The organism is Hydrogenibacillus schlegelii, assembly GCF_001653195.1.
GTDB classification, from domain to species: domain Bacteria; phylum Bacillota; class Bacilli; order Thermicanales; family DSM-22653; genus Hydrogenibacillus; species Hydrogenibacillus schlegelii.
In genome coordinates this window covers 1-55,137 of the sequence record NZ_JXBB01000012.1, presented here as the reverse complement: position 1 = coordinate 55,137, position 55,137 = coordinate 1, and the positions used below count along the sequence as shown (strand labels likewise).

The window sequence follows — 55,137 nt, the reverse complement described above, 5'->3', positions numbered from 1 at the left end:
GCGAGGCGCGCCTTCAGGCGGCGATCGAGCGGGCGGAGACCGTCCGGCGGGCCGTCCGGACCATCCCCGGCCTTCGGACGCTGGAGGCGGACGATCTCCCGCCGGGGACCCTCGGCCTCGATCCGCTGAAGCTCACCGTCCACGTCGCCGGCCTCGGCCTCTCCGGCGCCGATGTCGAGGAATGGATGCGGGCGGAAGGCGGCATCGAAGTGGAACTTTCGGACCTGTACAACGTGCTCTTTTTATTCTCCCTCGCCGACGGCGACGACGCCGTCCGCCGGCTGAAGGACGCCCTTCGGCGGCTTTCGGAAGCCCACCGGCAAAACGGCGCCCGGAAGCCGAAACCGATCCTCCTTCCCGAGATGCCGGCCCTCGCCCTTTCGCCTCGGGACGCCTTCTACGCCGAGACGGAGCGGGTGCCCCTGGAGGAGGCGGCCGACCGGATCATGGCCGAGTTCATCCTCGTCTATCCGCCGGGGATCCCGGTCGTCATGCCGGGGGAAATCCTCACGCAAGACAACATCGACTACATCCGGGCCAACCTCGCCGAAGGCCTGCCGGTCCTCGGCCCGGAGGACGCGACGCTCCGCACCGTTCGGGTGATCAAGGAGCGGACGCCGCTTCGCTGAAGGCGCCGCTTTGGCGGCGCCGTCGCCATGAGGCCCGCCTGTCCGGCGCCGCCCGCCGTCGGGCCGGCATCCGGCGCGGCGCTCCGCCAGGCCCCGCATCGGGCAGGCCAACGGCGACAGAAAACGCCGCCCTTTCGGGCGGCGTTTTGCGGATCGGCCCCTGAGGGCGCCCTTTCAACCCCATATGGGCTTCCGCCGAAGCCGGGCGGCCCGGCGTCAGCGCTCCACAAGCCGAACGGCCGCCGGACGCCCGGCGGCCTTCTCGACGCCGCAGACGGAGCAAAAGCCGTCCGGCCGCACGTAGCGGACGATGACTTTATGCGACGCAAAATGACCGACGACCCGGCCGCATGACCGGCAGACGTACTGCCCCACGGTGTTCCCCCACCCCCAATGTGTTATCCTCATCGGGCTGAATGCGCTTTATCGGTTATCCTGATTGTATCTTGAGCCGCCTCAAGCGGTCAACGGCAAAAAATGGATCGTCCCCGAGCCACCCCGGCCCCCGCAAGCGGCGCCATCGCCGTCCTCCTTCCGATCGTCTTTGGCTCTCCCGACGACCTTATGATACAATGGGGAATGATCTCCGCGAAGGAAGGCCGAGGGCGATGGCGAAGTTTCTTGGCCTCTGCCGAAACAATGCCGCCTACCGGGCGCTCGACGACGTTCGGGCGCTGGCCGAAGCGGCCGGGCTCACGGTCGTCGTCGCCAACTGCCAGAATCGCTGCGCCTTTTGCGATGTGACGCCGTACGCCCTCCTCGGCCGGGAAGTCATCTTCGGCGACGACGTCGACGAATTCCTGGCCGAGCTGGAAGCGGCGCTCGCCGAGCGGTGCGCCGCCTGCCCCGAGGCGTCCGCCCGCTGACGGCCGCCGTCCGTCCCCCCGCCCGGCGATCCGACCGCCGGCGCCGAACCGGCGCCTTCCCGCGGCCATCCGCCGCGACCCGGAAGAAAGGAGTGGCCCGATGCCGAAAAGCGCATTCGTCCGCTGGACCCCGAAGGGCGACGAGACGGTCGACCTCGCCACCCTGAAGGCGGCCCTCGAAGCCTACCGGGAAAAGCTCGCCAAAACCGGCGAACAGCTCGGATGGGACTACGCCCATTACGCCTTCCCGTACCGGATCGAAGAAAAAGAAAAAGACGGCCTCCCGTACCTCGAACTCGTCGGCCACGATCCGGTGATGTACCGGCGCCTCCTCATGACGGCCCAAACGGTCGACGGGATCGGCGTCGTCCAGATCACCCTGCCCGACGACGCCACCCAGGGCGATAGCAACAAGGCCAACGAGCTCGCCCGCTACCTGGCCAGACATTACCAGGCCGAACTCCTCCTCTTCAACGGTCGCGTCCAGTACTTCACGGTCGGGAAAAAGTAAAAAACGCCGCCTCGGCGGCGTTTTTCTCTTCTTTTTCTTCCGCGGAACGGTTCTTCTTCTTCTGCGGAACGGTTCTTCCGCGGGGCGGCTCACCCGCCCGGAGCCGGCGGATTTTGTTTCCGGACCGACCCCTCGACCTAACGCGTGGCCACGATCGTCTTTTCGCCGACCGTCACGTAGCGGTCGCCGGTCGCTTTCCCTTTGACCTGAAGCTGCAGCCGGTAGCTTCCGGGATCGCCGAAACGCGCGTTTTTCACCTCGAAGACGATCCAGCCTCCCCGCTCCGGCAGGCGCACCGTTCCCGGCACGACGGCGAACTCGCCGGCCGCCGTCCGCCCCGGCGCGCTCGCGACGAGGCGGAAGTCCATGTTCGCCTCCGGCAAGTTGTTCACCTCGGCGTAGACGAAAAACCGCTCCAGCCGCTCGCCGGCCTTGACGAGGGAAAAGGGGCCGTAGAGGCTGAGCGCTCCCTGATCGTTTTTGCCGGCGTAGCTGAGCGCCAGGAGCGAGACTTCCGGCTTGATGAAACGGGCCTCTTTCGTCGCCGGATCCCAGTCAAAAATGACGCCGAGGAAGGCGGCGAGCTGCTGCAGCGCGTACCGGGCCTGGCCGCCGAAACTGGCGATAAAGGCGCTCGAACCGGATTTGGCGTCGTAGACCGTCTCGTCATTGACCCGGATGCGCGAGACGTCGATCTCGCCGGCGGCCGACGCCGGGCCCGGCCGGAAAGACGCCGCCAAAACGACGATGCCGAGGGCGACGATCCCCCGGCGAAAGCCCCGGGACCAGGACGACCGCGAGCGTTCCGGCGCGCCCGCTTCAAACCGTGTTTGCCTCGGGTTCACTTCATCCGCCTCCACCGTGTTCCGTCTGTCCGTTGTACGCTCTTTCTCCGAAAAAAGTTGTGCTTGCCAGGGAGGCGGACGGATGAAATTTCGCGTGCGACTGTTTTCGGCACCGGACGATCGCCATTCCGCCGAGCGGGCGGCGGTCCTATTCATCCGCCGGCGCGTCTTCATCGAAGAACAGGGCGTGCCGGAAGCCCTCGAGATCGACGTCCACGACGACGAGCCGTCGACCGTCTATGCGCTCCTCACCGAGGCCGCCACCGGCCGGCCCCTCGGCTGCCTCCGCCTTCGGCCGTACGGCGACCGGACGGTGAAGGTCGAGCGGGTCGCCGTCCTCAAGGAGGCGCGACAAAACGGCGCCGGCCGGGCCCTCATGAACGCCGCCGAAGCGTGGGCCAGAGAAAACGGGCACGTCCGGGCGTACCTGCACGCCCAAGGACCCGTCGTCGGCTTTTACGAAACGCTCGGCTACCGGCCGGTCGGCGCGCCGTTCGTCGAAGCCGGCATCCCCCACCAGGCGATGGAAAAGGCCCTCGTCGAGGCCGTCCGGGATCGCCGACTCGACCTCCCCGATCCCCCGCGGGGTCCTAAAGCCCCATGACGTGATACCCGGCGTCGACGTGAATCACCTCGCCGGTGACCGCCCGGGAGAGGTCGCTCAGAAGAAACACGGCGACGCCGGCCACGTCCTCAAGCGTGATGTTCCGGCGAAGCGGCGCCCGTTCCTCGATCACCTTGAGGATGGCGCTGAAGCCGCTCACTCCCCGGGCGGAGACGGTCCGGATCGGGCCGGCGGAGATGGCGTTGACCCGGATGCCGTCTTTGCCGAGGTCATAGGCGAGATAACGGACGCTCGCCTCGAGGGCCGCCTTCGCCACGCCCATGACGTTGTAGTTCGGCACGACCCGCTCGCTCCCGAGGTACGTGAGCGTCACGATGCTCCCGCCGTCCGGCATGAGCGGCCGGAGCGCCCGGCTGACCGCGACGAGGGAATAAACGCTCACCTCGTGGGCCAGGCGAAACCCTTCCCGTCCCGTGGCGATGAACTCGCCGGCCAGCTCCTCCGGCCGGGCGAGCGCCACCGAATGGACGAGGCCGTGGACGGTGACGCCTTCTTTTTGCAAAAACGCGGCGAGGCCGTCGATCGCCTCGTCCCGCTCGACGTCGAGCTCGATGACGAGGGCGTCCTGGCGCGTGAGTCCCGTAAGGAGCGCCTCGATGTTTTTCCGCCGCCGCGGGCTCCGGATCGTAAAGACGAGACGCGCTCCCTCCCGATCGAGGGCCCGGGCGATGCCCCAGGCGATCGACCGCTCGTTGGCGACGCCCATGACGACGTATGTACGGTCTTGTAAAAGCCCCACGCCTCTCCCCCCGCCTGGCCGCGGCTTTGCCGGGCCGTTTTCGATCCTTGGCCGAGTATAACAAAAGCCGCCGAACGGCGGCAAGGCAGGGGCTTCCGCCGACGACGGCGCAGTCGTCATCCCTTCGTGTGTCCGAGGCGGCGCTCCTTCGGGAGCGAGTAGGAGTCGATGCCGGTGATGACGTACTCGACCTCCCGGTTGCTCCGGTGGTAGTGGCGCGTGCAGGCCATGATCGCGTGGTAGAGGGCGAAAGGGAACGATACCCCTTCCATCCGAACCTCTTCCACGATGTCCTCCGGCGCATACCGCGGCGCGATCGTAAAGAGATGCGCGAGGGGCGTGCGGCGGGTCGCGACGACGTAGCCGATGTCCTTCAAAAATTCCCCCAGGTCAAAAATGCCCGCTTCATCGTAGTCCTTCACGAACGGCGAGCGGTAAAGAAGCCCCCACAGGTCGGCCAGAGACAGCGTCTCCCAGCGCTTCGGCTTCGGCATGCCGACGATGGCGCCGTCGTCGTAAACGAAGTAGATCCCCCGGCGATAGTGGAAGATCGCCTCGTCTTCCCCCAGCCGGTCGACGAACAAAAAATTCGATGCCGGGATGAGGTACTGGAGGAGCTTGACGGTCGAGTACTCATGCCACACATCCATCCCTCCACCCCACCGCGCGACCGGCCGCGCTCTTTTTACCCCTACGCCGGGGGCATCCCCTCCGCCTGGACGGTCGACCGATGGCGAAGGCCCGTTTTGAGGCCGCTTCCCGCTTCGCATCGGGTGGATCCGGGTTGAACCCCGATCGAGGCCGGCGTTCGGCCACGCCCGCCTCAAGCTTCGTCCTCTTCCACCGGGATCGACCGGCCCCGCCGGCCGCCGTCCAGCCCGCCGCCGCTTGCGCCGGTTTCGTTTCGCCCGCCTTTGAGCATCGTCTGCAGCCGTTCGAGGGCTTTCGGGGCAAAGTCGATCAGCCGGTCGTAGAGGTGGACCTGCGGGTCGAGGGGGATAAAGCGGACGTCGGATCGACCGACGACGAGAAACCCGACCGGCTGGATGCTCACCCCGCCGCCGGAGCCGCCGCCGAACGGAAAGGCCGCATCCTGGCCGCCGGTGCCCGGGTCGTATTCGGTGCCGCCGGCGACAAAACCGAACCCGACCTTGCTGATCGGAAGCACCGTGCTCCCGTCCGGCGTGACGACCGGCTCGCCGATGATCGTCGAGACGTCGACCATGCCCTTTAAGTTTTCCAGCGCCTTCGCCATCAGGCCTTCAAGGGGATGCGCGCTGTCCATGCATGTCCCGCCTTCCTCGTCCGTCGAACGCGATCTTCAGGGCCGCGAGCATAGCTTCGCCGAGGCGAACCCGGGCTATGCACTCGACCTCCGTGGTAAAGATCGGCGCCTGAAACGCCGGCCGGACGCGGAGGCGCGGCGCCGCCTCGAGCCGGACCAGGCGGTGCAGCCCGACCCACGCGGCGGCTTTCAGCTGATACAGGGCGGCGGCGGCGAGGGCCGTCTCGGCGGCATCGCCGGTGCCGACGACCGTCGACCAGCGGAACGCCGTCACCCGGACGGCCCGAAGCGCCGGGCGAAGCCGGCACCCAAGCCCCCGGTACGCCTTCAGCCGTTCCCCGAGCGACCGGCGATCGGCCGGATCGCCTCCCCGCCCGCCGACCGGCGCCCCGGCCCGCCGCCACGTGAGGCGACCGCCGAACAGACGGATTTCCGCCGCGCCGCGAAAAGCGCCGCCGGTCGGCCATACCGCCTGAAGCCGGATCTCGATCGTCATCCGCCAGAGCCCGATGCCGATGAGAAAAAGGAGGAACAGACCGACGCCGAGCCCCCCGATTCCGCCTGCCAAATCGCGGCCGCCCCTTTCCCGCGTCCATCCTTCGGCCGGCGGCGGCCGCCCTCCGCCGCCCGCGCGGCCCTTACGCGCCGACGCCGCGCCGCCGGATAAAAAGCAGGCGACGAACGCCGTCCGCCGCCTGCTTCATCGAGCGTATGCGCTTAAAACCCCTGCGGCTGCTGGCCGGCAAGGTGCTGCTGGGCAAACATCACCAGGCGCTTCGTGATCTCACCGCCGACGGACCCGTTCGCCCGGGAGGTCGTGTCCGGGCCGAGCTGCACCCCGAACTCGGAGGCGATCTCGTACTTCATCTGATCGATCGCCGCCGCCGCGCCCGGGACGACCAGCTGGTTCGTGTTGCGGGGCTGCGAGTTCTGGGCCACCTGCACTCACCTCCTCTCGCGGTGTATCCATAGAATCCGCGGAGAAGAGATGCCTCATTCACCGAAGCCGCTGCCACATCTTGAGTTCGTTTTCGGATCGTCTGGCATTCGATGCGACCGCCGCCACCCGAACGATCCGGCCGCACGGCGAATCGCCGCCCTACGGCAGGACGACCGCCTCCACCGCCTTGGGCGAACGGGTCAGGATCTCCGGGCCTTCCGGCGTGACGACGACGTCGTCTTCGATTCGGATGCCGCCCCACTCCGGGTGATAGATCCCGGGCTCGACCGTCACCGCATCCCCGACCTCAAACCGGTCGGAGTTCCCGCCGTCGACCGACGGCGCCTCGTGCACCGCGAGGCCGAGCCCGTGGCCGAGCCGGTGAATAAAAAAGCCGTCGAGCCCGTGCGCCCGAAGCGCCGCCCGGGCCGCCCGGTCCGCTTCGGCGACCGGCGCCCCCGGCCGAATCGCCCGGAGGGCCGCCGCCTGCGCCGAGAGCACCGCCCGATAGCGGTCGAAAAACCCCCCGTCCGGCGCCCCGAGCCAGTACGTTCGGGTGATGTCGGCATGGTAGCCGTCCACGACGACGCCGAAGTCGATGAGAAGAAGCCCCGGGCCGATCGGCACCTCTCCCGGCACGCCGTGGGGGAGCGCTGTCCGCCGCCCCGTGAGGACGATCGGCGGAAACCCGAGCCCTTCGGCGCCCCGCTCCCGCGCCCGCGCTTCGAGGAGCGCCGCCGCCGCCCGCTCGGTCATCCCGGGGCGGATCGCCGGAAGCACCTCCGCCAGGACCGCGTCCGCGAGCGCCGCCGCCGCCCGGAGCCGCTCGCGTTCCGCCGCGTCCTTCTTCCGCCGGAGGCGGACGACCGCCGGCGTCGCATCGAGGAAACGGAGGCCGGGAAACCGCCCCTGAAGCGCTTCGGCCCGGGCGAGCGAAAGGGCGCTTTTTTCCACAAAGAGAGCCGCCGGCGGCCCGAAAAACGCTTGCGCCAGCGCCTGAACCGGATCCTCGCCGTCCCGGTAAACGATCGCCGCGAGGCCGCTTTCCCGGACCGCCTCGGCCTCGAGCGCCGGCACGACCCAGACCGCCTCCCGGTTCGGCCGAAGCACGAGGCCGACAAACCGCTCGTGCGGCTCGAGGCGAACACCGGTCAAATAGCGGAGCGACACCGGATCCGTAAGAAGCGCCGGCGCCCCCTGGACCGAAAAGGCTTCGGCCAGGGCCGCCCGTCGAGCCCCATAATCCACCGTTTTTCCTCCTTCCGACCCCGTCAGAATCCCCCGCCGACCCCCTCAACGGGCCGCCGGCCCCGTTTGCACGGGCCACCGGGTCTTGGCGCCCGGTGGACTCGCCGGATCTCCGGCCGCCGGCGCGCGACGGGGCGCCTCACTCCGTCGACCGCGCTTCCCGGCGAAATCCTTGCGTCCCGACGCAACCCGCGCTTTCCGACGACCCGTGCCCAGCGAAAGGAGGCCCGCCATGCCCGTCTATCCGTTCCGCGACCGGTGGCCACGAATCGCCGAAGAAGCCTTCCTCGCCTTCAGCGCCGTCGTAAGCGGCGACGTCGAGATCGGCCCGGAGACGAACGTCTGGTTCGGCGCCATCATCCGGGGCGACGTCGCCCCGACCCGGATCGGCGCCCGGGTAAGCATTCAGGACAACGCCGTCCTCCACCAGAGCCCGAACCGGCCCCTCATCGTCGAAGATGACGTCGTCATCGGCCACGGGGCGATCGTCCACAGCGCCGTCGTCCGCCGCGGCGCCCTCATCGGCATGGGCGCCGTCGTCCTCGACGGCGCCGTCGTCGAAGAAGGCGCGATCGTCGGCGCCGGCGCCCTCGTCCCGCCCGGCGGCCGCGTTCCGGCCCACACCGTCGTCATCGGACGGCCGGCCCGCCCCCTTCGGGAGACGACCGACGCCGACCGGGCGGAACACGCCCGCATCGTGCGCGAATACGTCGAAAAGGGGCGCCTCTACCGGGCCGCCGGCGCCGGCCGACCGCCGCTTTCCGAAACGGACCGCTCCCCTTCAAAACCAACCGTCCCTTTTAAGAAGGCAGGGGATTCCTACAGATAAAGCTCCAGCTCCGCCTCAAACCGCGCCGGCGGCGTCTCCGGCGAAAGCTCCAGCACCTCCGTCCCCTGAAGCGCCCGTCCGATCATGCCTTCCCGGTCGAGCCCCGCCCGGGCTTCGATCGCCTCGACCTTCGCGAGCTTCGGCTTCGTCTGCGGATGCGCCGGCGTAAAGACGGTGCAGCAGTCTTCATACGGCAGGATCGACGTCTCGTACGTTCCGATCTTGCGCGCCAGGGCGATGATCTCCGTCTTGTCCAGGCCGATGAGCGGCCGGAGCACCGGCAGGCGCGTCGCCGCCGCGATGACGTGGAGGTTTTCCAGCGTCTGGCTCGCCACCTGCCCGAGGCTTTCCCCGGTGGCGAGGGCAAGCGCCCCGACCTCGTCGGCGATCCGCTCGGCGATCCGCATCATGTACCGGCGCATGAACGTCGTCAGAAGCGGCTCCGGCACCGACGCCTTGAGCGCTTCCTGAATTTCGGTAAACGGCACGACCCGAAGCCGCACCCGGCCGCTCCAGAGGCTTAAGAGGCGGGCAAGTTCCGCCACTTTAAGCTTCGCCCGCTCGCTCGTATACGGCGGGCTGTGGTAGTAAACCGCCTCGACCTCGACGCCCTTCCGCATGATGTACCAGCCGGCGACCGGGCTGTCGATGCCGCCGGAAAGAAGGAGGACGACCTTGCCGGACGTCCCGACCGGAAACCCGCCGGCGCCGGGGACGACCCGGTCGTAGACAAACGCCCCCTCCTGCCGGACTTCGACCATGACCTCCTGCTCCGGCGCATGCACGTCCACCTTCAGGCCCGGCACCCGCTTGAGCACGTACGCGCCGACCCGCTTCATGAGCTCCGGCGTCGGAACCGGAAACGCTCGGGCCGTCCGTCGGGCGCTCACCTTGAACGTCTTCGGCTGGGCCGCCTCCACCAGCCGGAGGGCCGCCGCCTGGATCGCCTCCAGCTCGAGCGGCACCCGGATCGCCGGCGAAAATGAAATCAGGCCGAAGATGCGCTGAAGCGGCTCCGCCACCGCCTCGTACGGCGTCCCCCCCAGCTCGATGTACAGACGGCCGTGGGTCCGCCAGAAGGCGAGCTCCGGAAACGCCTTGAGCCGCCGCTTGATGTCCTGGATGAGCCGCGCCTCAAAATCGGCGCGGTTTTTTCCTTTTAAGGCCAGCTCCCCAAAGCGAATGAGCACCGTCGTATACACGTCGATCACCTCATCCCATCGTGCACCGATCTCAGCCGCCGGACGGTCCGGACGAGCGTCTCCGCCGCCCGCTCCACGTCTTCGTCGGAGACGTCCCGGGCGAGGCTCAGCCGGATCGCCGACCGCCGGACCGCCTCCGGGAGCCCGACCGCCTTGAGGACCGCCGACGGCTCCCGGCTCCGGCTCGAGCAGGCGGCGCGGGTCGAGACGAAGACTCCCGCGTCGGCCAGCGCATGGACGAGCGTCTCCGCCCGCACGGGCGGAAAGGCCGCCGCGAGCAGGTGAGGCGCTCCGTCCGGCGGCGACAGCACCTCTCCTTCGGCGGCCTCCACCGCTTCGATGAGCCGGGTCCGCTGCCGGCGGAACCGCTCGACCGCCGCCTCCCGGGCGGCTTCCGCGAGGCGCATCGCCCGAGCCGTCGCGGCGATGAGCGGAGCGTTGGTCGTCCCCGGCCGAAGTCCCCGTTCCTGCCCGCCGCCGAAAAGAAGGGGCACGAGGCGCACCCCTTTTCGGACGAACAAAAGGCCGATCCCCTTTAACCCGTGCCACTTGTGCGCCGACAGCGTCACCAGGTCCGCCTGCCACGCCGCCGGCCGAACCGGCATCACCGCGTAGGCCTGCACCGCATCGACGTGAAAGAGCGCCCGGCTTTTTTTCACCCGCTCGCCGATCGCGGCGAGATCCTGGACGGTGCCGAGCTCGTTGTTGACCGCCATGACGCTGACGAGGATCGTCTCCGGCCGGAGGGCCCGGGCGACGGCGTCCGGATCGACGCGCCCGTACCGGTCGACCGGAAGCCGCTCGACCGAAAATCCCTCTCGCCCGAGGGCCTCCGCCGCCTCCCGGACCGACGGATGTTCGATCGGCGAGACGAGAATATGCCGCCCCCGGCCGGCGGACGCCCGCGCCGCGCCGAAAAGCGCCAGGTTGTTCGCTTCCGTGCCGCCGGAGGTAAAGACGATCTCTTCCGGCCGGACGCCGAGAAAACGGGCCGCCTGCGCCCGGGCCTCCTCGACGAGCGCCTCGGCCCGGGCCCCGAGCCCGTGCAGCGACGCCGGATTGGCAAACACATCGGCGGCCGCCCGGGCGTACGCCTCGAGGACCGCCGGATCGGGCCGGGTCGTTGCGGCATTGTCGAGGTAGATCACGGCCATCCCCTGCCTTCACCCTCCCATCTTAACACATCCCGAGCCTTTCGCTCGAACCGGGGTCCTGCCCCCGATCGATCCTCTCCTTCGGTCCGCCGTCGAGATCCGTCCTCGGTTCGCCGTCGGGCAGGCGGGCGGCCCCGGAGGGGAACTCGGAACGAAAAAAACCTTCCGCCCCCGAATGCGCCGGGGGCGGAAGGATCCAGGGCGGTCGGGCGGCGTCAGACGACCGGCGGGAAGACAAACCGGGCAAACAGCGCGATGACCACCGCCAGCGCGCCGATGCCCATCGACCAGAGACCGAGGGCGCGGCTCCCCTGGGCATACGCCCAGTACCCGAGGCCGATCGCCACGAGCCCCATGAGAAACGGGGCAAAAAGGAGGGAGAGGATCGCCACGACGAGGGCGGCGATGCCGATCCCCCGACCCCCTTCCGCGGGCTCGGCGTCTCGATCCTCCGGCCGGTTATCCTCAGCCCGCGTTCCGCCGGCGTCGTCCGCCTCCGGGACGTTCGGCGCGAGCTCATACGACGTCTCGGCCTCCCCGTCCGGGTTGCCGAGGCGCCGCACGCCGTCGACGCCGGCCATCCCGTACCAGTCGATGCCGTAGGCGTTTTCGGCCGGCGGCCAGGCGTCCGCCGCGCCGGCCGCCCACCGGTCATCGACCGGTCCGGCCGCTTCCGCCCCCTCCGGCGGGCGGCCGACCTCGTCGACGGCGACCGTCGCCGAATCCGCCGGGCTCTGCCCGTCGACGCCGGCCCGGCCGGTTTCTTCCGCCGGGCGACCGGCTTCGTCCGGTTTCCGCTCCTCCATGCCGTCACCTCCGGGGGCATGGCAAGGATGGACGCGGCCGGCGGCCTGCCGGCGGCCTCAGTCCAGGCGGACGTGAAACACGAGCCGCCGGACGCTCGGGCGGGTGAGGGCCACGGCCTTCACGGCCTTCACCCACCAGGGGAGCCGCCGGGACAGGACCAAAGCGGCCAACTCGGCCATGGCGGTTCCGAGAAGGATGATGCGCCACGGCACGGCCATCACCCCTTCCTTAGCCTGACCCCCGAGGCGGAATTCGTTCCCCCCCAATCTCTGCCGATGCGGTGACCGCCGGGCGGGCGGCGGCATATCGTATGGCGAACCCTCCCCCGCCCACCGACGCCGGCGGGCGGAACCCCGCCCGCTTCAGGCGGCCTCCTCACCGGAGCGCCGCCTGCTTTTTTTCGGCGATCGCCCAGGCTGCCTCGGCATACGCCCGGGCCTTGTCAAACGCCCGATCCCGGAAGCAGTTTTCCGCCTGCATGAGATAGCGGCCGATGTCCGGATCGTGCAGGCGAAAGCGGTTCAGCCGGGCAATGATCGCCTCCGCCCGCCGGGCATCCTCCAGCCGGCCGAGAAGCGCATCCGCCGCCGCCGTCGCCTCGGCATGGGCCCGGGCCAGCGCCTCGCGGAGTTTGGTCACCGAAAGGGGCCGGTGTTCGAGCCGGAGGAGCACCGCCTGAAGGAGGGCTTCCGCCCGCTCGAAGTCGCTCCGGAAGGCCGCGGCGAGCTCCGGCAACATCGCCCGCTCCGCCTCCTGCCGGGCGTAGACGAGCCGCGCCCGGTCGTCCTGCACCTGATCCCGCGCCGCCGCCTCGAGGTTCTCCAGCGTTTGCACGATTTCCATCGCCTCGGCCAGGGTCCGTTCCGCCGTCTTCCGCCGGGCGATGAGGGCGTCCGCCTGCCCCTCCGCCAGCGCAAAATGCCCGTCCCGAACGAGCCGTTCCAGCTCGGCAAACGCCGCCGCATAGGCGTTCCGGGCATCCTCGAACCGCGCGAGCGCCTCCGTCAGCGCCGCATCGTCCAGGACGAACTTCCGGGCGAGGGCGGCCAGCCGGTGCGTGAGCGCCTCCACCGCCGCCCGATAAGCCGCCTCCGCCGCCCGTTCCTCGGCGTACCGGGCGTCCATGCCCCGGCGGGCTTCCCCTTCGGCCTGAAGCCGCCGGTCGACGTCCTGAAGCTCCGCCTCGATCTCGGCGATCGTCGCCCGAACCGCCGCAAAATCGCCGTCCGCCCAGAGCGGCCAGAGGCGATTCCACCGGGCCTTGAGCCCCTTCAGCGCCCGCTCGAGCTCCGCCTGGGCGGCCACCTTGCCCGTGTCCTGAAGCGCCCGAAGCCGCGCCTCCCGCTGGCGGATGGCCTCCGGAAGGCGCGTTTCGATTTCGGCCATGAGCCCTTCCGCGGCCTCGAGATCTGCCCGGAGGGCCCGAAGCTCCGCCTCCGCCTCCGGAGCGAGCGGACCGCTCCGGGCAGCGGCCAGAAGCCCTTTCAGCCGCTTTTCCATCTGCGGCATCTCCACGCCGCTTCGCTTCCGATACGCCTGCCACGCCGCCTCGAGGGCCAAAACCGCCGCCTCCGCGTCTTTCGCGACGGAAGGAACATCCGCCGCGGCGGTTTCCGTCGCCGGGCCCGGCCGGTCCCCGCCAAGCGCCGGCGGCCGCTCCGGCCCCGGCGTCGGACCGCTCCCCGAGGGACCGGCTCCCTCCGGCAGATCGGCGGTCCCGTCCGCCTCGCCGGCCTCCGGCGCCTCCGCTTTCCGGATCGGAGCGTACGCTTCCGGTCCCCCGTCCGGTTCGGCCTCCGCCGTCCCGTTCGCCGGACCGGCCGCCGGAGGCGTTCGGTCCAAAAGCGACGCCAGCTCTTTGAGCACCGCTTCCACGAAGGCGAACTCTTCTTCCGCCCGGAGAAGGCGAAACGTCCCGAGCGCCCGTCCGCCTTCCTGAAGCGCCGCTTCCGCTTCCGGAATCGCCGCCCGCAGGAGGCGCTCAAGGGTCCGCCGCCCATGCTCCGCCGCCCGATCGCCGTCCGACGCCGGCAAAAGCGCCGAAACCGCCCCTTCGAGGGACCGCCGGGCCGCCGCGAGCGCCTGGCGCAGATCCTGCTCGCGGCGCCGCAGGCGGCGGTACTGAAAGGCGCCGTATCCGGCCGAAGCCAGAAGGAGGCCGAGGAGGAGGACCGGCACCGCTTCGGACCACCGGATCGCCCGCCCCCCGGCGCCCTGACCGCCTTCCGCCGGGGCCGCCGGCGTTCCGGGAGCCGGCGGCCCGGCCGACGCGCGGTCGAACGCCTCTCCTGCCGCGGGCGGCGCTTCAGCGGACGCCGCCTCCGAAACGGCATCGGCAAGCGCCCGAAGGACGGTGATGAGGGCCGGCGCCGGTCCGTCGCTCGCCAGCGTGGGGGCAAAATACCGGTCGATCACCCGGTCGGCCGTCGCCTCCGACATCCCCCGCGCCCGAAGCGAGGCGCCGATCCGAACCTCTAGCCGGCGGTCGGCGGCGATATAGCGCAGGGCGAGCCCGTCCGGCGGCGGTTCAAGCGTCTCTCGGTCGGGCACCGCCGGCGCCCTCGCCCAAAGCTCCAGCACGACCGGATACGGCATCTCCCGGACCGCCCGTTCGACGTCTTCCCGGTCTTCGGCGGAAAGCACGGCCTCCCGATCGACGACCGAAGCCTCCTCTTCGACGACGCCTTCGGTCGTCCCGGACGCGCCGCCGGATCCGGCCTGTACGCCGGCGGCCGATGCCGCCGGCATTTTCAAAGTCAGCCCCGGCAGGCCGAACCCGAGGCTCAGCGCCACCGCCGCCCCCAGCGCGACCGCCCGCAACCGTCTCATCCCGCTCGCGGCTCCTTTCGGCCGAACCTCTGCCCGGGACGTCGACCGAAGTCGACATTCCGGGCCGATTCGATCAAGAGATTCGACACCGCCGGCCAAAATCCTGCCGCTCTGCCGGCGTAAGATCCGCGGTCGGCTCGCCGGAGACGGCGCCTTGAAACCGGCGGCCCGCTCCGGTACGCCGGATCCGTCCGAGGGGCCCGTCTCGGGCCGAAGCGTCGACCGCGGCCGAAGGGACCGACGAGGGCCGATGCGCCGGTTGCCCGGCCGACGCCTTCCCGCCGGCGTCCCGCTCCGGGACCGCCCCGGCGGCGATCACCGGCCGGCCGGCGCGCCCGGAATACCGGTCAAGTCCGGCGGCGTAAACGTGCCGAAGCGACGGAACGTAAACACCACCCGCGTCGTATCGTCGTTCCGCTGACCGTCTTCCGTATACACCGCCCGCTCGACGTATTCCACCCGTTTCGGAAGCCCCGTGGCCCGGTCGTAGGCGATGAGGTACGTCCCCGACAGCGCCTCATCGCCGTCCACCGAGCGATCGTCCACCCGGGAACCGGCCGAAAGCCGCTCCACCGCCGCGTCGCCGTCCGGCGTCTCCGGCGCCCGGCGGCTTGCCTTCTCGGCGAGCTCCGCCCGCATCGCCGTCGGATCGAGGACGACCTGAAGGAAGGCCGTCTCCCCTTCCACCGGCGCCGTGAAGCGTTCCGGAGAGCCCCACTCGATCTTCCCGGCAAGATGCGCCATGCGGCGGAAATGCGCCCGGGGGTCCCAGTGGGCCAGCTCCTGAAGGGTGGCCGCCCGATCCGCTTCGGCCGGATGCCAGTCGACCTCGTCGGCAAACCGGAGAAACACCTGATCCCGCCGCGCGAAAAACTCCATGTCGTCGGCAAAGCCGCCGTCTTCCGGCGTGACCGAAAGCCGCACGTAAAACGCTTCCGACGAGGCGCTCCCGCGGAAGAGGGCGGCCGGCTGACTTCCGCCGCCGTTCGACTGCCAGTGCACCTCCCCGTCGAACTGAAACGCCGTCTCCGCCAGTTTCGCCGCCACCGTCTCAAGCGCGACGCGGGCCTCCGCCGGTCCTCGGTCCGGCGCCGCCGCCCGCTCCTGGCCGCCCGGTGCCGAGCAGGCGGCCAGGGCGACGAGCGCCGACAGCCCGGCGGCCCAGATCTTCCGTTTTCCGATCATCCCGATCCCTCCGATCGACGGCGTGTTTCACGCTTAACCTAACCGGTCGGAGGGGAATTATGCCGTTTTAGTCGGCCGGCCGGTACCGGATGATCGGCCCGTCTTCGACGGTCGCCCGGCCGAGCTCCACGAGGAGATCGAGATGGCCGACAACCTCCGAAAGGACGAGGGGAAGCTCCGTCCGGAACAATTTGGGAAACAACCGCTGCGAAAGCCCGAAGGCCGTCGCTTCCTCCGCAAGAAGCCCCCGCAGCAGTTCCGCCCGCTCGAGCTGCTGCCGAAGCCGCTCCCGGATGAGCGCCGCCGGCTCCGCAACCGCCTCGCCGTGCCCCGGCAAAACCCGCCCGATGGGGAGATCCAGCAGCCGCTCCAGCGCCTCCCGGTAGACGACGAGGGACCGGGGACGAAGCGGCGTCCCGTACGCCGGTTCGACAAAGGCGTTCGAGGAGATGTGCAGAAGAAGGTGATCGCCGCCGATGAGCAGCCCCTCGTCCGGGCAAAACAGCGCCACGTGATCGGGCGCGTGGCCCGGCGTCTCGAGCACCGTCCACCCGGGAAGCTCCGGGAGCGTCGCCCCTTCCCGCACCGGCCGGATCGCCGGCACCGGCCGGAAAAAGCGCAAATACGCCCGGTAGACCTCCTCCGCCTCCGCGATGAGCGGCTCCGGGACGCCGGATTTTTGATACAGCGTCCGCAGGAACGCCGCCCGTTCCGCCAAAAACGCTTCCGCCTTCCCGACGTAGGGCGCCGCCTGCGGGTGGGCGTACACGGGGAGCGGTTTTTCGTCCAGGATGCGGGCCGCCAGCCCGACATGATCGATGTGGTGGTGGGTGAGGACGATCGCATCCAGGTCCCGAACCTTCAGGCCGACCTCCCGAAGCCTCGCCTGAAGCGCCGCCCACGCCTCGTCCGTCTCCGGGCCCGTGTCGACGAGGACGCGCCCCTCGCCCTCGATGAGATAGACGTTGACGTCGCCGACGCGAAAGGGCGTCGGAAGCGCGATTCGCCGGATCCGTTCTCCCCCAGCGTTCATCGGCGTCCCTTCTTTCACATTAAATGATGAATGAAGATTCATTCATGGGCCAACCGTCGTCCCCCGGCGCTTCCGGCGGGCCCGCCTTGACCGGCGCCTCCGGTCGGCTATACTGGGCAGGCGAGGAGGGAGACCATGAACGATTCCCGACCGCTGACCGACGCCGAGCGGGCCTGGCTGGACGCCCACCCGCCCGTATCCCCGGATTTCTTCACGCGACCGACCCTCGAGCTGGCCCGGGCGCTCCTCGGCCAGATTCTCGTTCACATCGCGCCCGACGGCGTCGCCGCCGGCCGCATCGTCGAAACGGAAGCCTACCTCGGCCCCCACGACAAGGCGGCCCACTCCTACGGCGGCCGCCTGACGCACCGGACGCGGATCATGTTCGGGCCGCCGGGCTTCAGCTACGTGTACAAGATCTACGGCCTCTACGACTGCCTGAACGTCACCGCCGGCGCCGAAGGAGAGCCCCAGGCGGTGCTCATCCGGGCGGTGGAGCCGATCTTCGGCGAAGCCCTGATGCGCCGGCGGCGAAACGATCCCCCCGAACGGACCCGCCTCACCGCCGGCCCGGGCCGCCTGACGCAGGCCCTCGGCATCACGACCGCCCACTACGGCCTGCCCCTGTTCGCCCCGCCGCTTTATATCGCCGCCGGCGAGCCGGTCCCCCCGGAGCGCATCGCCCGAGGCCCCCGCATCGGCATCGACTACGCCGAAGAAGCCCGTCACTACCCGTGGCGCTTCTGGATCGACGGCCATCCGTTCGTTTCGGTGCTGCCCAAAACCGGGCGGTCCTCCGGGCCGACGAAGTCCGGACCGGCGGAAGCGCCGGAGCCCGGGGATCCCTTCGGGCCGGCGAAAACGCCGGAGTCCGGGACCTCGTCCGGGCCGAAGGCGACTACCCCTCCCGCCGAAGGATCGGCGCCATGAGCCGTTCGAGCCCGATCGCTGCCAGCACCGCAACGATGAGCCCGTTGCCGGCGATTCCCCGGATCGCCGGCGGAAGCGCCCCGAGGGCATCCGGCGGCAGGAAGAGGAGGCCGACGCCGAGCATCACCGAAAGCCCCACCGCCGCCGTCCACGCCGGCGTCGCCGGAAGCCCTTTCAGTTCCTCCAGCCCGAAGCCGACGAGCTGGGTAAACGTCACCCAGAGCACCGCGTAGCCGACCGCCGGCGGCATGCCCGCCAGCCACCCGACGACCGGCGGAAACCCGCCGACGAGCCCCATGCCGGCCGCCGCGGCCAAAAACGCCCCCCGATCCGCCGACCCGCTCAGCCGGATGACGCCGGCGGAGATCGAAAGGGGCACCGTCCCGACGACGCCGAACGCCCCCGAAAGGACGTGACTCACCCCGCTCGCCCACGCCCCCCGGGCGGCCCGCGCCGGCCGCTCTTCGGCCGGCACTCCCGCCGCCTCCGCCGTCACGAACACGCTGGCGTAGACGTTGGAAAGCAGGACGATCGCCGTCACGACGCCGAGGACGATCGCCGCCGGATCGGCCTCCGGCGGGCCGAAGAAAAAAAGGCCCGGAAAGGAAAACCCCCTTTCCGAAAACCCGCCGGTCCCCGTCCCCCCGCTCCCGCCGGCGCCCCCCGGCCGAAGGAGCCCCGCCGCCTCCAGGGCGGCAAAAAGCGCCCAACCGTAGACGACGCTCCAGAGGGCGTAATACGCCCTGAGGACGGGACGGCGGGACAGGGCGAAGCCGAGGGCGACGACCGCGACCGAAAGGGCCGCCGCCCCCCCGAGGGGAGACCCGACGTCCCAAAAAAGCCCCCGGACGAACGTCCCGCTCATCGAAAGGGGCAGCACGAGCATAAACACGCCCCGCACGAACGGCGTAAAAAGCCGGGAAAGGGCGAGGCGCCCCCGCCGCCCGAGGACGAAGAGGGCCACCCCGCCGGCCAGCATCGCCGCGGTGAGCTTCCGGCCGACCGCCTCCGGCGGAACGCCGAAGGCCGCGTTCGTCTCGAGCGCCAGCAAAAACACGTTCCACCAGAGCCCCGCCGGCCCCTCGATGATCGGCAGCCGGTGACCGAAAAGCCCCTGCACCAGCGCCCCGAGCCCGGAGGCGACGAACGTCGCCGAAAGAAACCGGGCCGTCTCCGCCGGCGACAGGCCGAAGGCATGGCCGACGACGAGCGGCACGACGAGGGCGTTCGCGAGCATCATCCAGAACCACTGCAGAGCCAAAAGCCCCCGCCGGCCCCATGCCTCCGCGCGCCTCATCGCCCGCCCCCGAACGGTCGGTCGGGGCGGCCCGGACCAGGAAGTTCGCCCATATCGTCCCCGTCCTCCTCCAAGCAAAAGACGACCACCGCCACCGGCCCCCCGCCGTCCTCAGCCGGATGAAAGTGCCGGCCGGGATCGGAGACGAAGACGACGGCCGCCGGGCCCGCACATCCCGAAGCGGCCGGATGGGCCGCCGGCCGGCCGAGCCCTCCGGCCCGTCGGGCCATCGCCTCGGCCGCTTTCGCGCCGGACGGCGTCCCGGCCTCGAAGCCGGTGCCGAAGGCGACGAAGGCCGCCGAACGGGCCGAGGTCCCTCCGGATGGCGGCCGCCCGGCCTCCGCCCCCTCACGGGGCGCGTAAGCCTCCGAAAAGCCTGCCGCCGCTCCGATCGCCGGCGGGCTGGCGGCGATCTCCCGATCGGCGTGTCTCCGGCCCGCGTCGGCGACGACCGGAGGCCACGCGGTGGCGGGGGGCGCCGTCTGTACCGCTAAGCTTGGACCGATCTGGTGCCAGGCGCCGGCGGCGACGAGCGCCGCCCCGCCGAGCCAGACGACCGCCCGTCGGACCGCCACGCCCAGCCGAAGGCGGAGGAGTTCCCGCCGGAGCCTTCGAGACAGGCGCCGGAGCCGGCGGGCGACCGCCGGATCGGCCGATCCGACCGTCCCGTCCGTTCCGACCGGGCGGACCGACCCGCCCGGCCCGGTCGATCCCGGCGGTCCGGTCGGGGAAAGGAGACCGCCGGCGCCGGGCGACCCGTCTGCCGCCCCGGCCCGGTCCTCCGGCGCGGCCCCCGGTTCAACCTGCCCGACCCCGGGGTCGATTCCGGCGTAGGCGGCCCTCGCCGCCTCCGGAAGCGCCGCCGCCAGAGCCGCCCACGCCGAGCGCCTTTCCGCGCACACCGGGCATCCGGCGGCGTGCCGTTCGAGCGCCGCCGCTTCTTCCGGCCCGAGGCGCCCGAGGGCCCAGTCGACCCAGCGCTCCTCCGGCGGACACGCCCCCGGCGCCGGAAAAACGAAAAAAACGCCGCGGTCCTTCATCGCCCGTCTCCCGCCCCCGGCCCCGCCGCCCCGAGCCCCCCGCGCTCCCCCGGCAGGGGCGATCGTCCCCCACGCGCCGGTGCGGAGGGCCCCGGGGGACCCGAAGGCCCCGGCCGGCCGAGCGACCGGCGCAGACGGGTCAGCCCGCTTCGGAGCTGCGACTTCACCGTCCCCAGAGGCCGGCCGAGGGCCGTCGCCAACGCCCGGTGGGACAGGCCGAGGCCGTAATGGCCGATCACGGCCGCCCGCTCCCCCTCGCTGAGTTCGAAAAGCCCGGCGATGAGCGCCGGCCTGAGCCCCTCCGCCCAGAGCCGCCGCTCGATCGCCTCCCACGGATCGACCGCCCGCTCCGCCGCCGGTTGGGCCGCCGCCCGCTCCCGCCGGGACCGCCGGAGGAGATCGAGGGACCGGGAGCGGGCCATGACGAGCAGATACGCCCCGAGGGAGCCCCGGCCGGCGTCGTACCGCTCCGGCGCCTTCAACCACGTCAGAAAGACGTCGTGGGTCACGTCTTCCGCCAGCGCCGGATCGCCGAGCATGGCCAGCGCCACGTGATAGACCGCCGGCGCATATCGCCGGTAGACGGCCTCAAACGTCGCCGGATCGATCCGCCCCTTCCCGCCGCCGCGGCCAGCCTCCATCGTCCTCCTCCTTTCCGGGCCGGCACCGATCGCGTTCCCCTCGCCGCTTGCTCGGAAAAGGCGGTTGGCTTCGGAAAAAGCCGTTTCCTCGAAAAACACCCCCGTCCGACGCCGCCTCCCCGAACGGTCCACCGTTCGCCGATCGCCATTCCTGTCCTTTACCGTACCGCACCGCCTTTCCCGGCTCAAGGGCCCGTCAGGGCAACATTTGCATCATCCGTCGGTCGCCGGCGGTCGTATTCAGGGTGGAACGCCACCCGAACCCCATCCCCCCAAAGGCGCAGGCAAACAGGAGGGAGAGATGCCCATGCCTCGATTTCGCCCGGTGAAGGCCGTTCAGGCCGGCCCGGCGATGACGGCCGCCCTGACGGCGCTTCTCTGGACGCTTTTTGAGGTCTTCTCCGGCCCCGCCTTTGCGGCGCCGGCCGGCGTCACCTTTTTCACGCCGTACACCGACGTCGCCGTTACCCCCGGCGAGACGATCACCTACAGCATCGAGATCAAAAACGCGACCGGCGAGATCCGGCGGATGAAGCTCGCCGCCCAGGCTCCGTCCGGCTGGGAGACGAACCTCACCGCCGGCGGCTACAAGATCCAGGAGATCGCCGTCCGGCCGAACGACAGCGAGACGGTCACCTTCACCGTCGACGTCCCGCTCAAGATCGACAAGGGGACGTACCGCGTCGCCCTCCTCGCCGACGGCGCGCCGGTGTTGCCGCTTTTTGTGAACGTCACCGAACAGGGAACGTACCAGGCGGAACTTTCGACCGACCAGCCGAACATGGAAGGGACGAACAAGTCGACCTTCAACTACGAGCTCAAGCTCAAAAACCGCACTCCCGACGCCCAGACGTTTGCCCTTCGGGCCGACGCCGAAGCCGGGTGGAACGTCCAGTTCACCGTCGAAGGAAACGACGTCACCTCCGTCAGCGTCGACCCCGGCGGCCAGAAGACGATCCGCGTCTCGATCAACCCGCCGAGCCGCATCGAGGCCGGCACGTACAAAATCCCCGTCCGGGCCGAGACGAAAAACTTGAGCGCCGAGACGACCCTCGAAGTCGTCATCCGAGGGACGTACGGGCTCAAGCTCACGACGCCGGACGAGGTCCTCTCGACGTCCATCACCGCCGGCGGCGAACGGCGGGTGAAGCTCCGGGTGGAAAACACCGGCTCGGCGCCCCTCGCCAAGATCCAGCTCAGCGCCGACACCCCGGTCGGCTGGGACGTCAAGTTTGACCCCGAGACCATCGACACGCTCGCGCCGAACGAGACGAAAGACGTCACGGCGACGATCCGTGCCGACAAAAAGGCGATCGCCGGCGACTACGTCGTCACGATGAACGCCCGGACGCCGGAAGCCGAAGACAGCGCCGCCTTCCGCGTGACGGTGAAGACGAGCCTCCTCTGGGGCGTCGTGGCGGTCCTCATCATCGGCGGGGTGCTCGCCGGCCTCTACGCCCTCATTCAGCGCTACGGGAGGCGGTGACGGTGTCGGCGATCATCGAGCTTCGGGGGCTCACGAAGCAGTACGACACCGTCCGGGCGGTCGACAACCTCACCCTGACCGTCTACGAAGGGGAAGTCTTCGGCCTCCTCGGACCGAACGGCGCCGGCAAGACGACGACGATCCTCATGATGCTCGGCCTCGTCGAGCCGACCGACGGCACGGCCCGCATCCTCGGCATCGACGCCACCCGGGAGCCGCTCAAAGTGAAGCAGGTCGTCGGCTACCTCCCGGACGACGTCGGCTTTTACGACGACCTGACCGGCCTCGAAAACCTCGTCCTCACCGCCCGCTTAAACGGCCAGAACGACCGGGACGCCGAGGCGGCGGCCCGGGCGCTCCTCCGGCGGGTCGGCCTTGAGGCGGCGGCGGACAAAAAGGTCGGCGCCTACTCCCGGGGCATGCGGCAGCGGCTCGGGCTTGCCGACACCCTCATCAAAAAACCGAAGGTCATCATCCTCGACGAACCGACCCTCGGCATCGACCCGGAAGGCGTACGGGAGTTTCTCCAGCTCATCCGGACGCTCAGCAAAGAAGAAGGCCTCACCGTCCTCCTCTCGTCGCACCACCTGCATCAGGTGCAGGCGATCTGCGACCGGGTCGGCATCTTCGTCGACGGCCGGCTGATCGCCGTCGGCACGGTGGAAGAGCTGTCGGCGCAGATTTTCGCCGACGACCGCTTCAGCGTCGAAGTCGCCGCCCGGCCCCTCGACGACCGCCTCGTGGAGGCGCTGCAACGCCTTCCCGGCGTGACCCGCGTCGACGTCCGGCGGGAGACGGACGGCGGCGGCGAAGCCGTCGTCCGGGCGACCCGGGACGTGGCGGCCGACGCCGCCCGGGCGGTCGTCGCCGCCGGCGCCGAGCTTAGGAAGCTCACCCGCCGGGCGTACGGCCTCGACGACATCTACCACCGCTACTTCGAGGGGAGGGCGTAAGATGCGCCGGTCCCTTTCCGTCCTCTTCCGGAAGGAAGTCGCCGACCACCTCCATTCGTGGCGCTTCAACATCCTGATCGCCCTCATTGCCCTCACCACCCTCGCCTCCCTCTACACCGCCGCCCAGACGATCCGTTCCGTCGTGCCGCAGGCCGATCAGCCCCTCGGCGACATCGGGCTCTTTTTGAAGCTCTTTACGACGACCGACGGCAAGCTCCCGTCGTTCGTCGCCTTCGTCGGCTTCCTCGCGCCGCTTCTCGGCCTCGGCATGGCGTTCGACGCCATCTCCAGCGAACGGAACAAAGGCACCCTCGTCCGGCTTTTGTCCCAGCCGATCTACCGGGACGACGTCATCCTCGCCAAGTGGTTCGCCGCCCTGGCCGTCGTCGGCGTCTTTTTCCTCGCCCTGGGCTTCATCGTCATGGGGCTCGGGCTTTTCGTCTTCGGCATTCCGCCGACGGCGGAGGAGGTGCTCCGGATCGTCTTTTTCCTTCTCGTCACCGCCGTCTACGTCGCCGTCTGGCAGAGCCTCGCCATCCTCTTTTCCATCCGCTTCCGGCAGGCGGCGACGAGCGTGCTGGCGGGGCTTTCGGTCTGGCTCTTTTTCAGCCTCTTTTATCCGATGATCGTCAACCTCATCGCGCCGATCACCGGCCGCGGCACGGTCGACGACGTCCTTCGGGAGATCGGCCGGCACCAGTTCTTAAGTCGCCTTTCGCCGGTGACGCTTTACGAAGAGGCGACGACGATCCTCCTTTCGCCGGACGTTCGGGCCCTCGGCCCCTTCACCCTCGAGCAGGCGATCGGCGCCATCCCGACGCCCCTTCCCTTCGATCAGAGCCTTCTGCTCATCTGGCCGCAGATCGCCGGCCTCGTCGCCATGAGCGTCGTCCTCTTCGGGCTGTCGTTCGTCCTCTTCATGCGGCAGGACATCCGCGGCCGCTGACGCCCGGCGCCACGGGGAGGCCTTCGGAAAGCCGGAGCCGCGCCGGCCCCTTTCCCCCTCACCGCCGTCGACCTCACCGGGACCGCCGAGGTGGACGCAGCCGACGGAACGAAATCCGCTTCGCAGGATTCGATGCCCTCGAAGGACGAAGGCTTTGACCCAAGGGAACACCGGCGCACCGATCGTTCTCGGCGAAACGCCCCTCACGCTCGGGGGCCGTCCACCGGCGGCCGCTACCGCTTTGCCGTTCCGGACGAGGCGCTCGCCCGGCTTCAGCGCGACCCGAACGCCGAACTTCGGGTGCGGGTCGTCGACGCGGTGAAAGGTGCGGGTCGTCGACGCGATGAAAAACGGCCGGCGGTCCCCCTGCTCCGACTGTCGGAAACGCCAAAATGTCATGCGACAAAACCGGGGCCGCGCTTGCCCCGCCGCCGAAACATGAAACGGCTGCCATCCCATGACGGCAGCCGTTTTTCCGCCCGGTCGTGCCCGATTCCGCCCCCGCTTGAAAAGCGCCGCGACGCAACTGATCGGAAACGAGGGCGACCGACTCAAAGCGAACGCGACCGGCCGGAACGCGAAAGAGACCAACCACGAAAGCGACCTCTCACCACGAAAGCGACCTCTCAAAAGATAAGCACGGCGCAAAAGGCGCGGCGTTCCCACCCGACGGCCGCCGAGCGGCCCGAAGGCAAAAGCTGCCTTGCGGCCCGGCGCCGGCGAAGGCGGCCCCGGGAGCGGAGCGCTGGCGGGGCGGCCTGGACGGCCGGGGCGGCTCAGACGACAAAGACGGCCGCTTCGTTCAATTGCAGCCACTCGTGCATGCTGCCGAGATAATTGCGCGCCGGCACCCCGAGCGCTCGCAGCACAAAGAAGGCGACGGCGCTCCGGGCGCCGCTGTGGCAGTAGACGCCGACGGGGGCTCCTTCCGAAGCGGTAAGACCGAGGCGGGAAAGCAGGCGCTCGGGCGTCCGGAAGACCGCCGGATCCAAAAACCACTCGAGCGGGGCGTGACGCGCCCCCGGGATGCGGCCGCCGCCGGAGCAACACGGCGCATGGGCCGTCCCGTCAAACTCCTCGGCGCTCCGGACGTCAAAAAGCCGCCCCGCCCGGGCGAGCGCTTCCGCCTCCGCTTGAAGGAGCAGCCACTCCCGCCGCCACGGCCGAAGCTCCGCCGGATCGGCGCCGGCTTCGGCCTGGCGCGCTCCGGCCGCCGTCGGCGGACCGGCATCGCGTTCCGACAGCACCGCACCGCCCGCCGCGATCGGAGAGCGCGCCGCGGCTTGGCCGTCGGCCGCGACCGGCCCGGGCCCCGCACCCTGGGGACGCCTCACGGCCTGGTCGCGCGTCGCCATTCCCCCGATCGCCCGCCCTCCTCCCGGCCAGAGGACGACGTCCCAGCCGGCCAGGCCGATCAGATAGGCCGTCCGAGCGAGCCGGGGCGTCAGCCCGTCGTCGAGAACGCCGACCCGCCGCGCGCTCCCCAGCCCGAGGGCGACGAGCTCCCGCCGGATGCCCCGAATAAATTCGCACGCCTCTCCCTCGTCCCGAAGCACGGGCATCGGCCGCGTCCCGTCCCAGCGGACCGCGGCGCCCCCCGCCGCCTCCGCCGCCGGCCGCGGATCGACCCAGACGTCGACCGCCGCTTCGATCGATCCGTCGATTTGATCCAACCCGTTCATGCCGCTCGCCCCTTTGTCCTGTGGAATGGGTCAACCCGAAAGATCCCGGCCGAACTTGCCCGCGGCGCGGGTCCTCGGCTTCGGAGAACCGGAGCGGAATCCGGTGCCGAAGCTAAAGGGCAGGCGGCCGAACAAGCGCCAACCGCCCTTTTGGGAATCCCCGGAATGGATTCCGGGAAGAAGCTCAAGCGTCTTTGGCGGAGAAGCCGCTTTCGGCGAAGGCGCTCTCTCGCCCAGGGCCGGTTCCACGCCCAACACCGATGCCGCGCCGTAGAATGATCATCATTTGAAAATCATGATCTGTCAAGCCTCGTTTCGCGCCTAAAAAGCCGCGTCCCGCCTCGATGCCGAACTACGATCCCCGGAACGGTACCGGATCTTTTTTTCTTCACGGAAGCCGGGACGGGTATCGAAGACCTGGCCCCCGATCCCGAGCGCCCCGACTTCAAAAAAATCCCGGTTTCTTTACAGGAACCGGGAGAAGGGCGTTCGACCGATCCGCCCCGCGTTCGGGTGGGCCGGCCGAACCTTTTCCGCCGACCGAAGCCCCGAAACCGCCTTTCCGAGCGATGATCCCCCCAGCCTGCCGATGGCCGGTCGAAGGGGCGCTTCACCCCGCCGGGATGCGACGCTTCCGTCCGCCGGCAGCCGGACGAACGTTACCGTAACCGAAGGCATCCGATTCCGTGTTCGCTCTCATCGATCCGCATTCGGCGCTCTGGCCCCTTCCCGGTTGAACGTTTCGTTCGGCGCGGCCGACGGTGTCCGGCGGATCGATTCATTCCGGCGGGGCGCACCGGACGACCCCGCCGGCCCGTAGCGCCGAAGCAGCACCGCCCGAGGCATGACGACCCAGTGCGGGACGAACCCGTCGCCGGCCTCGAGCCGCTTGTCCCCCTCCGGATGCAAAAACCGAAGAAGCCACCGCATGTAAGCGCCGGCGAGCGCGAGATGCGGCGTCGGCCGCATCGGCACGACCGCAAATCCGAAGGGACGGATCCCCCGGTGAAGCGCCGAGTAACCGAAAACGCCCCGCGCTTCCGGCCGCATTTCCATCGCGTAGCGGGCCAGGAGCCGAAGCGCCGCTTCCGCCTCCCGCTTGAGACGAACCATCCGCCGGAACTCGCTTCCGCCGGCGAAGAGCGCCTCCACGAGCAGCCGGTTGTTGAAGTGGAGGTTGAGCCCCCGCTCCCCGGGCCGGAGGCTTTCCCCCTCCAGCGTCACCGGGGGCCCTGCATACCGCCGATCTTCCACGTACAAAAACCCGTCCGGCCCGAGAAGCGGCCGGTAACGAAAGAGGCGGTGGTGAAGCGCCTCAAAGGCGAAATAAAGCCGCACCCGCCACGGCAGCGTCGTCCCGACCTTCTCCGTCCCGGCCTCCCCGGCCGGCCGCACCGGCGGCCCCTCTTCCGGGAGGGGCAAAAACCGAATCTTAAGCCCGACCGAGCGAACGGTTTCAAAAAAGTCCTCCAGCATCGCGAGCATCCGCTCCGGCGCCGTCGGATCGGCGCCGAACGTTTCGCCGGAGTCGTGGAGGAGGACGATCGCCCCCGGCGTCAGGCGCCGAAAGATCCGCCACTTCATCGCCGTCGGATCGCTCCGCCGCTCCCAGTCCCGGGGCATCACCGACCAGAGGACGACGCGAAACGTTCGGAACACCGCCCCGTCGGCGAGGCCGATGAGCCCCCACGGCGGCCGGTAGAGGACCGGCCGGCGGCCGGTGATCGCCTCGATCTCCGCCTGCAGGCGTCCAAGCGACCGCGCCGTTCGCCACGGCGGCACGAGCCAGTTCGGCACGTGCCGCTCGTTGTGCAGGCCGATCGCATGCCCCTCGGCGATCATCCGCCGAAGGAGCTCCGGGTGCCGCCGGGCCGCCTCGCCGACGACGAAAAACGTCGCCCGGGCGTCGTACCGCTTCAAAAGATCCAAAAGCCGCGGGGTATACACCGGATGCGGCCCGTCGTCAAACGTCAGATAGACCGGAAACCCGGCTTCCCCCCTCCGGCGCTTCAGCACCTTCCAGCCGAAGATCCGAAAGACCGTCCACGATAGGCCGACATAGGCGGCGTACAGGGCCAAAAGAAGCGCCGCCGCTCCGATGGCCGTCCGCATGGGCCGCTTCCTTCACTCCTTTCGGCTCCATGATAGCACATCCAAGCGACGACGTCCCTTTTTCGCGGAAAGAGAGCACCCGCCGGACGGAGCCCCGTAAGCCTTCCCCGGGGAAAACCGAAGCCGCTTCGGCCTAAAACCGGAAGTCGCGCCGAACGGCGAGCCGGAAGCCGCGCCGCCCGCGATCCGGGAGCCGGGCCGGCCCGCAAACGGAAACCCCGCCGGTCCGAAACCGAACGACCGTGCCGCGGCGCGCCGGTCGCATTGTCGCCCGCGATCCGGCCCGGAGCGGTGCCCCCGGCACGGGACTACCGGAACGGGGCCGAGGCCGGTCGATCGCCGGGTTCCGGCAGCAACGCCAGCAGACGTTCGAGAAGCGCCGCCTTCAGGCGCACAAACGCCCCATCGGCCCGAAGCGACCGCGTCCGCGGGCGATCGAACGGCACCTCGACGACGTCGACGACCCGGGCCGGCCGGGGCGAAAAGACGACGATCCGATCGGCGAGATACAGCGCCTCTTCCACGTCGTGGGTGACCATGAGGATCGTCCGCCGCTCCCGGCGATACACCCCTTCCAGCCACTCCTGGAGCGACGCCCGGGTCAGGGCGTCCAGCCGGCCGAACGGCTCGTCCAGAAGCACGAGCGCGGTCCCCTGCACCAGTGCCCGAGCGAGGGCCGCCCGCTGCCGCATCCCCCCCGAAAGCGCCGACGGATACCGGTCGACGAACGCTCCGAGGCCGAAGTCGCGAAGGATGGCCTCCGCCTGCCGGAGCGCCTCCCGCCGGCGAACCCCCCGCACGAGAAGCGGCAGGGCCACGTGTTCCCGGATCGTCTGCCACGGAAAAAGAAGGTCGTCCTGCATCATGTAAGCCGCCGTCCCCGGCCGGCCGTCGATCGGCGCGCCGGAAAAATGCACCGTTCCCGCGTCCGGCCGAACGAGCCCGGCGACGATATCGAGCAGCGTGCTTTTTCCCGACCCGCTCGGCCCGACGAGGGCGAAAAAACGGCCGGCCGGCACCGCGAGATCGATCCCGTCCAGGACGTTCAGCCTTCCGTCCGGCCGCTTCGGATCCGGAAAGGCCTTCCGCACCCCGCAGATCTCCAGACCGGCCGAGCTCCCCTCCCCGCCGCCGGCCATGCGCCTCACCTCCGTTCCCCGGCCCCCGCCCGAGCGGTCCGCCGGAGCGTCCCAGGGCCGCGGACGGGCGGGCGGCCGGCGCCCCCTTCGACGTCCTCACTTGACGTCCGAGGGAAGAAAATCGTTCGTAAACGCCCGATCCACGTCGATCGGCTGCTCGATCAACCCGGATGCATGCATCCAGTCGGCAAACCGCGCCCAGACCTCCCGCTTCTGATGGCCCCAGGACGGCCGGCCCTCGGCCCGGTCGCTGGCATCGACGCCGGCGAGGTACGCCGCGGACCGCCGGACGAGCTCCCCGTTTAACTCCGGCGCCGCCTTGAGGAGCACCTCGGCCGCCGCCTCCGGATCCGCGTACGCCGCCTGATAGCCTTTCGCGAGCGCCCGCATGAACCTTCGCGCCGTCTCCGGACGCTTCTCGAGCATCGCTTCCCCGGCGATGATCACCGGCGTGTAATAATCGAACACCGGATCGAGGTCCTTGAGGAACAGAAGATCGAGCGCCATCCCCCGCCGCTCCGCCTCGATGCCGTCCCAGCCGTAGTAGATCCACTCAAAATCCGCTTCCTTGCCGATCGTGGCAAAAAAATCCGCCTGCCCGAGGACGATCATCTTCACCTTGGAAAAATCGGCGCCGTATTTGGTCATGAGCGCCCGAAGCACCGCCTCCTCCGTCGGCGATCCCCAGCCCCCGTAGCGCTTCCCCTCGAAGTCCCGGACCGAGCGGATGCCCGCCTCTTTCAACGAGGCAAACGCCGACGTGTTGTGCTGATACAGCGTCCCCAGCGACACGACCGGCACGCCGCTCGCCCGGGCATACGTCACCTCTTCCTGATAGCTGTAACCGAAATCCGCCCGACCGGCCGCCACCGCCTGCGCCACCCCGCTTTCCCCCGGTTGGACGATCGACACGTCCAGCCCTTCCGCCGCGAACAGCCCTTTCTCCCGGGCCCAGTACAGGCCGAGGTGGTTCGTGTTCGGATACCAGTCGAGCATCACCGTCACCGCCTCCCGCGCCGCCCCCTCCGAAGGCGCCCCTTGTTCCGTTCCCGCTCCGCACGCGGTCAGGGCCAGGGCTCCGAAGACCGCCAGGGCGAACGCCCACCCCTTCATCATCCCACGCACCGCCGTCGCCTCCTTGATGAAAAAGATCTCGCCGCGCAGACGCGCAATTTTTCACCGGATTGACGCGCCCTTTCCGCATGATCCCGCTCATTCCGCATGGACCCGCTCTTTTCGCGTTGACCCGCCTTCTCCTTGAACCGGCGCGCCGAAATCCACCCTCCCGCCCCGTCTCCCCGCGCGTCCTTCCGGTTTACCGTTCCGCCGCGTCCATGGTCGGGCCTCCCCGCAGGCTCAGGCGGGCCATAAACTCTGCCGCCGCGAAAAAGAGAAGGCTCACCCCGACGATGACCGCGATCGCCGCAAACAGCCGCTCGATCGCAAACGACTTCGACGCCCGGATGAGATAAACGCCGAGCCCCTTCGTCGCCCCGAGCCACTCGCCGATCACCGCGCCGGTGACGCTGTACGTCGCGGCGATCCTGAGCCCGGCAAAAAACGACGGGAGCGCCGACGGCCAGAGGACGTAGCGGAACGCCGCCCACCGGCCGCCGCCCATCGTCCGAAGGAGCGCGAGCCGGCGGGGATCCGCCGTCCGGTACCCTTCGGCCAGACTCACCGCCAGCGGAAAAAACGTCACCAGCGCCACGACGAGCACTTTCGGCAACATGCCGTAGCCGAACCAGACGATGACGAGCGGCGCCAGGGCGATGATCGGCACCGTCTGCGACACGACGAGGAGCGGATAGAGGGCGGCCCGGACGGCGGCAAAAAAGGCCATCGCCGTCGCCACCGCGACGGCCAGAAGGGCGGCAAGCCCAAGTCCTGCCGCCGCTTCCGTCACCGTCGCCGCGGCGTGATCCAGGAGCACCGTCCGCTCCGCCCAGAACGCCCGCACCACCGCCGAAGGCGCCGGGAGAAGCCACGCCGGCACGTGAAACGCCCGGACGGCCCCTTCCCACCCGAGCATCAAAGCGCCGAGCGAAGCCGCCGCTTCCCACCGGAACCGGCCGCTCGCTCCCCCGGCGCGCCCCTCCGGCCGAAGGCGCGCCGTCGCCCGTCGGGTCGGGCGAAGGCGCGCCGCGGCGCGAACAAAAGGCCGGCGGCCGCCCCCGCCCCCGGCTTCATCTCCCGGCATCTTCGCCCCCCTTCCCGTCGCCCGGCCCGCCCGGGCGGCCGAACATCGGTGAACCGTCTCGGCGTTGTCCGGTACCGAAACCATCGTCGGAGATCAGGCCGCGTCATCCCGCCGGCGGCGCCGGCCGGAGCACGACGTGCTGGCAGGCCGTCACTAGATCGCGAAACCGGCGGTTCAGCTGCCCCTCCGGCCGGATCGCCCGCATGCCGAGAAAGGGGAGCGCCCGCACGACCGCCGACCGCTGGGCGTGCGCCGCCCGCCGCATCGCCCCGCCGAGCCGCCTCGCCGCCGCCTCGTCGAGCGTCCCCGCCGAAAGCCTTCGCTCCGCCTCCGCCACCGCGGCGAAAAAGAGGAGCCGCCCGTCGTCCGCTTCCGCCCGGAGCCGCTCGACGACCTCCCGAACCTCCGCCTCCGTCGGCGCGTCTTCCCCGAGCGCCGCCTCGAAAAACCCCCGGCCGAGCCCGATGCAGACGGCGCCGATCGACGCCTCGGCAAACAACAAAAACGGCAGCCGATAGACCAAAAGTCCCGGATCCCAAAGCGCCTCCCCGACGACGAACGACCGCTCTTCCGGCACGAACCGCTCCCGGACGGAAAACGTCCACCCGGAAGTCGCCACCATGCCCAACGCCGACCAGTCCCGCTCAAGCTCGACCTCCTCCGGGAAAAAAGCGAACGCCCGGACGACCTTCCCGGAAACCTTCGCCCCGGCGGCCGCCCCGCCGGAAGCCGGACCGCCGCCCTCCTCGGACGGCGCGCTTCCTTCCACGACCGCGTTGGCGGTAAACAGCGTCGCATACTGCGCCCCGCTCGCGTACCGCCAGCGGCCGCTGACGACGTAGCCTCCCGGCACCCGGCGGGCCCGCCCGGCCGGATGCCCCGTCCCGGCGATCACCGCCTCCGGCGGCGAGAAAAAAGCCCGGGCGATCTCCGGCCGAAACGACGGCACAAAATACCCGCCGCCCGAACCGATCTGGGCGAGCCACCCGAGGCTCCCGTCGACGGCCGACAGCGCCTCGTAGATCCGGACCGCCTCCCCGAGGGTGAGCCCGGCACCGCCGAACGCCTCCGGCACGAACAGCTTAAAAAGCCGAAGCGACCGCATCCACACGACAAGTTCGTCCGGCAAAAGCCCCGTCCGCTCCAGCTCCGGCCCCCGCCGGACGAGCGCTTCCTTTTCCGCCGCGATGGCGGAGAGGATCGCCGCCGTCCGTCCGCCCGGTTGTCCGTTCTCCGCCCGCTCGCCGGCGGATGGGTCCCGATCGTCCATCCGAAAATCCCGCATCAAAAAACCCCCACCTTCTCCGGCGGGGGACGGCATCTTCGGTTGGCGTTTTCGCGAATCCGAATTTCGGTTCCGAACGCGTCCGATCGACCCGTCGTTCGCCCCTCGATCGCCGCATCCGGATTCCCGAACGCCGCTCCCTCCGCCGGTCCGAACCGGATCAGGTTCAGGCGGTCTGCAGCGCCTCTGGCTGCACTCTCAGCCGGCTGCCCCGGCTCCCGCGCGGCCCGGGCGACCCTCGCCCGGTTCTCCGGTTGTCCCAGTCCGATGATCCCACAAAAAGATTATACCGCATCGCCCGCAAAAGGCCACACTTTTGTCCGCGGCGGCCCTCGGTTATGCTGAGGGTAAACGGCGGCCCGACCGCAGATCCGAAGATCCGAACCGCCGCCCGACGATCCGCTCCCGGCCCTCATCCGGCGGGCGTCTTTGTAAGGAGGTTTTCGATGGACTTTTTTCTGCTCCTTTTCTGGCTGTTTTTCTTCTTCACCGCGCTTCTTCCGATGCTTCAGCAAAAGCGGACGAACACCCTCCGAACCGAACTCATCCGCCGGCTGGAAAAAAAGCGCCGCTCCCGCGTCATCACCCTCATCCACCGCCAGGAAGCCCTGAGCTTCCTCGGCATCCCCGTTTCCCGCTACATCGACATCGAGGACTCCGAGCAGGTGCTCCGGGCGATCCGCCTCACCCCGCCGGAGATGCCGATCGACCTCATCCTTCACACCCCCGGCGGCCTGGTGCTGGCCGCCGAGCAGATCGCCTTCGCCCTCGCCCGGCACCCGGCGAAGGTGACCGTCTTCGTTCCCCACTACGCCATGTCCGGCGGCACCCTCATCGCCCTCGCCGCCGACGAGATCGTCCTGGACGAAAACGCCGTCCTCGGCCCCGTCGACCCCCAGCTCGGCGAATACCCGGCGGCCAGCATCTTGAGCGTCCTCAAAGCCAAGCCGATCGAAGCGATCGACGACCGGACGCTCATCCTCGCCGACGTCGCCCAGAAGGCCATGCGGCAGGTTCGCACGAGTCTGGAGGACCTCCTCCGGCGGAAGATGGACGAACAAATCGCCGCCGACCTCGCCCGCCTGTTCAGCGAAGGCCGCTGGACCCACGACTACCCGATCGGCACCGACGAGCTCGCCCGCTTCGGCATCCGCTTTCGCACCGACATGCCGGAAGAGATCTACCGCCTGATGGAGCTTTACCCGCAGCCCGCCGGCCGCCGGCCGTCGGTCCAGTACATCCCGTTCCCGTACGAGCGGCCCTACGAGCGGCCGGAGCGACGAAGCCGATAAAAAGCGTTTCCGCCCCACCGGTCGCCCGGGCAATCGGTCCGGCGGCCGTCAGCTCCCCTGATCCGCCGGCGGCCCCGACCCGCCGGCGGCCTCCGAGCTGCCGAAGAGCGAAAGAAAAGCGGCCTCCGCCGCCTCCGAAAGCCCTTCCGGCGCCTCTCCGACCGCCTCCGCGGCACACTGAAGCACCCGTCCGAGCCAAAGCGGCTCCGCCGGCCGGCCGCCGAACGGCCCTTCGTACGGCCACGGCCCGTCCGTCTCGAAAAGAAGCGGCGCCCCCCGCCGCCGGACCGCCCGGGCAAGCGCCCGGGCCCGCTTTCGATAACAGACTTCCGGCGTGACCGACACCCGGTATCCGGCGGCCAGGATCCGTTCGACGACGGCGGCCGGCGCCTTGAGCCAGTGAAAGTGCGCCTTTCGGACGCCTTCCTCCCGAAGGACGGAAAGCGCCTCCGCCGCCCCGTCGTAGACGGCATGCAGCGCGAGCGGAAGCCCGAGCTTTCGCCCCAGGCCGGCAAAAAAACGAAGGCGCTCCCGGACCGCCGACTTCTGATCGACCCGGGCATAGTGCGGAAGCCCGACCTCCCCGATCGCCGCAATCCGCCCCCGCTCCGCCCGGATGAGCGCCTCCAGCGCCCAAAGTTCCCGCTCCGAGGAAAGGGGCCGCTCCGGATGCTCCCCGAGGGCGGCGAAGACGAAATCGGGAAACCGCCGCTTCAGCTCCAGCGTCCGCTCCGCCGACGGCCGGTCGACCGACACCGCCAGCACCCCCCGCACGCCGCCCGCCCGCCACCGCTCGACGAGCCGCTCCGCCCGATCCCAGTCGATCGTTCCGTCCTCCCGGGCGACGATCGCCTCAAAGTGCAGGTGCGCGTCGAACATGGCGCCCCCTCTCCTTTTGGATCGGAACCGTCGGTCGACCGGCCGCCGGATCCCTGAACCGGCTGCCGGAACCGTGAACCGGCTGCCGGTCCGTTCTTCGGCTTCCGGATCGGGATCATCATCGTCTGCCGCGTCTCGTTTCTGAGGAAGAATTTCGAGGAAGAGGACGTCGGCCTCCCGCAGCGCCTGGACGGCCGCCTCCGCCTCGTCCGGCGTCGCCATCACCGCGCTCTCGACCCGGCGACCGCCGCCGTACGCCGCGCCGTGGGCCGACGCCAGCCCGCTGCAGAGGGTCGTCTTACGTCTTGCTCGACACGATGCCGAGCGTGCCGCCGCTGCCGAACCCGCGGGCGAGCGCCTCGGCGATGGCCCGGCCCGTCAGCGCCCGCTGGGTAAGCTGCTCCCCGAGCGAAAGCGCCATGTCGATCTCTCCTGCTTCGTTTGAGTCGCGGATTTTGAACACCGCGACCGGGCTTTCCCCCTTTGGCTGGACGAGTTTTCCCGGATTTGCCATTCGGATGTTCCCTCCACGGCCCGCCGTTTGGGGCCGCCCTTCGGCGTGTGCTACAATGATGGGGGTAAAGGAGCGGATCGCCATGGACTACTCGCACATGTGTCCGAAATACGAAGCGGCGGCCGAGGTGCTCGGCAAAAAATGGACCGGCCTCATCATCCGGGTGCTGCTCGGCGGTCCCAAGCGCTTCAAAGAAATCCGCGAACAGATCCCCCAGATGAGCGATAAAATGCTCTCCGATCGGATGAAAGAACTGGAAGCCCTCGGCATCGTCGAACGGCGGGTCTTTCCCGAGACGCCGGTGCGAATCGAATACGCGCTGACGGAAAAAGGCCGGGACGCCGAACCGATCATTCAGGCGATCCAGCACTGGGCCGACCGCTGGTTCTGACGCCCGGCGACTTTGGTCCGTCCGGCGACGCCCGGCGCCGCCCCGCGCTTCAGCGCCGCAGGCGCCGTCCCAAACTTCAACGCCACTGGTAAAGAAGCTTCGGCGTCGGCGAAAAATCCAATCGACCGGCGACGGCCCGAAGGAGCGTCTCCAGGCGACCGTCGCCGGTTTTTTCGTTGAGCAGCAAATCGAGGAGGACGTTTCCCCGCTTCTTTTCCGCGTATTCGATCACCGTCGCCTCTTTGAGGCCCGCCAGCGCCTTCGCCGCCTCGATCGCCTCGTCCAGGCCGCCGAAATCGTCGATCAGGCCGGCCGCCCTCGCCTGCGCGCCGGTGTAGACCTGCCCCGTCGCGAGTTTAAGCACCCGATCCCGGGAAAGCTTGCGCGCCTCGGCGACGAGGTCGACGAACCGGTTGAACGTATCGTCGACGATCGACCGGAACGCCGCCCGGGCGTCGTCCGACATCGGTTTGTACGGATTGCCCATGTCCTTGAGCGGCCCGCTGGCGACGATCTCTTCCGAATAGCCGATCGTCTCGGCCAGCTTGTGAACATTCGGCAGCGCAAAGATGACGCCGATGCTTCCGGTGAGCGTGCTCGGGTTGGCCAGGATCCGGTCGGCGGCCAGGGTCACGTAGTAACCGCCGGAAGCGGCCACTTCCCCCATGCTGGCGACGACGGGCTTCCCGGCCTGCCGGATTTTTTTAAGCTTCCGGTAGATCTCATCGGACGCGACGACGCTCCCGCCGGGGCTGTTCACGTAGAGCACGACCGCCCGGACGGCGTCGTCTTCTTCCGCCTGCTTGAGCTCCTCCATCAGCCGGGCAAACGAAAAGCCGTCCGACCCGAACAGCCCGCCGCCTTCTTCCAGCTGGATCACCCCCTCGAGGCGGATGACGGCCACCTTCTCCGGACCGGCGCCTTCCAGCCTCCGTTCCTCAAGCCCCCGATCGGCCGTCCCCCCGCCGGCAAAGAACGGGCCGAGCAGGCGCACGCCGGCGAGGCCCAGCGCGAGGACAACGATGATTGCCACGAAGGTGATCAGCGGACCGCGGCGCACCCCTTATGCCCCCCGTTCTTTGAGAAACCGCGCCACGTGCAGCACCGCCTCCCGCGCCGATCCGCGGGCACCGGTCACGATACGGATGTCCGTCTCTTCGAGCACCCGGACGAGCCCCGGCCCGGCGTGGTCGAGGATGAGGACGTCAATCCCGTTTTGCACGAGAAAATCCTTGATCGCCGCCTGAAACGCCGCCCACTCCGGGCCGCCCCGTCCGCCCCCGTGGCCGTGACCGCGGGCATGATGCCGGGGATCATGATCGGGCTCGGCGTCCCAATCGTGACCGGCGCCGTGATCATGGCCGCGGCCATGATCGTGGTCGTGATGATGATCATGGGCGCCGGCATGCCCGGGTTCGTGGTTGGGCTCCGGCTCATGATCATGAGGGTGGTCGCGATCATGATCATGCCCGTGACCGCCGCCGTGCGGCCCGGGGGGATGGCCGGGATGAAGGTGGTGGAAGGGGCTTTCGACTTCTTCCCAGCCGACGATCTCGAGCCCTTCGACCGTCGCAATCGCCAGCCGCTTTGCCCGCCCAAAATGCGGATTGATGCGACCGTTCGGCAACACGGCAAGCGCCATCTTCATCGGCGGTGCCTCCTTTTGCGATCGATGACCGCTCAAAGTTCTTCCGGCGACCTTGGCTGCCCGAGCGGCCCTCGCCGCTCTCCCGGCATTATAACATGAAATTCGGCGCCCTCATCGCTCCGACCCGACCGCCGGCCGGATCGTCGGCGGTCCGTCCCGGCCCACGACGACGCGGACGGCCCCCTCCCGACCGACCCGGTAAACGCAGGAACCCTCGCCCGGCCTTTCCGCCGGCGCTTTCGCCGCCGGTTCCTTCGCCCTGCTCGCGGCGTTCCCGAAGCCGCTCGCCGCCGGCACCCTCGCCCCGGCCGCGGCGCTTTCGGACCCCGCCGCCGGCGTCCGCGCGTCAGTCAAGGACGCCGCTTTCCGTCCGTGCGTTGCCGGCGCCCGCTCCGCCGCTCGCGCTTGCGTCAGCGCCACCGGCCCCGCCGCTTGCGTTTCCGTCGCCGCCCCCTCGCCCGTCGACCCCCCGACCGCACACCGGTCCTCCTCCACCGCGTCCCCTCCCGGCGGCTCCACCTCCCGCGCCGCCCGGTAATCGATCCGGATCCCGAGCTCGGGAACGTCCATGCGCCCGCCGCCGAAGGCGACGAGGCGATCCCCGAGCCGAAGCCGGTACCCGAGCTCGAAAGCCGGACCGCCGCGACCGGCGCCCGCGAAGGCGGCGGCGTCCAGCCAAGCCTCGCCGGCGCCGAGCGTCCACCCCGGTCCGATCGACGCGGCGGCGCCGGGGCAGCGGGCCCGTAACGTCGGAAGCATCGCCGGCGACGCGCCGGCCGGAAACCCGCGCCCACCGCCTTCCTCACCCGCCGCCCCTTCTCCTTTCGGCATCCCCGGATCTCGTGAAGCCGGCCCGGCCGACGGGATCCGCCTTTCCCCCGCGACCCCATCCTCGGAGGCGACGATCCAGATCCGCCGCACTTGAACGGCCCGACACACCTCCGCCAGCCCCCCGGCACCGACCGCCGCCGGCCCGACGACGATCCCCTCCAGACGGCGGACGGCACCGGCCCGGAGCGCCGGGACGACGCCGTCCCGCCAGTCGTCGACCGGCCTTCGGCGGCGCCGCCACGACAGGACGTCCGGCGGTTCGAGCGCCGCCTCGGCGACAAGAACAGAATATTTCCCGGGAAAATCGACAAGGAAAACGCGGGCGTCCCTGAGAGCAAAAAACGTGAGCCGGACTTCTTCCTCGGGAAAGCGGGGGCCGCCGAACGACGCGCCGAAAAGGCCGAACGCCGTCCCGACGCCGCCGGCGATGAGGAGGGCGGCCGCCGCCCGCCGCCGGCGGCGGGCGGCGGACTCCGGGCGAACGCCCTCGACCGCCTCCCGATGCCCACGCCGAACGTCCCGATTCGGCCGCCGGCGGAACACCGGCGGGTAAAGCGGCCGGAGGTCCGCCCAGGCCAGTCGCCGCCGGACGCCCTCCAGCACGCCGAGGATCCCCAGGGCCGAGACGAAAAGGCCCACCGTCTGTAACGCGCCGCCGAAAGAGCGGGCCGTCCCGGTGACGGTCGCCAGCCCCTCGACCCCCCGGTGCAGGGCGGAAAAAAACGCGGCCGCCGGCCAGGCCAAAAGCGGCGCCGCCCGCGAATCGACCGCCTGCAGGATCGCCGCCAAAACGGTCGACGCCGCCGCCGCCGGAAGGCCGAGGGCATAAAGCGGAAGCAGCGCCGCATTCGCAAAGGGCGAGATCGCCGGCCACGCGCCGAGGTGGCCGAGAAGAAAAAGGGCGCTCAGCCCCTCCGTCAGGCCAAGCGCGGCAAGCCCCCGGCCGATCCGATGGGCGTGACTCTCCGGAACCCCCCGCCGCCTCAGCCAAGCGGCGGCCCCTTTGCCGAGCGGCGGCGCATAGCGGACGAGCGCCGCCGTCAAGGCAAACGACAGCTGAAAGCCGAGGGCCGTCACCTGCCGTGGCGCGACGAGCAAAAACAAAACCGCCGTCCAGGCGAGCACCGCCTCTTTGTCGGCGACTCGGCCGACCCGCCGGGCGAGGCCGTACGCCGTCACCATCGCCGCTCCTCGCAGGACGGGGATCCCCCCGCCGGCGAGATATGCGTACAGCCAGACGAAGGCCAGCACGGCCGTCTCCCGCGTCCGACGGCCGATGCCGGCGGCGCGGAGCGCGGCGGCGACGGTCCCGGCCAAAATGCCGACGTGCACCCCGGAGACGACGAGCAGGTGGTAGACGCCGGCGGCCTGAAACGCCGAGAGCGTCTCCGCCCCAAGCCCGCTTTTGTCGCCGAAGACGACCGCCAGCGCGAGCGCTTCCGCCTCCGGCGGCGCCGTCCGGAACGCCTCCCGGGCTGCACGAAGCGCCGACTGCCGAAATCGCGCCGGCGGCGGCGCATCGGCCAAGACGCGGGTCTCTCGAAAAGCGCCGGTGACCGTGTAGGCGATTCCCTCTTGCCAGAGGAAGCGTCCGAAATCAAACGCGCCGGGGTTTTTCGGCGCCGGAAGCGGCCGAAGGACGCCGGTGACGTAGACCGTGGCCCCTTCCGCCCAGCGGCCGGCCCCAAGGCGCTCCTCCGGCCGCTCCAGCCGAAGACTCGCCCACGCGAGCGCCGGACGAAAGGCCGCGGGCGCACCCGGCGCCTCATGCTGAAGCCCCGTCCCGCCCTCAGAGTCGGCCCCGTCCCACCGGATCGCCCGGAGTTTCAGCCGGACGATCACCCGGTCGCCGTCGACGATCGCCGGCGAGGCCAGCGTGCCGACGCCCGAAAACGAACGGCCGTCCTCCGGCAAACGGACGGACCCCGCCGCCTTTTCTTCCTCGAGGGCCGCCACGGCCAGGCCGAGGCCGAAAAACGCCGCCGCGACCAATCCGGCCAAAACCGCCGCCCCGCCCCCCGCCGATCGGGCCTCCCTCCGGATCGCCGCCGGCCACGACGGCACGTTTGACCGGCCGGCCGCCCACCCCACGGCGACAAAAAACAAAACGACCGCCGCCGCCGTCAGGCGATCCGGCGCATAATACGTCGACGTCCCCCCGATGAAGGCCAGGACCGACGCCGTCCCATTGAGCCGAAATCGCCCCATCGCCGGCGTTCCCTCCCCCGGCCGTGCTTGAGCCTCCGGTCGCTTCCCGTTCTTGGAGGCATGGCCGGCGCCCTTCGATCGCTCCTCGTAACGCCCCCTCGACGGGGGCTTCCCGACGCACCGGTCCTCGAGCGCTCCGGCCGCCGGCGATCGAAGGCCGGCGCTACGGCCCGACGGTGACGTACGGCAGAAGCCGCTCGAGCGTCTTCGGCCCGATGCCGCTTACGTTTTTCAGCTCCGTCACGTCGCGAAACGGCCCGTGCTCCTCCCGGTACGCGATGATCGCCTGCGCCCGGGTCGGTCCGATCCCGGGCAGCGTCTGAAGGAGCGCGGCATCGGCCGTATTGAGGTTCACTTTCGCCGTCCGGCCGGCCGCGCCCGACCCGGCGTCCGCCCCCGCCGGCGAAGATCCGCCGGCTTCGGCCGCCTCGCCTTTTTTCGGCACGTTGACGACCGCCGCGTCGGCAAGGACGGCCGCCCGGTTGACCCGGTCGACGTCCGCCTCGGGAAGAAGGCCGCCGGCCGCCTCAAGCGCCTCAAACACCCGCGCGCCGGCCGGGAGCCGGTAGACGCCGGGCCGGGCGACGGCCCCCTTGACGTCGACGAGGATCTCCGACCCCGCTTCGGCCCGCCCGGCCGCCGCATCGGGCCGTCCCGCCGCCGCTTCCGCCCGTCCGAACGCCGCTTCGGCTTCCCCGACCGCCGCTTCCACCGCCGCAGCGCCCTGCGCTTCGTCCGCCGCGCCGCTCGGCGCCGCCTTTCCTTCGCTCGGCGATTCGGCAAACCCGGCCGGTACCGCCACCCAGTCGCCCGGGCCGTCCGCCGGCTTGAGCGTCGGCCAAACCCACGCCGTGAGCGCATAGCCGCCGACGAAAAGGATGAGCAGCCCGTACGGCCAAAGCTCGCTCAGGCGACCGTCCCTCCGCCAACGGTCGAGCGCCGTCCAAGCCGCCCGCGCCGCCCGAACCGGAAGCGCCCCCCCGATCGGCCACCGCATCCTTCCATCCTCCCTTTTCCCGACCGTCTGCCTGTTTTTCTCGATTTCTCCGATCCCGGCCTTCCGCCGCCGTTTGGGCGCCGCAGGTCACGAACCGGATCCCACCCGCCGGTAGTAGACCTCGTCCGCCCAGAGGCGATCAAAGAGCGCCGTCAACGCCTGCACGGCATCGGGATCGCCGATCCAGACGAGAAGCTCTTCGTTCAACGCGGCGGCGGCCGCCGTCCAGTTGTACGACCCTGCGGCGGCGAGGCGCCCGTCGATGAGGACGAGCTTCAAATGCATCAGCCCCGCCCCGTCGTTCACCTTGACCGGCACCCCGGCCGCGCGCAGGCGGGCAAGGCCGGAGGCCGCCTCCGGCCGTTCGACCTCCCGCCGATCGGTGATGAGGCGTACCCGGACGCCCCTCTGCTTCGCCCGTTCGAGCGCCTGGACGAGCGCCGCATCGTCGAGGGCATAGACGGCGACGTCGATCGCCTGCCGGGCGGAGGCCAGCGCCTGGAGAAGCGAACGGCGGGGGTCTTCGCCGTGCAACGTGAGATAAACCGCTTCCTTCGGCATAAGCGGCCCGAACGAGACGATCCGCCCGAGGGCGTAACCGAAGCAAAACAAAAGCGCCACCCGGACCGCCCACGCGCCCGTTTTCCGCCCTTGCGGCATCCTCATCCCGCCCGCGCTCCCGACCGGCTCCGACCGAAGTCGCCCGTCGACCTGCACGCCCGCGTCCCCTCCGCCGCCCGGCGTTTTTCCTTCCGATGCTCCTAAGCCGCCGGAGCCGCCGCCCGTCCCGGCGCCTCATCTCCGACCGCCCGATCTCCCTCGAAACCGCCGGCGGCCGGAGCCCTGCGTCGATTCCTCCACGTTCCGGCCAAAGCCGTGCCTGCTCATCGCCCTTCCCACGGCCGGTAGCGCCGTCCGTCCGACCAGATCGTCTCAAACACGTCCGCAAGCCGCGCCGCCGCCGGCCCCCGGACGGTGATCCAGAGTTCCTCGTTCCGCTCCGTCGCCGCAACCGTCAGGTTGTACGACCCGAAGCCGGCCTCCGCCCGATCGACGGCGAGAAGCTTCAGATGCATCGCCCCCGGGTGGACGTTCGTCCGAATCGGGATGCCCGCCGCGGCGAGGCGCATGAGCGCCCCTTTTTGCGCCCCCTGCCGCGCCTGCCGCTCGTCGGTCAACACCCGCACCCGGACGCCCCGGCGGGCCGCGCGGACGAGCGCATCGACGATCTCCCCGTGCGTCAGGGCAAACGCCGCCACATCGACCCGCTCCCCGGCGCCGTCGATGAGCTCGACGATCGCCCGATCCGGCGGACTCCCCTGGCGAGGCGCATACACCGCCTCAACCGCCGGCCACGCCTCGAGCGCCGGCGGCCCATCGGCGCTCCCCACGGCATAGCCGAAAAAAGCGACGGCCGTCCCGCCGGCGATCGCCCATCGCCTGGTTTTCATCGCCATCCCGGCCTCTTCTTTCGATTTGCCTTTATTCCGGGCCCCGGCAGGCGTGCCGCTTCGGATCGTAGCCGGACCAGTTCGTCCGCGCCCAGCAGGCGAGCCGATCCCGGAGGCCGCCCGGCCCGTCGGAAAACGACCGCAAAAACGTGTATCTCCGCTCGATCCGATCGTATTCCGCCGGAAGCGGCGCGGTGAGAAGATCCGGCGCCGGCATCGCCACCTCCAGCGTCCCGGCGGCCCATGCCGGAAGGCGCGGCGTCTCCCGAGCCCCCGATGCCGCTTCGAATCGAACGTCCGCTGCCGAAACGGCGCTCGCCTCCGCCGGCGCGTCCGCCGCCGGATCCGGCCCGGCAAACGCCGCGACGCGGATCGTTCCGACCGGTCCGTCCGCCGGCCGACCGGCCCGGTCGACCCAGCGGCCGGCACGGGGCGCGATTTCCTCGAGCGCTTTGAGCGCCTCCCGCTGCCGGCGGCACGGATCGAGAGGGCGGAGCTTGAGCTCGGAAAACCGAACCTGCCGCCTTTCCTTCTCCGACCCGCCGGAAATAAACGACCCTTCCTCGTTTGTCTCGCCGGAAAGAGTCGACCCTTTCCCCCCGGCCCCGCCGGATAACGGCCGCCCCTCCTCCATCCCCGCCCCGGAAAACGAAACCATCTCCCAGCGGAGCCATCCCCGGCGCCGAACAACGCCGTCCCCCTCCTCGATCGTCCAGAGCGCCGAGTGGGCGCCCTCCGCAGAACATCCTTCATCCACGCCGGCATCCGCTCCGGCCGTCGCCCCTTCCCAAAGCACCCGCCACGCCGCGCCGTCTTCCGGAGGCGGCACCGCCTCCGGCGCAACCGCCGCCAAAAGACGCATCGCGACCGCTTCTCCGTCCGATGGCTCCAGGCGCCATGACACGCACACCGTTTCCCCGGCGAGGCCGGTCGCGGGAAACGAGACCGCCCACCCCTCCCCGGGAGCAAACATCGCCTCGAAGCTCCCCTCCCGGGAAAAATCGACCGACGCCGCAAGCGCTCCGATGCCGCCGCCGGCCGCCGAACCGCCGAAAGGATAAGCCGAGGCGAAAACGATCGGCTCCGAGTGCGGAAGCTCGGCCGGCAGGCAGTACGGGAGGGCAAAGACGAACGCCGCGCCGCTTTTCACCAGCGCCTCCAGATCCGCTTCGGCCCAAAAAAGCCCCATCGCCTCTCGGCGCTCGACGATCCGCTCGAGGACCGAGACGGCAAGAAGCGAAACGACGGCGAGCGAAAGAAGCGCGATCGGAAGCATCCACCCGCCCTCCCGGCGGCGGGCGTCGGTGCGCCGTCCGGCCCGAGATCCGGCGGCCGCCGCCTCGGCCGAAGCGACGGAAGCGACGGCGGGAAATTCGCCCTTCCCGGTCTTCCCGCGGCCCCACCCTCGCCCGAAGCCGGCCTGACCGTCGCCGAGCCCGGGGCCGCCCTTCCGACGGATCCGCAAGCCGGTCTCGCCGCTCTTTTTGCTCCGGATCGTTCCACCCCGCCCCCTTCATGATTCGCGTCGTTTACAGCGATCCGCCGGGGCACCCCGGTGGGTTTTCCGGAACCGTCCACCGCTCGTCGACCGGCCAGGCGAGGTAAACATCGAGCCGGCCGGCTTCCTCCGGCCCGTCCGCCGACGTCGTCCGGCGCCAGCGCACCCGCACCCCATCGGCGAGCGCCGACGGCGGCTCGTCCGTCGCGAACCGGGCCAGTTCCAATCGGGGCCGGTCCGAATCCGGCTTCTTCCCATCCGTCCGAATCGGGCCCTGGCGGGAAAACTCGAGCAGCGTTCCTTCTTCCCCCGTTTTTCCCCAGCGCAGCCGGTACGATCCCGTCGCCGATCGGTCCGCCGCCCGATCCAGGCGAAGCTCGAATCGCCGTCGGCCCGCTTCCGACCCGCCGAAGTCGGCGGCGAGCACCGGCCCCATCGGGCCCTCCTCGAAGCACGGGTGAAAGGGCTGCTTCCGCACCTGATTCGGGTCGACCGCCCCGGCGCCTTTTTCCCCCGTCCAGCCGTCGGCATACGTCACCCACTCGCCGCGCAGATACGCGCCGGCATACAGGGCTTCCAGCCGGCGCACACCGGCCGCATCGAACGCTTCCAGCCGGATGTGGGCACCGCCGATGCTCCGGACGAGAAGCGGGAGAAGAAGCGCCGCCACCGCCAGCGCCACGAGCGCCTCCGGCAACGTAAACCCCCCGTCGCGGCGAGACGGCGTCCCCGCCTTGACCGTCCCCGCCTTACCCGCGGCCCCCGATCCCGCTCTGCGTTCCCGAGGCCCCGAGCTCTCTTTGTTTTCCCGAGGCACCGATCTTCCTCTCTTTCCCACGGTATCGCCCTTTCTTGCGACCGCCGTCCTCCCGATGCTTTTCCATCGCACCGGTGTCGCCGTGCAGAAACGGTCGTCCCGAAGCGGTCGATCCAGGGGGGCATCGTTCAACGCCGGCGCGCTTCAAGCCGGGATTTTCCGTCGGCGCCCGCATCACGATGGCCCCTTTTGTTATGGCGGCCAGGCCCGAAACACGACCGCCGTCCAGAGACGCATCCGGCGTTCCAGAGGCGGGCGATCGGCCGAAACGGGGAGCCGGAGCGTGACGTCGACCGGCACCGCCGCCCGAACGGCGTGAGCGTCCGACCAGACGGCCGGCGATCCGATGGCGTAGGTGAAAGCGACCGTCGGCACAGGCGCGGTTCGTCCATGCCCCGGCCCGCTTAAGGCAAACCCTTCCCGCTCGACGGCCGCCTGAAGCGGCTCAAGCACCCCCTGCCTGACGGCGGCTTGAGCCCGAGCGGCCCAGGCCGCCACCTCCGACTCCGATGGCCCATCCGCCGGTGCCTCTCTCGCCCCCGCCGCCGGCCCACCCGGCACCGCATCCGTCGCCTCCCCGAGCGCCTCCGCCCCATCGACGACCGGCGGCCAGCGGGCGAGGACGTATCGAGCGGCCTCAAGCAGCGTGGCCTCGGCCGCCTCCGCTCCGACCTTTTCCCGGACGCCGGCCAGGAGGTGAACGATCGCCGCGAGGAGCACCGCGATCACCCAGAGCGCGATGAGGACCTCGACGAGCATCCAGCCGCCGGTCGACCGCCGGCGGATGAGCCGATCGTCTGCCCGCTTCTTAGCGCCCCTCGCAGCGCTTCTCATACCAGACCCCCGTCGGAGTCGCCAGGCCAAAGCAGCGCCCCCCGACCGATCCGAAGGTCAGCCGGACGTTCGGCGTCCCGGGCACGACGCGGCCGTTTTGTCCAAATCCGTACGAGATCGGCCCCGTGTTCGGGGAACGTTCCGAGACTCTGGCGACCTTGACGCCGCCCCCCGTTCGAACCCACCAGACGGCGCGTCCGATCGACCCCTGAGACGATCCGTCGTCGGAAAAATCCACCTTCGCCGTTTCCGTCATCAGCCGGGCGACGACGGCCGCCCGGACGACGTCGATTTCGACGCGGGCGGCAGCGCCTCCGAGGCGGATCCCCTCCGCCCGCCGGAGAAATTGTTCGCCGAACGGAAGGAAGACGGCGGCGATCGCGACCACGAGGGAGAGGCCGACGAGGATTTCGGCGAGCGTCGCCCCCGCATCCCGGGCGAGGCAGGGCACCTCGGGTCGGACGGCAAGCGAAGCAGGGGCCCGCCCTGCAACGATCGGCTTCGAAGCGTCCCGCGACGTCAACCGGCATCGCCCCCTCCGAACCGGCAGCAAAACCAGCGACCGCTACAACCGGGCCATGAGATCGAACACCATGCCGAAAAGCGTCCCGGCGACGAGAAGCACCGCGCCGCCGACGACGAGCACCGCCGCCGGTTCGATCCAGCGGACCGCCGCCTCCGTCCGCCGCTCGAGTTCCGCCTCCAGGCGGGCGGCGTAGGCGTTCAAAAGCTCCACCAGCCGCCCCGACCGCTCGCCGCTTTCCACGTAAAGCCGCCAGTCGTCCTCCAACCACGGCGTCTCTTCAAACGCCCCGGTCAGCGTCGCGCCGGCGAGGAGCCGGGCCTCCAACCGGCCATACCAGGCTCGAAGCACCCGCCAGGGCGTTTCCGCCTGAAGCAGCCGGACGGCGGCCAACACATCGTGGCCCGCCTGAAGCAACAGCCCGAGCGGCTCGATCGCCTCCCGCGTCAAAACGAGGCGGACGAGGCGCCCGAGCGGCCCGAGGCGGACGAGGCGGCCGACGGCCGCCTCCGAGCCCCGGCGGACCGCCAACCCGACGCCGGCCGCTCCCCCGCCGATCAGCCCGGCGACCGCCAGTCCGCCGATCAGGCCGGCGGTCCAAGGGGCGTCAGACCCGAGCGGCCCGTCCACCGTCTGAGCGGCGGCGCTTCCCGCAAGGGCCGTCTCCAGCGCCTGAAGCCTCGGCCCGAGGCCGGCGAGCAGATACCCGAACAAAAGAAGCGCAAGCGCCAAAAGAAAAGCCGGGTAGGCGAGACGGGCGCGGATCGTGCGCCGAAATCGAACCCGTCTGGCGTAATGGTCGCGAAGATGAGCCAGCTGGGCGGCGACATCTCCCGTCATCTCGGCCAGGGCCAGCGCGGCCAGGGCATAGGGCGGCCAGCCGATCGTCCGAAATGCATCGGAAAGCCGCGCCCCTCGTTCCACCGCAGCCCGGGCGTCTCGGAACGTCGGGCGAAAGGACGGCGGCAAATGCCGCTCGGTCGCCTCAAGCACCTCGAAAAGCGGAAGTCCCCCGGCGGCAAGCTCCGAAAGAGGGATTAGCACCCGCTCGAGAACGGGTTCCGTCCACCGCGGCCGGCGGGTCGGCCGTCCCTTTCTTTGAAAAAACCTCTGGCGGATTCCGGTCACCGTCCGATCCCCCCGGGATCGCCGGTCCACACCGCGGTCAAAGCGATGACCGGCCGGGAAACGCCGCCCACCCCTCCCGCCGACGGAGCGTCGCCGGCGGCCGACCCTGCGGGCACCGGTGCGCCCGTCGATCCGGTCGATCCTCGCCTCGGTTCGCACGGTCCTTTGAACGGCGGCCCGATGCTTTCTCCGACGGACGGAACGACCAGTTCAAACGCCGGAGACGGCACCACACCGAGTCCACCGCAGGTGTCGCACCCTTCGCCGGGGTGAGACGGGCCGAACCGGGCCGACCCGTCGTCCGACGGCGCCGCACCTGAACGATCGACCGCGCCGTCCCCGGCGCCGCCGACCCGTCCATCGCCCGCCTTTTCCGAATCCTTACCCCCCACGCCGGCCCTACCCCGACTCCCGTTCTCGACGCCGGCACTTCTTCGCCCCTCGTTCCCCATGCCGGCATTTCCTCGGCTTTCGTTCTCCAATCCAACGCGCCTTCGGCGCCCGTCTCCGGGTCCGGTCGTTCTGCCGTCAGCAACGACCGTGTCTGATCGCGCTGCCCCCGATGCGTTCCCCGTACCACCGCAGTGAATGCACATCCGGAAATGCATTCGCTGGCCGATGACGCCGAGAAGCGTCCGAGACACCCAGGCCGGTTCGGCGCCCAGTTCCAGCAGACGGAAGACGGCCGAGCCGGCATCGTCGGCGTGGATCGTCGCCAGGACGAGCGTCCCGCTGAGGGCCGCCCGGACGGCGATCTCCGCCGTCTCCCGGTCGCGAATTTCCCCGATGACGAGGGCGTCCGGATCGTGCCGAAGAATGGCCCGCAGCCCGGCGGCGAACGTGAGCCCGATCTCGTCGGCCACCGCGATCTGATGCACGCCGGGGAGGCGGGCCTCGACCGGATCTTCGACGGTGTAGATGACCGATCGGGCAGGATCGAGCGCGCCGACGAGGGCATAGAGCGTCGTCGTCTTGCCGCTTCCCGTCGGGCCGGCGACGAGAATGAGCCCCGCGGACGACCGGAGCCACGCCCGGACGACCTCCGCCTGCTCCGGCGGCATGCCGAGGTCCGTCGGATCGCGATAGCGGGCCTCCGGGTAGAGAAACCGCGCCGTCAGCTTCTCGCCGGCGACCGTCGGCAACGTCGCCACCCGCACCTCGTACCGCCGGCCGCCTTCGCCGACGTAGTCGAACGCCCCGTCCTGCGGGAGCCGCCGCTCGGCGATGTTGAGACGCGCGAGCAGCTTCAAGCGCTGCAGGAGGGTTTCCCCCTCCCGGCGCCCAAAGTCTGCTAACGAAACCAGCCGGCCCAGAACGCGCATCCGCAGGCGAAAACCGTCGGCCGTCGGTTCCAGGTGCAAGTCGCTCGCCCGCGCGGCGACGGCGCGGGCGAACCACGGCGCCTCCGGCATCCCCTCCGCCTGCACCATCCGTCCAACCTCCCCTCCCTCATGGCCGTTCAGACGACCGGTGACCGTCCAAACCGACCGATCGGTTTGGAATTCAAGATTTTACCCGCTTTCTTTTGTCTTTTTTTCCTTATCTTCTCGATTTTTATTGTTGCTTCTCACCGTTTTTTTGCCAAATCACCTTCGACGCCCCGCCTTCGGACGTCAGGGTGAACCCCCCGCCGTCGCATGTCGCTTCCACCGTATCATCCAGATACGCCGCCCGACCATTCTCTTTATCCTTAAGCTTGCTGAGCACCTCGTCGATCGTTTGTCCGGGATCTTCGCCGTGGTCGAGCCGGTATTCGACGATCGCCTGCGTGATGAGCGCCGCCTGGGCATGACAGAGCTTTTCGTCCGCCCGCGCTTTGGCCGAAAGAAGGCGGGGCGTGACCAGCGCGAGAAGCACGACGATGAGGGCCAGAACGACAAGAAGCTCCGTCAGCGTAAACCCCGCGGCAGCCGACGATACGCTTGCGCTCGGACGCCTCCCCACCGCCGGCCCCAGCGGGCCACCGTTCCGCCGCGGTTTCGTCGGCGCCGACGACAATGACGACAATGCGGTTCGCACCTGGTTCGGAAAACCTACCTGACTTTCACTTCAGGCAGGGACCCCGCCGAACCAGGCAGTCACCTCCTTTCGAAAATCGGGGTCTGGGCCCGGGAGTCCCACCCGGTGTGCTCACGGGAAGGTCTTCCTTCCCTGTATCCCGGACTCGCCTGCACGGACTCACGGGGTGCGCGCTTCACCCGCAGAACGGAGTGCGCCGGGGTAGAGGCGGCGAGAACCGCCGCCGCGAGCACCGCTCTGTGAGAGTCGCCCTACCGGGTTTGTCCGAACACCCGGCCAAACGGAGTCACCGGAAGGCCAAAGCAAGCGTTTTGAGTTCGCGCCAACAGGAGAAGAAACTTTCCTGCTGCCAGCGGGCAAGCCCGTTGTGCAGAAGAAGCTTCGTCTCCAACGGATGAAGCGCGGCCTCGACCTTCCGGGTCATCCCGATTCCTTCCCTCGGTCGGAGATCACCCGTCGGTTTCCGCCGTTCTTTCACCCGAAGCACGAAGTCCCGAACCTCGCGCGTGATGCGCTCCCTAAAACCCATAGCCCGCCTGCCGATGACCAGGGCCGCCGCACCGTGAACGGGAACGCCGTATTTCTTTTCGTACTTGAGCCGGCCGATGGTGGAGGTGTGCTGGGGCGGGACTTGTTTGTACCCAACGTTCTCTTTGATCGCCCGCCGCAGGATCGCCATCCCGATCGCCGCATAGGGAAACTGGGAAGCCATGCGGTTGAAGGCCTTCTCCGTGTCCAGCCTCCCTTGACTGAAGCTCAGGGATTCCATCGCTACGGGTTTTCCGAGAGCTTTGGCGATGTCCACGACCACCTTGGCCAGGACGCCGATGAGATACCGGCGCCGGAACCCGGAAGCGTACGCGAGTTCGGGGACCCGGAGATATAAAAATCCCGATGGATACAGGATGACTTGAAACTCCCCGTCGTATTTGCCCAGGTTCTTCGGATGGGGAATCCGGAATCCCTTCGGCCACGGTTCGGGAAGGCCGCGGGAAGAGACGTTGGCGAGCCCCACGCCGTCGGGGTTGATATCGACGGCGAGGGCGCCGCGCGAAAAATCCGGCGCCGGTTGATCGTCCAGTTCCAGCGCGATGTGAACGCGAAAGCGTCCGTCCAGGCCCCGGATCAGTTCCACGGTGTACGGCCGCTTTTCGGCGAGCCACCCGAGAAGGCGCGCCCGGTGCTTTGGGGGAATCCAGAGTCGCCCAAGGACGCGGGGCGCCCGGCGCATGATCGGTCGCCCCAGGGCGTCCACGCCGGTCGGCTCCGACAGATGAGAAATCGTGACGGCCATGCGGAATGCATGCCCGTCGAAGGTGATCTTCAGGTTGGGGTTGCCGCCTTTGGTGCGGTCCCCGCGGGCGTAAAGCCGGTTCTTGCGGGCCGCCCGCCATTCGTCCCGGGTGGCCTTTCCCTTGCAGACGTTCCGCCAGAGCTTTCTTCCTCCAAAGATCGCGGGCGGGACGGTTCCGTTTTCTTTGTGTTCTCTTAACTCCTTCAGTTTCTTTTCCAGCGCGGAAACGCGCGCCTGTCTTGCCCGGACGGTCCGATCGAGCGTCCGGAGTTCGTCTTTCGGAAGGCCGTTCTTTTCGGCCCGGCTCCGTTTCTCCATGGCCCAGCCGAGTTTCTTTCTCGCCCGCCGAAGCTTCGCTTCGGTCGTGTCGATCTCAAGCTCCAGAAGTTCTTTCTGCGCATCGATCATGCCTTGCGCCTTCAGGCGGGCATCGTCGACATAGCGGGAGTTGAGGCCAAAAAGATCCTGCCCTTGCTTTTTGATTTCCGTGCGGGAAAACCCCTTCAAAATCCGCTTGTAAGACCATCGCAGGCAGGCGGAGAAAAGCCGCATCTCGGTGGTCAGGGGATCTTCTTCGCCCCGGGCCCACTTCCCGGACCGAAAGGCCGGGTAAACTTCGGGGAAGAATTCCCCGACGATCGTGAAGCTATTCTTTCCCGACACGCCGCATCAGCTCCTGAAAGCCCCGGCGGATTTTCCTGCCCCCTCGGGCGCCGTCGATCCGAGCGGAAAAAGACGTGATGATGGCCAGAAGATCCTGAACGAGCTCCGCGTGCGCCTCTTCCGGTTCTTTCGGCGAGATCACTTCGATTTCTACGCCGCAGGACTTCAGATGCCGTTCGAGAACGTCGAAACCAAACCGCGCCAGGCGGTCGGGAGAGAGGTTTCCCGCTTCGGCCTCTTTTTTCGTTGAGATCCGGGCGTAGAGAGCGACCGCATCGGCTTCTGTTTCGTTCATCCCTCCTGCCTTCAGGATGCGGTCGATTTCTTCTACCGGGTATCTCCTGTGGCCGCTCGGAAGCCGAATCGGTCGGATGAGCCCTTTTTTCTCCCACTCCCGGAGGCGGTTGGGGTGCACGCCGAGCTTTTTCGCCGCTTCGCGGATGGATAGAAGTTCCATGTCTTTAAAGTATCAGAACAGTAAATTTCAGTCAAGAACAGGGTGGTTATTTGTAACTGCACGATCCTCCTCACGAACGGTTTTAGGGCTCGTCCCTTTCGGACGGGCTGCAGCCGCCCCGGTTCGACATTATTCGACATTCAATTCATTTATCAACATTTTTCTGTTTTTTTAGCCCAAAAATCTTCCTTTTTGTCGACTACCGGTAATGTACCACGGCCCTCGGCCTTGGTCAATCGAATGTTCGTTCTATAGGCGGGCTGAATTCACGGCGCATGGATATTTAAGGAGGTTTCCCCGCGTATCACGCAACGGCAAAACAAATCCGCCGTAAGAACGGTTTCCTACCCAATAAGAGCTTTCCACGGGCGTGGCCGCCAAGCATCCCTTTGACTGACGTCAACAACCCAGGTAAGCCGATCACGGGACTCAAGAACATAATGCGGGTGGTGCCGCCGGACCTCTTGGCCTGGCTGAAAACCGACGCCGGACATCGACATGCGGTCCACCGCCAATGTGATTTGCTTCGCTCTCTCATAAATCGCGGGATAAAACAAAAGCTGGAGCCTCATATTGAGCGTTCGTCCGTTCCCCTCCTGATATTCCAGAGGGAAACACAGGAGGTATTGATAGCCCTGATCATCGAGGACCTGCTCCGCCCCACCCCACCCGGCCAACAGGAGGGTCGTCCCTTCTGGCAAATTGAAGAGCTTTTTATAGGATATTTTTGTTTGCAACGTAAGAGCGAACCCGTGACGACCGATCGCCACTTCACTGAGGGTGACTGGATATCCGTTTGCGGAGGTGGAGATGTTCGGGTGAAACACTTTCATGGATGATTCGAGCAGAGAACGAGGCGAAGGAATGACGCGCGATAACAGATGGCGAATCGTCTCGATTGCCCCAATACGAGCATACTTTTCTTCGGTGTATGCAATGACATCCGCGTGACTTGGCAGATCTAGAATTTGAGTTAGTATAGATAGTATAGAATTATCATCTCTATTATCAGCAACAAAAGCAATAAACATCCGAAACTCTTCATCCTGACTGTAGTAACGCAGCTTATTTAATACATTTTTCAATGTCTCAAGCGATATTGTGGTCGGGTTCGCCGTCTCAATGTCACGCAGCAATTCCAGAATCGTTTCTGTTAAACGGGGAGGCTTTCCAAGCTGCTGCAGATGTATACCAAGCTGCTGCAGATGTATATTATGTTGCTCCGCTCGTGAGGCGCGGTAAGATGCGTGTAAATTAGTCCGTAAACTTGTGAGTGCTCTCCATAGAACCATACGCACAACCGTATCACCGGATGTCTGTTCAAGCCATTTTACAGGATCTTCTGCCCGTGATAAATTATGCAGCAATGCCTCTTCTTCTTCGGGAAGTCGAGGAAGTTCGGCGTTAGGCGGCAGTTGAGACAACGCTCGAATCTGCGTCATCAGTCGATATTCTACCCAAGGCTTCTCCACTTTCATCGTTTCCCTCCATATTTTGCCAGATTCTGTTGCCACAAGCGAAGCGAGGAAGATTTCCTCATGAGCGGGACAGACGCCAACGGTCCACTCGTGGATGGTTTTACGATCACTGGGTTATATACTCAGTATCACTGGGATAGCGAAACGCACAAGTGCCGCTCCATGCAATGTGTGATTTGATTAAAAGATACCAAAACCACCGATCTTCGTCAATCGAAAATACATTTTAATCCGGCGAAAAGACATATCCGGCGCGACGGACGAAGGGGCAGTAGACGCACCGAATTCACGGCGCAAAAAAGCCAAAACGCGGGATCGGCGTAAAGCGCCGTCCCGCGTTCCATCGACGATGTTAAAAATGGGGCGGTCGAAGGGATTCGAACCCTCGAATGCCGGAGCCACAATCCGGTGCGTTCACCGCTTCGCCACGACCGCCACCTGGTGGAGGGGGACGGATTCGAACCGCCGAACCCATGAGGGAGCAGATTTACAGTCTGCCGCGTTTGGCCGCTTCGCTACCCCTCCACATGACGTTCGCTACCCGCACGCCTTCGGTCGCAACCGAACCGACGCGCGGTCTTTCCCGACGCGACCGCCGTTCCTTTTTCCCTTGGTTTCCTTTCTTCTTTTCTTAGATAAGATAAGAATATCTCCTTCGAGAGAATGCGGCCGATCGCGTCAGTCGCGGTGGTGGCTCGGGACGGAATCGAACCGCCGACACGAGGATTTTCAGTCCTCTGCTCTGCCAACTGAGCTACCGAGCCATAAAAAGAAAAGAATGGTCGGGATTACAGGATTCGAACCTGTGACCTCTTGGTCCCGAACCAAGCGCTCTACCAAGCTGAGCTAAATCCCGACTGAACCCGTCCGGCAAAATCCGGCCGGCATGAACTGGAGCGGGCGATGGGAATCGAACCCACGCATCCAGCTTGGAAGGCTGGAGTTCTACCACTGAACTACGCCCGCACACCGGAAGCCGGGGAAAGGGTGGTGCGGGTGGAGGGACTCGAACCCCCACGCACGAGGCCCTAGATCCTAAGTCTAGTGCGTCTGCCGGTTCCGCCACACCCGCATCTCGGGAGGGCGTCTTAGGCGCGCTCGGGCATCCGTCACGCCTTTTCTCTCTCTACTTACACCATTTGGCAGTTAAAGCATGAATGGCGGTGCTGACGGGACTTGAACCCGCGATCTCCGGTGTGACAGACCGGTGTGTTAACCCCTACACCACAGCACCGCTTGGTTGCGGGGGCAGGATTTGAACCTGCGACCTTCGGGTTATGAGCCCGACGAGCTACCGAACTGCTCCACCCCGCGATGGGAGAAGAATGGTGGACGATGACGGTTTCGAACCGCCGACCTCTTGCGTGTGAAGCAAGCGCTCTCCCACTGAGCTAATCGTCCACCTTCAAGCTGGTGACCCGTAGGGGATTCGAACCCCTGAATGCCGCCTTGAAAGGGCGGTGTGTTTGTCCACTTCACCAACGGGCCACGGACGTGGTGCTCCCGACAGGAATCGAACCTGCGACCTCATCCTTACCAAGGATGCGCTCTACCGACTGAGCTACAGGAGCAGGGATTTCGTAGGGGCAAAGAGCATTATACAGCGCATCGACGCAGAATTCAACCCCTACTCCCTCAAAACCGGATCGTGGGGGGCAAAGCCTCGACCGATTCGGATCCGTCAGCTTCACGCGTTACCGCGCTTCCACCTCGGACCGATCGACCTCGTCGTCTACGAGGGGTCTTACCCGGTCAAGCCGGTGGGAAATCTCATCTT

53 protein-coding genes, 11 tRNA genes, 1 rRNA gene, 1 pseudogene and 1 riboswitch (1 of these 67 only partly in view) are annotated in these 55,137 nt (G+C 68.6%); of the genes and pseudogenes, 12 read left to right on the top strand and 54 right to left on the bottom strand.

Going from position 1 to position 55,137, the window contains the following annotated elements:
* On the top strand, nt 1-629 hold the end of the coding sequence (locus tag SA87_RS04560; protein ID WP_066199808.1) for an aminotransferase class I/II-fold pyridoxal phosphate-dependent enzyme. The gene continues 850 nt to the left of window position 1, outside the view; the window shows 629 of its 1,479 coding nt (coding positions 851-1,479); the start codon falls outside the window, past its left edge; the stop codon is at nt 627-629.
* A 216-nt stretch (nt 630-845) separates the two neighbouring features.
* Here SA87_RS04560 and SA87_RS13095 read toward each other — a convergent pair whose 3' ends face one another.
* Complete coding sequence (locus tag SA87_RS13095) at nt 846-1,037, bottom strand: hypothetical protein (RefSeq protein ID WP_156423540.1); 192 nt, start codon at nt 1,035-1,037, stop codon at nt 846-848.
* Nucleotides 1,038-1,237: 200 nt separating this feature from the next.
* On the opposite strand from SA87_RS13095, the gene SA87_RS13465 reads away from it, so the two are divergent.
* Both SA87_RS13465 and SA87_RS04550 read left to right on the top strand, forming a co-directional pair.
* The gene (locus SA87_RS13465; RefSeq protein WP_066199804.1) at nt 1,238-1,495 is read left to right on the top strand and encodes a DUF1450 domain-containing protein; all 258 of its coding nucleotides are present in this window, start codon (nt 1,238-1,240) and stop codon (nt 1,493-1,495) included.
* A 100-nt stretch (nt 1,496-1,595) separates the two neighbouring features.
* Nucleotides 1,596-2,006, top strand: a complete 411-nt coding sequence (locus SA87_RS04550; protein ID WP_066199801.1) for a DUF1885 family protein — start codon at nt 1,596-1,598, stop codon at nt 2,004-2,006.
* Between the two features lie 137 nt (nt 2,007-2,143).
* On the opposite strand, the gene SA87_RS04545 is transcribed toward SA87_RS04550, so the two are convergent.
* Nucleotides 2,144-2,866, bottom strand: a complete 723-nt coding sequence (locus SA87_RS04545) for a hypothetical protein (protein ID WP_066199795.1) — start codon at nt 2,864-2,866, stop codon at nt 2,144-2,146.
* 67 nt (nt 2,867-2,933) lie between these two features.
* On the opposite strand from SA87_RS04545, the gene SA87_RS04540 reads away from it, so the two are divergent.
* Nucleotides 2,934-3,455: a GNAT family N-acetyltransferase gene (locus SA87_RS04540; protein ID WP_082718280.1), complete on the top strand. Its 522-nt coding sequence runs from the start codon at nt 2,934-2,936 to the stop codon at nt 3,453-3,455.
* Here SA87_RS04540 and SA87_RS04535 read toward each other — a convergent pair.
* The 6 genes from SA87_RS04535 to SA87_RS04510 form a co-directional block, all read right to left on the bottom strand.
* A complete protein-coding gene (locus tag SA87_RS04535; protein WP_066200248.1) occupies nt 3,442-4,182 on the bottom strand; it encodes an enoyl-ACP reductase FabI in 741 nt (246 codons plus the stop codon). The two genes, SA87_RS04540 and SA87_RS04535, sit on opposite strands and share 14 nt — an antisense overlap.
* Nucleotides 4,183-4,331: 149 nt before the next feature.
* Nucleotides 4,332-4,865, bottom strand: a complete 534-nt coding sequence (locus tag SA87_RS04530; protein WP_066199792.1) for a hypothetical protein — start codon at nt 4,863-4,865, stop codon at nt 4,332-4,334.
* A 173-nt stretch (nt 4,866-5,038) separates the two neighbouring features.
* A complete protein-coding gene (gene ytfJ, locus SA87_RS04525) occupies nt 5,039-5,500 on the bottom strand; it encodes a GerW family sporulation protein (RefSeq protein ID WP_066199789.1) in 462 nt (153 codons plus the stop codon).
* Nucleotides 5,478-6,068: a DUF2953 domain-containing protein gene (locus tag SA87_RS04520; protein ID WP_066199786.1), complete on the bottom strand. Its 591-nt coding sequence runs from the start codon at nt 6,066-6,068 to the stop codon at nt 5,478-5,480. The genes ytfJ and SA87_RS04520 overlap by 23 nt, the downstream gene beginning before the upstream one ends.
* A 149-nt stretch (nt 6,069-6,217) precedes the next feature.
* A complete protein-coding gene (locus tag SA87_RS04515; RefSeq protein ID WP_066199782.1) occupies nt 6,218-6,439 on the bottom strand; it encodes an alpha/beta-type small acid-soluble spore protein in 222 nt (73 codons plus the stop codon).
* Between the two features lie 160 nt (nt 6,440-6,599).
* A complete protein-coding gene (locus SA87_RS04510) occupies nt 6,600-7,688 on the bottom strand; it encodes a M24 family metallopeptidase (protein WP_066441575.1) in 1,089 nt (362 codons plus the stop codon).
* Nucleotides 7,689-7,920: 232 nt separating this feature from the next.
* On the opposite strand from SA87_RS04510, the gene SA87_RS04505 reads away from it, so the two are divergent.
* A complete protein-coding gene (locus tag SA87_RS04505; protein ID WP_066199780.1) occupies nt 7,921-8,517 on the top strand; it encodes a gamma carbonic anhydrase family protein in 597 nt (198 codons plus the stop codon).
* Here the strand turns inward: SA87_RS04505 and thiI are convergent.
* From thiI to SA87_RS04470, 7 genes are all read right to left on the bottom strand, one after another.
* The gene (gene thiI / locus SA87_RS04500) at nt 8,508-9,728 is read right to left on the bottom strand and encodes a tRNA uracil 4-sulfurtransferase ThiI (protein ID WP_245637647.1); all 1,221 of its coding nucleotides are present in this window, start codon (nt 9,726-9,728) and stop codon (nt 8,508-8,510) included. The two genes, SA87_RS04505 and thiI, sit on opposite strands and share 10 nt — an antisense overlap.
* Nucleotides 9,725-10,873, bottom strand: a complete 1,149-nt coding sequence (locus SA87_RS04495) for a cysteine desulfurase family protein (protein WP_066199778.1) — start codon at nt 10,871-10,873, stop codon at nt 9,725-9,727. Before SA87_RS04495 ends, thiI begins: the two co-directional genes overlap by 4 nt.
* Nucleotides 10,874-11,088: 215 nt before the next feature.
* On the bottom strand, nt 11,089-11,679 hold the full coding sequence (locus tag SA87_RS04490) for a YrdB family protein (RefSeq protein WP_066199772.1): 591 nt from the start codon (nt 11,677-11,679) through the stop codon (nt 11,089-11,091).
* A 57-nt stretch (nt 11,680-11,736) separates the two neighbouring features.
* A complete protein-coding gene (locus SA87_RS13090; protein ID WP_169816906.1) occupies nt 11,737-11,898 on the bottom strand; it encodes a hypothetical protein in 162 nt (53 codons plus the stop codon).
* Nucleotides 11,899-12,055: 157 nt separating this feature from the next.
* On the bottom strand, nt 12,056-14,509 hold the full coding sequence (locus tag SA87_RS04485; protein ID WP_066199769.1) for a septation ring formation regulator EzrA: 2,454 nt from the start codon (nt 14,507-14,509) through the stop codon (nt 12,056-12,058).
* A gap of 315 nt (nt 14,510-14,824) precedes the next feature.
* Nucleotides 14,825-15,694: a hypothetical protein gene (locus SA87_RS04475; RefSeq protein ID WP_066199764.1), complete on the bottom strand. Its 870-nt coding sequence runs from the start codon at nt 15,692-15,694 to the stop codon at nt 14,825-14,827.
* 67 nt (nt 15,695-15,761) lie between these two features.
* Nucleotides 15,762-16,727, bottom strand: a complete 966-nt coding sequence (locus SA87_RS04470; RefSeq protein WP_066199761.1) for an MBL fold metallo-hydrolase — start codon at nt 16,725-16,727, stop codon at nt 15,762-15,764.
* Between the two features lie 135 nt (nt 16,728-16,862).
* Here SA87_RS04470 and SA87_RS04465 point away from each other — a divergent pair.
* Nucleotides 16,863-17,498, top strand: a pseudogene (locus SA87_RS04465) (DNA-3-methyladenine glycosylase); the annotation flags it as partial.
* A 127-nt stretch (nt 17,499-17,625) separates the two neighbouring features.
* Here SA87_RS04465 and SA87_RS04460 read toward each other — a convergent pair.
* From SA87_RS04460 to SA87_RS04450, 3 genes are read right to left on the bottom strand one after another with little or no spacing between them, the layout of a single operon-like run.
* A complete protein-coding gene (locus tag SA87_RS04460) occupies nt 17,626-18,954 on the bottom strand; it encodes a purine/pyrimidine permease (protein WP_066199752.1) in 1,329 nt (442 codons plus the stop codon).
* Nucleotides 18,951-19,994 carry a zf-HC2 domain-containing protein gene (locus SA87_RS04455; protein WP_066199749.1) on the bottom strand — a complete coding sequence of 348 codons (1,044 nt, stop codon included), beginning with the start codon at nt 19,992-19,994 and terminating at the stop codon, nt 18,951-18,953. The genes SA87_RS04460 and SA87_RS04455 overlap by 4 nt, the downstream gene beginning before the upstream one ends.
* A complete protein-coding gene (locus SA87_RS04450; protein ID WP_156516494.1) occupies nt 19,991-20,635 on the bottom strand; it encodes an RNA polymerase sigma factor in 645 nt (214 codons plus the stop codon). The genes SA87_RS04455 and SA87_RS04450 overlap by 4 nt, the downstream gene beginning before the upstream one ends.
* Nucleotides 20,636-20,942: 307 nt before the next feature.
* On the opposite strand from SA87_RS04450, the gene SA87_RS04445 reads away from it, so the two are divergent.
* From SA87_RS04445 to SA87_RS04435, 3 genes are read left to right on the top strand one after another with little or no spacing between them, the layout of a single operon-like run.
* Nucleotides 20,943-22,121: an NEW3 domain-containing protein gene (locus SA87_RS04445; protein WP_066199744.1), complete on the top strand. Its 1,179-nt coding sequence runs from the start codon at nt 20,943-20,945 to the stop codon at nt 22,119-22,121.
* Nucleotides 22,118-23,074 carry an ABC transporter ATP-binding protein gene (locus tag SA87_RS04440; RefSeq protein WP_066199742.1) on the top strand — a complete coding sequence of 319 codons (957 nt, stop codon included), beginning with the start codon at nt 22,118-22,120 and terminating at the stop codon, nt 23,072-23,074. The genes SA87_RS04445 and SA87_RS04440 overlap by 4 nt, the downstream gene beginning before the upstream one ends.
* 1 nt (nt 23,075) lies before the next feature.
* Nucleotides 23,076-24,020 (top strand): ABC transporter permease, encoded by a 945-nt coding sequence (locus SA87_RS04435; RefSeq protein WP_066199739.1) that lies wholly within the window; start codon nt 23,076-23,078, stop codon nt 24,018-24,020.
* A gap of 776 nt (nt 24,021-24,796) precedes the next feature.
* On the opposite strand, the gene SA87_RS13665 is transcribed toward SA87_RS04435, so the two are convergent.
* From SA87_RS13665 to SA87_RS13085, 6 genes are all read right to left on the bottom strand, one after another.
* The gene (locus tag SA87_RS13665) at nt 24,797-25,702 is read right to left on the bottom strand and encodes a sulfurtransferase (protein WP_066199731.1); all 906 of its coding nucleotides are present in this window, start codon (nt 25,700-25,702) and stop codon (nt 24,797-24,799) included.
* Between the two features lie 696 nt (nt 25,703-26,398).
* The gene (locus tag SA87_RS04415) at nt 26,399-27,814 is read right to left on the bottom strand and encodes a polysaccharide deacetylase family protein (RefSeq protein WP_066199725.1); all 1,416 of its coding nucleotides are present in this window, start codon (nt 27,812-27,814) and stop codon (nt 26,399-26,401) included.
* A gap of 308 nt (nt 27,815-28,122) precedes the next feature.
* The gene (locus tag SA87_RS04410) at nt 28,123-28,953 is read right to left on the bottom strand and encodes an ABC transporter ATP-binding protein (RefSeq protein ID WP_066199721.1); all 831 of its coding nucleotides are present in this window, start codon (nt 28,951-28,953) and stop codon (nt 28,123-28,125) included.
* A 96-nt stretch (nt 28,954-29,049) separates the two neighbouring features.
* A complete protein-coding gene (locus tag SA87_RS04405) occupies nt 29,050-30,069 on the bottom strand; it encodes an ABC transporter substrate-binding protein (RefSeq protein WP_245637652.1) in 1,020 nt (339 codons plus the stop codon).
* A 199-nt stretch (nt 30,070-30,268) separates the two neighbouring features.
* Nucleotides 30,269-31,153, bottom strand: coding sequence for an ABC transporter permease (locus SA87_RS04400; RefSeq protein ID WP_082910470.1), 885 nt, complete (start codon nt 31,151-31,153; stop codon nt 30,269-30,271).
* Between the two features lie 103 nt (nt 31,154-31,256).
* Nucleotides 31,257-32,438, bottom strand: coding sequence for an acyl-CoA dehydrogenase family protein (locus tag SA87_RS13085; protein WP_211264151.1), 1,182 nt, complete (start codon nt 32,436-32,438; stop codon nt 31,257-31,259).
* 120 nt (nt 32,439-32,558) lie between these two features.
* Nucleotides 32,559-32,670, bottom strand: a riboswitch (TPP riboswitch).
* A gap of 214 nt (nt 32,671-32,884) precedes the next feature.
* On the opposite strand from SA87_RS13085, the gene SA87_RS04390 reads away from it, so the two are divergent.
* Entirely contained in the window at nt 32,885-33,730 is an 846-nt protein-coding gene (locus SA87_RS04390) for an SDH family Clp fold serine proteinase (RefSeq protein ID WP_066199718.1), read from the top strand.
* Between the two features lie 48 nt (nt 33,731-33,778).
* On the opposite strand, the gene SA87_RS04385 is transcribed toward SA87_RS04390, so the two are convergent.
* Both SA87_RS04385 and SA87_RS04380 read right to left on the bottom strand, forming a co-directional pair.
* Nucleotides 33,779-34,609, bottom strand: a complete 831-nt coding sequence (locus tag SA87_RS04385; protein WP_169793250.1) for a TatD family hydrolase — start codon at nt 34,607-34,609, stop codon at nt 33,779-33,781.
* Nucleotides 34,610-34,907: 298 nt separating this feature from the next.
* A complete protein-coding gene (locus tag SA87_RS04380; RefSeq protein WP_066199712.1) occupies nt 34,908-35,123 on the bottom strand; it encodes a hypothetical protein in 216 nt (71 codons plus the stop codon).
* An 82-nt stretch (nt 35,124-35,205) separates the two neighbouring features.
* Between SA87_RS04380 and SA87_RS04375 the strand changes: the two genes are divergently transcribed.
* A complete protein-coding gene (locus SA87_RS04375) occupies nt 35,206-35,514 on the top strand; it encodes a winged helix-turn-helix transcriptional regulator (protein WP_066199710.1) in 309 nt (102 codons plus the stop codon).
* Nucleotides 35,515-35,590: 76 nt separating this feature from the next.
* Here SA87_RS04375 and sppA read toward each other — a convergent pair whose 3' ends face one another.
* Both sppA and SA87_RS13080 read right to left on the bottom strand, forming a co-directional pair.
* A complete protein-coding gene (gene sppA, locus SA87_RS04370) occupies nt 35,591-36,547 on the bottom strand; it encodes a signal peptide peptidase SppA (protein ID WP_169816904.1) in 957 nt (318 codons plus the stop codon).
* A 30-nt stretch (nt 36,548-36,577) separates the two neighbouring features.
* The gene (locus SA87_RS13080) at nt 36,578-36,736 is read right to left on the bottom strand and encodes a NifB/NifX family molybdenum-iron cluster-binding protein (RefSeq protein WP_156423462.1); all 159 of its coding nucleotides are present in this window, start codon (nt 36,734-36,736) and stop codon (nt 36,578-36,580) included.
* A 60-nt stretch (nt 36,737-36,796) separates the two neighbouring features.
* On the opposite strand from SA87_RS13080, the gene SA87_RS14225 reads away from it, so the two are divergent.
* Nucleotides 36,797-37,261: a hypothetical protein gene (locus tag SA87_RS14225; RefSeq protein WP_169816903.1), complete on the top strand. Its 465-nt coding sequence runs from the start codon at nt 36,797-36,799 to the stop codon at nt 37,259-37,261.
* Nucleotides 37,262-37,273: 12 nt separating this feature from the next.
* On the opposite strand, the gene SA87_RS04360 is transcribed toward SA87_RS14225, so the two are convergent.
* From SA87_RS04360 to SA87_RS04230, 26 genes are all read right to left on the bottom strand, one after another.
* On the bottom strand, nt 37,274-40,201 hold the full coding sequence (locus tag SA87_RS04360) for a ComEC/Rec2 family competence protein (RefSeq protein WP_066199703.1): 2,928 nt from the start codon (nt 40,199-40,201) through the stop codon (nt 37,274-37,276).
* 163 nt (nt 40,202-40,364) lie between these two features.
* Nucleotides 40,365-41,198 carry a ComEA family DNA-binding protein gene (locus tag SA87_RS04355; RefSeq protein WP_066199698.1) on the bottom strand — a complete coding sequence of 278 codons (834 nt, stop codon included), beginning with the start codon at nt 41,196-41,198 and terminating at the stop codon, nt 40,365-40,367.
* Nucleotides 41,199-41,285: 87 nt separating this feature from the next.
* The gene (locus SA87_RS04350) at nt 41,286-41,864 is read right to left on the bottom strand and encodes a phospholipase D-like domain-containing protein (RefSeq protein ID WP_156423500.1); all 579 of its coding nucleotides are present in this window, start codon (nt 41,862-41,864) and stop codon (nt 41,286-41,288) included.
* Nucleotides 41,865-42,082: 218 nt separating this feature from the next.
* Nucleotides 42,083-42,655, bottom strand: a complete 573-nt coding sequence (locus SA87_RS13460; RefSeq protein ID WP_066199694.1) for a phospholipase D-like domain-containing protein — start codon at nt 42,653-42,655, stop codon at nt 42,083-42,085.
* A 25-nt stretch (nt 42,656-42,680) separates the two neighbouring features.
* A complete protein-coding gene (locus SA87_RS13455) occupies nt 42,681-44,114 on the bottom strand; it encodes a hypothetical protein (RefSeq protein WP_066199689.1) in 1,434 nt (477 codons plus the stop codon).
* A gap of 64 nt (nt 44,115-44,178) precedes the next feature.
* Nucleotides 44,179-44,844, bottom strand: coding sequence for a hypothetical protein (locus tag SA87_RS04335; protein ID WP_066199686.1), 666 nt, complete (start codon nt 44,842-44,844; stop codon nt 44,179-44,181).
* A gap of 312 nt (nt 44,845-45,156) precedes the next feature.
* Nucleotides 45,157-45,798 (bottom strand): hypothetical protein, encoded by a 642-nt coding sequence (locus SA87_RS04325; RefSeq protein WP_066441354.1) that lies wholly within the window; start codon nt 45,796-45,798, stop codon nt 45,157-45,159.
* Nucleotides 45,773-46,249, bottom strand: coding sequence for a hypothetical protein (locus tag SA87_RS04320; RefSeq protein WP_211264149.1), 477 nt, complete (start codon nt 46,247-46,249; stop codon nt 45,773-45,775). Before SA87_RS04320 ends, SA87_RS04325 begins: the two co-directional genes overlap by 26 nt.
* Before the next feature lie 114 nt (nt 46,250-46,363).
* The gene (locus SA87_RS04315) at nt 46,364-47,365 is read right to left on the bottom strand and encodes a type II secretion system F family protein (RefSeq protein ID WP_169816902.1); all 1,002 of its coding nucleotides are present in this window, start codon (nt 47,363-47,365) and stop codon (nt 46,364-46,366) included.
* Nucleotides 47,366-47,445: 80 nt separating this feature from the next.
* On the bottom strand, nt 47,446-48,879 hold the full coding sequence (locus SA87_RS04310) for a GspE/PulE family protein (RefSeq protein ID WP_066199676.1): 1,434 nt from the start codon (nt 48,877-48,879) through the stop codon (nt 47,446-47,448).
* 124 nt (nt 48,880-49,003) lie between these two features.
* Entirely contained in the window at nt 49,004-49,393 is a 390-nt protein-coding gene (locus SA87_RS04305; protein WP_066199674.1) for a prepilin-type N-terminal cleavage/methylation domain-containing protein, read from the bottom strand.
* Nucleotides 49,394-49,754: 361 nt separating this feature from the next.
* On the bottom strand, nt 49,755-51,425 hold the full coding sequence (locus tag SA87_RS04300; protein ID WP_066199672.1) for a transposase: 1,671 nt from the start codon (nt 51,423-51,425) through the stop codon (nt 49,755-49,757).
* Nucleotides 51,409-51,882 (bottom strand): MerR family DNA-binding transcriptional regulator, encoded by a 474-nt coding sequence (locus SA87_RS04295; RefSeq protein WP_066199669.1) that lies wholly within the window; start codon nt 51,880-51,882, stop codon nt 51,409-51,411. The genes SA87_RS04300 and SA87_RS04295 overlap by 17 nt, the downstream gene beginning before the upstream one ends.
* A gap of 344 nt (nt 51,883-52,226) precedes the next feature.
* Entirely contained in the window at nt 52,227-53,360 is a 1,134-nt protein-coding gene (locus SA87_RS13065) for a hypothetical protein (protein WP_156423428.1), read from the bottom strand.
* Between the two features lie 359 nt (nt 53,361-53,719).
* Nucleotides 53,720-53,795, bottom strand: a tRNA-His gene (locus SA87_RS04285).
* Between the two features lie 4 nt (nt 53,796-53,799).
* Nucleotides 53,800-53,885: transfer RNA gene (locus SA87_RS04280), tRNA-Tyr, on the bottom strand.
* A 163-nt stretch (nt 53,886-54,048) separates the two neighbouring features.
* Nucleotides 54,049-54,124 (bottom strand) — tRNA-Phe (locus SA87_RS04275).
* A 15-nt stretch (nt 54,125-54,139) separates the two neighbouring features.
* Nucleotides 54,140-54,216, bottom strand: a tRNA-Pro gene (locus tag SA87_RS04270).
* Nucleotides 54,217-54,252: 36 nt separating this feature from the next.
* Nucleotides 54,253-54,326: transfer RNA gene (locus SA87_RS04265), tRNA-Gly, on the bottom strand.
* A 22-nt stretch (nt 54,327-54,348) separates the two neighbouring features.
* A tRNA-Leu gene (locus SA87_RS04260) sits at nt 54,349-54,432 on the bottom strand.
* An 86-nt stretch (nt 54,433-54,518) separates the two neighbouring features.
* Nucleotides 54,519-54,594, bottom strand: a tRNA-Asp gene (locus SA87_RS04255).
* A gap of 3 nt (nt 54,595-54,597) precedes the next feature.
* A tRNA-Met gene (locus tag SA87_RS04250) sits at nt 54,598-54,674 on the bottom strand.
* A gap of 12 nt (nt 54,675-54,686) precedes the next feature.
* A tRNA-Val gene (locus tag SA87_RS04245) sits at nt 54,687-54,761 on the bottom strand.
* 10 nt (nt 54,762-54,771) lie between these two features.
* Nucleotides 54,772-54,848, bottom strand: a tRNA-Glu gene (locus tag SA87_RS04240).
* A gap of 7 nt (nt 54,849-54,855) precedes the next feature.
* Nucleotides 54,856-54,931 (bottom strand) — tRNA-Thr (locus SA87_RS04235).
* Nucleotides 54,932-55,011: 80 nt separating this feature from the next.
* Nucleotides 55,012-55,137, bottom strand: a 23S ribosomal RNA gene (locus tag SA87_RS04230); the annotation flags it as partial.

Bases quoted from the DNA above. Each gene is read 5' to 3' on its own strand.
- SA87_RS13095 (WP_156423540.1), bottom strand. From the start codon at position 1,037: ATGAGGATAACACATTGGGGGTGGGGGAACACCGTGGGGCAGTACGTC.
- SA87_RS13465 (WP_066199804.1), top strand. From the start codon at position 1,238: ATGGCGAAGTTTCTTGGCCTCTGCCGAAACAATGCCGCCTACCGGGCG.
- SA87_RS04550 (WP_066199801.1), top strand. From the start codon at position 1,596: ATGCCGAAAAGCGCATTCGTCCGCTGGACCCCGAAGGGCGACGAGACG.
- SA87_RS04540 (WP_082718280.1), top strand. From the start codon at position 2,934: ATGAAATTTCGCGTGCGACTGTTTTCGGCACCGGACGATCGCCATTCC.
- SA87_RS04535 (WP_066200248.1), bottom strand. From the start codon at position 4,182: ATGGGCGTCGCCAACGAGCGGTCGATCGCCTGGGGCATCGCCCGGGCC.
- SA87_RS04530 (WP_066199792.1), bottom strand. From the start codon at position 4,865: ATGGATGTGTGGCATGAGTACTCGACCGTCAAGCTCCTCCAGTACCTC.
- ytfJ (WP_066199789.1), bottom strand. From the start codon at position 5,500: ATGGACAGCGCGCATCCCCTTGAAGGCCTGATGGCGAAGGCGCTGGAA.
- SA87_RS04505 (WP_066199780.1), top strand. From the start codon at position 7,921: ATGCCCGTCTATCCGTTCCGCGACCGGTGGCCACGAATCGCCGAAGAA.
- SA87_RS04495 (WP_066199778.1), bottom strand. From the start codon at position 10,873: ATGGCCGTGATCTACCTCGACAATGCCGCAACGACCCGGCCCGATCCG.
- SA87_RS04490 (WP_066199772.1), bottom strand. From the start codon at position 11,679: ATGGAGGAGCGGAAACCGGACGAAGCCGGTCGCCCGGCGGAAGAAACC.
- SA87_RS13090 (WP_169816906.1), bottom strand. From the start codon at position 11,898: ATGGCCGTGCCGTGGCGCATCATCCTTCTCGGAACCGCCATGGCCGAG.
- SA87_RS04485 (WP_066199769.1), bottom strand. From the start codon at position 14,509: ATGAGACGGTTGCGGGCGGTCGCGCTGGGGGCGGCGGTGGCGCTGAGC.
- SA87_RS04475 (WP_066199764.1), bottom strand. From the start codon at position 15,694: ATGATCGGAAAACGGAAGATCTGGGCCGCCGGGCTGTCGGCGCTCGTC.
- SA87_RS04470 (WP_066199761.1), bottom strand. From the start codon at position 16,727: ATGAACGCTGGGGGAGAACGGATCCGGCGAATCGCGCTTCCGACGCCC.
- SA87_RS04460 (WP_066199752.1), bottom strand. From the start codon at position 18,954: ATGAGGCGCGCGGAGGCATGGGGCCGGCGGGGGCTTTTGGCTCTGCAG.
- SA87_RS04455 (WP_066199749.1), bottom strand. From the start codon at position 19,994: ATGAAGGACCGCGGCGTTTTTTTCGTTTTTCCGGCGCCGGGGGCGTGT.
- SA87_RS04450 (WP_156516494.1), bottom strand. From the start codon at position 20,635: ATGGAGGCTGGCCGCGGCGGCGGGAAGGGGCGGATCGATCCGGCGACG.
- SA87_RS04445 (WP_066199744.1), top strand. From the start codon at position 20,943: ATGCCTCGATTTCGCCCGGTGAAGGCCGTTCAGGCCGGCCCGGCGATG.
- SA87_RS04435 (WP_066199739.1), top strand. From the start codon at position 23,076: ATGCGCCGGTCCCTTTCCGTCCTCTTCCGGAAGGAAGTCGCCGACCAC.
- SA87_RS13665 (WP_066199731.1), bottom strand. From the start codon at position 25,702: ATGAACGGGTTGGATCAAATCGACGGATCGATCGAAGCGGCGGTCGAC.
- SA87_RS04415 (WP_066199725.1), bottom strand. From the start codon at position 27,814: ATGCGGACGGCCATCGGAGCGGCGGCGCTTCTTTTGGCCCTGTACGCC.
- SA87_RS04410 (WP_066199721.1), bottom strand. From the start codon at position 28,953: ATGGCCGGCGGCGGGGAGGGGAGCTCGGCCGGTCTGGAGATCTGCGGG.
- SA87_RS04405 (WP_245637652.1), bottom strand. From the start codon at position 30,069: ATGATGAAGGGGTGGGCGTTCGCCCTGGCGGTCTTCGGAGCCCTGGCC.
- SA87_RS04400 (WP_082910470.1), bottom strand. From the start codon at position 31,153: ATGCCGGGAGATGAAGCCGGGGGCGGGGGCGGCCGCCGGCCTTTTGTT.
- SA87_RS13085 (WP_211264151.1), bottom strand. From the start codon at position 32,438: ATGCGGGATTTTCGGATGGACGATCGGGACCCATCCGCCGGCGAGCGG.
- SA87_RS04390 (WP_066199718.1), top strand. From the start codon at position 32,885: ATGGACTTTTTTCTGCTCCTTTTCTGGCTGTTTTTCTTCTTCACCGCG.
- SA87_RS04385 (WP_169793250.1), bottom strand. From the start codon at position 34,609: ATGTTCGACGCGCACCTGCACTTTGAGGCGATCGTCGCCCGGGAGGAC.
- SA87_RS04380 (WP_066199712.1), bottom strand. From the start codon at position 35,123: ATGGCAAATCCGGGAAAACTCGTCCAGCCAAAGGGGGAAAGCCCGGTC.
- SA87_RS04375 (WP_066199710.1), top strand. From the start codon at position 35,206: ATGGACTACTCGCACATGTGTCCGAAATACGAAGCGGCGGCCGAGGTG.
- SA87_RS04360 (WP_066199703.1), bottom strand. From the start codon at position 40,201: ATGGGGCGATTTCGGCTCAATGGGACGGCGTCGGTCCTGGCCTTCATC.
- SA87_RS04355 (WP_066199698.1), bottom strand. From the start codon at position 41,198: ATGCGGTGGCCGATCGGGGGGGCGCTTCCGGTTCGGGCGGCGCGGGCG.
- SA87_RS04350 (WP_156423500.1), bottom strand. From the start codon at position 41,864: ATGAGGATGCCGCAAGGGCGGAAAACGGGCGCGTGGGCGGTCCGGGTG.
- SA87_RS13460 (WP_066199694.1), bottom strand. From the start codon at position 42,655: ATGGCGATGAAAACCAGGCGATGGGCGATCGCCGGCGGGACGGCCGTC.
- SA87_RS04325 (WP_066441354.1), bottom strand. From the start codon at position 45,798: ATGAGAAGCGCTGCGAGGGGCGCTAAGAAGCGGGCAGACGATCGGCTC.
- SA87_RS04310 (WP_066199676.1), bottom strand. From the start codon at position 48,879: ATGGTGCAGGCGGAGGGGATGCCGGAGGCGCCGTGGTTCGCCCGCGCC.
- SA87_RS04295 (WP_066199669.1), bottom strand. From the start codon at position 51,882: ATGGAACTTCTATCCATCCGCGAAGCGGCGAAAAAGCTCGGCGTGCAC.
- SA87_RS13065 (WP_156423428.1), bottom strand. From the start codon at position 53,360: ATGAAAGTGGAGAAGCCTTGGGTAGAATATCGACTGATGACGCAGATT.